Source organism: Micromonospora sp. LOL_024 (genome assembly GCF_048060415.1).
Taxonomy (GTDB): domain Bacteria; phylum Actinomycetota; class Actinomycetes; order Mycobacteriales; family Micromonosporaceae; genus Micromonospora.
The window spans coordinates 1-55785 of record NZ_JBHMIS010000025.1 but is presented as its reverse complement, the minus strand read 5'-3'; the positions used below and the strand labels follow the sequence as shown (position 1 = coordinate 55785).

58 protein-coding genes and 1 pseudogene (1 of these 59 only partly in view) are annotated in these 55785 nt (G+C 70.9%); 34 read left to right on the top strand and 25 right to left on the bottom strand.

The window, feature by feature from the left end:
- The 3 genes and pseudogenes from ACFHWY_RS21795 to ACFHWY_RS21785 all read right to left on the bottom strand — a co-directional run.
- Positions 1–94: the 5' end (the start) of an ATP-binding cassette domain-containing protein gene (locus ACFHWY_RS21795; protein WP_416582087.1), read on the bottom strand. The gene continues 302 nt to the left of window position 1, outside the view; the window shows 94 of its 396 coding nt (coding positions 1–94); it begins with the start codon at positions 92–94; its stop codon lies beyond the left edge, outside the window.
- A gap of 19 nt (positions 95–113) precedes the next feature.
- Positions 114–293, bottom strand: a complete 180-nt coding sequence (locus ACFHWY_RS21790; RefSeq protein ID WP_416582086.1) for an ATP-binding cassette domain-containing protein — start codon at positions 291–293, stop codon at positions 114–116.
- Between the two features lie 78 nt (positions 294–371).
- Positions 372–518: pseudogene (locus tag ACFHWY_RS21785) on the bottom strand (hypothetical protein); the annotation flags it as partial.
- On the opposite strand from ACFHWY_RS21785, the gene ACFHWY_RS21780 reads away from it, so the two are divergent.
- Complete coding sequence (locus ACFHWY_RS21780) at positions 447–890, top strand: TetR/AcrR family transcriptional regulator C-terminal domain-containing protein (RefSeq protein WP_416582085.1); 444 nt, start codon at positions 447–449, stop codon at positions 888–890. The pseudogene ACFHWY_RS21785 and the gene ACFHWY_RS21780 sit on opposite strands and share 72 nt — an antisense overlap.
- A gap of 250 nt (positions 891–1140) precedes the next feature.
- Here the strand turns inward: ACFHWY_RS21780 and ACFHWY_RS21775 are convergent, their stop codons facing one another.
- Positions 1141–1698 carry a helix-turn-helix domain-containing protein gene (locus tag ACFHWY_RS21775; protein WP_416582084.1) on the bottom strand — a complete coding sequence of 186 codons (558 nt, stop codon included), beginning with the start codon at positions 1696–1698 and terminating at the stop codon, positions 1141–1143.
- 76 nt (positions 1699–1774) lie between these two features.
- Between ACFHWY_RS21775 and ACFHWY_RS21770 the strand changes: the two genes are divergently transcribed.
- Positions 1775–3394, top strand: a complete 1620-nt coding sequence (locus ACFHWY_RS21770; protein ID WP_416582083.1) for an FAD-dependent oxidoreductase — start codon at positions 1775–1777, stop codon at positions 3392–3394.
- On the opposite strand, the gene ACFHWY_RS21765 is transcribed toward ACFHWY_RS21770, so the two are convergent.
- Positions 3345–3764: an AMP-binding enzyme gene (locus ACFHWY_RS21765; protein ID WP_416582106.1), complete on the bottom strand. Its 420-nt coding sequence runs from the start codon at positions 3762–3764 to the stop codon at positions 3345–3347. The genes ACFHWY_RS21770 and ACFHWY_RS21765 overlap by 50 nt on opposite strands.
- Positions 3765–4250: 486 nt before the next feature.
- On the opposite strand from ACFHWY_RS21765, the gene ACFHWY_RS21760 reads away from it, so the two are divergent.
- Positions 4251–5021, top strand: a complete 771-nt coding sequence (locus ACFHWY_RS21760) for a hypothetical protein (RefSeq protein ID WP_416582082.1) — start codon at positions 4251–4253, stop codon at positions 5019–5021.
- A gap of 121 nt (positions 5022–5142) precedes the next feature.
- On the opposite strand, the gene ACFHWY_RS21755 is transcribed toward ACFHWY_RS21760, so the two are convergent.
- Positions 5143–5847 (bottom strand): YfbM family protein, encoded by a 705-nt coding sequence (locus ACFHWY_RS21755; RefSeq protein ID WP_416582081.1) that lies wholly within the window; start codon positions 5845–5847, stop codon positions 5143–5145.
- Between the two features lie 72 nt (positions 5848–5919).
- On the opposite strand from ACFHWY_RS21755, the gene ACFHWY_RS21750 reads away from it, so the two are divergent.
- The 3 genes from ACFHWY_RS21750 to ACFHWY_RS21740 all read left to right on the top strand — a co-directional run bounded on the left by ACFHWY_RS21750 (position 5920) and on the right by ACFHWY_RS21740 (position 7680).
- Entirely contained in the window at positions 5920–6885 is a 966-nt protein-coding gene (locus tag ACFHWY_RS21750) for an aldo/keto reductase (RefSeq protein WP_416582105.1), read from the top strand.
- A gap of 134 nt (positions 6886–7019) precedes the next feature.
- Positions 7020–7340, top strand: coding sequence for a TylF/MycF/NovP-related O-methyltransferase (locus ACFHWY_RS21745; RefSeq protein ID WP_416582080.1), 321 nt, complete (start codon positions 7020–7022; stop codon positions 7338–7340).
- Between the two features lie 139 nt (positions 7341–7479).
- The gene (locus ACFHWY_RS21740; protein WP_416582079.1) at positions 7480–7680 is read left to right on the top strand and encodes a hypothetical protein; all 201 of its coding nucleotides are present in this window, start codon (positions 7480–7482) and stop codon (positions 7678–7680) included.
- A 116-nt stretch (positions 7681–7796) separates the two neighbouring features.
- On the opposite strand, the gene ACFHWY_RS21735 is transcribed toward ACFHWY_RS21740, so the two are convergent.
- Both ACFHWY_RS21735 and ACFHWY_RS21730 read right to left on the bottom strand, forming a co-directional pair.
- On the bottom strand, positions 7797–8696 hold the full coding sequence (locus tag ACFHWY_RS21735) for a PmoA family protein (RefSeq protein ID WP_416582078.1): 900 nt from the start codon (positions 8694–8696) through the stop codon (positions 7797–7799).
- A gap of 92 nt (positions 8697–8788) precedes the next feature.
- Positions 8789–9061 (bottom strand): acyl carrier protein, encoded by a 273-nt coding sequence (locus tag ACFHWY_RS21730; RefSeq protein ID WP_416582077.1) that lies wholly within the window; start codon positions 9059–9061, stop codon positions 8789–8791.
- Positions 9062–9204: 143 nt separating this feature from the next.
- Here ACFHWY_RS21730 and ACFHWY_RS21725 point away from each other — a divergent pair, with 143 nt between their 5' ends.
- The 4 genes from ACFHWY_RS21725 (at position 9205) to ACFHWY_RS21710 (ending at position 15752) form a co-directional block, all read left to right on the top strand.
- On the top strand, positions 9205–10494 hold the full coding sequence (locus tag ACFHWY_RS21725; protein WP_416582076.1) for an MFS transporter: 1290 nt from the start codon (positions 9205–9207) through the stop codon (positions 10492–10494).
- A gap of 107 nt (positions 10495–10601) precedes the next feature.
- Positions 10602–11408 (top strand): dihydropteroate synthase, encoded by an 807-nt coding sequence (gene folP / locus ACFHWY_RS21720; RefSeq protein ID WP_416582075.1) that lies wholly within the window; start codon positions 10602–10604, stop codon positions 11406–11408.
- Positions 11405–13993: a type I polyketide synthase gene (locus tag ACFHWY_RS21715; RefSeq protein WP_416582074.1), complete on the top strand. Its 2589-nt coding sequence runs from the start codon at positions 11405–11407 to the stop codon at positions 13991–13993. Before folP ends, ACFHWY_RS21715 begins: the two co-directional genes overlap by 4 nt.
- The gene (locus ACFHWY_RS21710) at positions 13986–15752 is read left to right on the top strand and encodes an AMP-binding protein (RefSeq protein ID WP_416582073.1); all 1767 of its coding nucleotides are present in this window, start codon (positions 13986–13988) and stop codon (positions 15750–15752) included. Before ACFHWY_RS21715 ends, ACFHWY_RS21710 begins: the two co-directional genes overlap by 8 nt.
- An 18-nt stretch (positions 15753–15770) precedes the next feature.
- On the opposite strand, the gene ACFHWY_RS21705 is transcribed toward ACFHWY_RS21710, so the two are convergent.
- The gene (locus tag ACFHWY_RS21705; RefSeq protein WP_416582072.1) at positions 15771–16709 is read right to left on the bottom strand and encodes an anthranilate synthase component I family protein; all 939 of its coding nucleotides are present in this window, start codon (positions 16707–16709) and stop codon (positions 15771–15773) included.
- Positions 16613–17896, bottom strand: coding sequence for a glutamine amidotransferase-related protein (locus ACFHWY_RS21700; RefSeq protein ID WP_416582071.1), 1284 nt, complete (start codon positions 17894–17896; stop codon positions 16613–16615). The genes ACFHWY_RS21705 and ACFHWY_RS21700 overlap by 97 nt, the downstream gene beginning before the upstream one ends.
- Positions 17897–18242: 346 nt before the next feature.
- Between ACFHWY_RS21700 and ACFHWY_RS21695 the strand changes: the two genes are divergently transcribed.
- From ACFHWY_RS21695 to ACFHWY_RS21655, 9 genes are all read left to right on the top strand, one after another.
- Positions 18243–19115, top strand: a complete 873-nt coding sequence (locus ACFHWY_RS21695) for an LLM class F420-dependent oxidoreductase (RefSeq protein WP_416582070.1) — start codon at positions 18243–18245, stop codon at positions 19113–19115.
- A gap of 55 nt (positions 19116–19170) precedes the next feature.
- Positions 19171–20550: a condensation domain-containing protein gene (locus ACFHWY_RS21690; protein ID WP_416582069.1), complete on the top strand. Its 1380-nt coding sequence runs from the start codon at positions 19171–19173 to the stop codon at positions 20548–20550.
- Between the two features lie 305 nt (positions 20551–20855).
- Positions 20856–21986 carry a glycine cleavage system aminomethyltransferase GcvT gene (gene gcvT, locus ACFHWY_RS21685; RefSeq protein WP_416582068.1) on the top strand — a complete coding sequence of 377 codons (1131 nt, stop codon included), beginning with the start codon at positions 20856–20858 and terminating at the stop codon, positions 21984–21986.
- Positions 21987–22180: 194 nt separating this feature from the next.
- Complete coding sequence (locus tag ACFHWY_RS21680) at positions 22181–22888, top strand: hypothetical protein (protein WP_416582067.1); 708 nt, start codon at positions 22181–22183, stop codon at positions 22886–22888.
- Positions 22876–24153: a coproporphyrinogen-III oxidase family protein gene (locus tag ACFHWY_RS21675; protein ID WP_416582066.1), complete on the top strand. Its 1278-nt coding sequence runs from the start codon at positions 22876–22878 to the stop codon at positions 24151–24153. Before ACFHWY_RS21680 ends, ACFHWY_RS21675 begins: the two co-directional genes overlap by 13 nt.
- A gap of 58 nt (positions 24154–24211) precedes the next feature.
- Entirely contained in the window at positions 24212–24502 is a 291-nt protein-coding gene (locus tag ACFHWY_RS21670; RefSeq protein WP_416582065.1) for a hypothetical protein, read from the top strand.
- A 31-nt stretch (positions 24503–24533) separates the two neighbouring features.
- Positions 24534–25700, top strand: coding sequence for a hypothetical protein (locus tag ACFHWY_RS21665; protein WP_416582064.1), 1167 nt, complete (start codon positions 24534–24536; stop codon positions 25698–25700).
- Positions 25697–27067 carry a M20/M25/M40 family metallo-hydrolase gene (locus ACFHWY_RS21660; protein WP_416582063.1) on the top strand — a complete coding sequence of 457 codons (1371 nt, stop codon included), beginning with the start codon at positions 25697–25699 and terminating at the stop codon, positions 27065–27067. The genes ACFHWY_RS21665 and ACFHWY_RS21660 overlap by 4 nt, the downstream gene beginning before the upstream one ends.
- A 453-nt stretch (positions 27068–27520) precedes the next feature.
- Complete coding sequence (locus ACFHWY_RS21655; protein WP_416582062.1) at positions 27521–28348, top strand: transcriptional regulator protein; 828 nt, start codon at positions 27521–27523, stop codon at positions 28346–28348.
- Between the two features lie 280 nt (positions 28349–28628).
- Here the strand turns inward: ACFHWY_RS21655 and ACFHWY_RS21650 are convergent, their stop codons facing one another.
- On the bottom strand, positions 28629–28955 hold the full coding sequence (locus tag ACFHWY_RS21650) for a hypothetical protein (protein ID WP_416582061.1): 327 nt from the start codon (positions 28953–28955) through the stop codon (positions 28629–28631).
- A 113-nt stretch (positions 28956–29068) separates the two neighbouring features.
- On the opposite strand from ACFHWY_RS21650, the gene ACFHWY_RS21645 reads away from it, so the two are divergent.
- Positions 29069–29206: a hypothetical protein gene (locus ACFHWY_RS21645; protein WP_416582060.1), complete on the top strand. Its 138-nt coding sequence runs from the start codon at positions 29069–29071 to the stop codon at positions 29204–29206.
- Between the two features lie 84 nt (positions 29207–29290).
- Here ACFHWY_RS21645 and ACFHWY_RS21640 read toward each other — a convergent pair whose 3' ends face one another.
- The 3 genes from ACFHWY_RS21640 to ACFHWY_RS21630 form a co-directional block, all read right to left on the bottom strand.
- Positions 29291–29986: a hypothetical protein gene (locus tag ACFHWY_RS21640; RefSeq protein WP_416582059.1), complete on the bottom strand. Its 696-nt coding sequence runs from the start codon at positions 29984–29986 to the stop codon at positions 29291–29293.
- A gap of 712 nt (positions 29987–30698) precedes the next feature.
- Entirely contained in the window at positions 30699–31004 is a 306-nt protein-coding gene (locus ACFHWY_RS21635; protein WP_416582058.1) for a DUF1905 domain-containing protein, read from the bottom strand.
- A gap of 28 nt (positions 31005–31032) precedes the next feature.
- The gene (locus ACFHWY_RS21630; RefSeq protein ID WP_416582057.1) at positions 31033–31425 is read right to left on the bottom strand and encodes a VOC family protein; all 393 of its coding nucleotides are present in this window, start codon (positions 31423–31425) and stop codon (positions 31033–31035) included.
- 132 nt (positions 31426–31557) lie between these two features.
- On the opposite strand from ACFHWY_RS21630, the gene ACFHWY_RS21625 reads away from it, so the two are divergent.
- Both ACFHWY_RS21625 and ACFHWY_RS21620 read left to right on the top strand, forming a co-directional pair.
- The gene (locus ACFHWY_RS21625) at positions 31558–32427 is read left to right on the top strand and encodes a sigma-70 family RNA polymerase sigma factor (protein WP_416582056.1); all 870 of its coding nucleotides are present in this window, start codon (positions 31558–31560) and stop codon (positions 32425–32427) included.
- A gap of 115 nt (positions 32428–32542) precedes the next feature.
- Complete coding sequence (locus ACFHWY_RS21620) at positions 32543–32959, top strand: VOC family protein (protein ID WP_416582104.1); 417 nt, start codon at positions 32543–32545, stop codon at positions 32957–32959.
- A gap of 237 nt (positions 32960–33196) precedes the next feature.
- On the opposite strand, the gene ACFHWY_RS21615 is transcribed toward ACFHWY_RS21620, so the two are convergent.
- The 4 genes from ACFHWY_RS21615 to galE all read right to left on the bottom strand — a co-directional run bounded on the left by ACFHWY_RS21615 (position 33197) and on the right by galE (position 37210).
- Positions 33197–34090, bottom strand: a complete 894-nt coding sequence (locus ACFHWY_RS21615) for an RNA polymerase sigma-70 factor (RefSeq protein WP_416582055.1) — start codon at positions 34088–34090, stop codon at positions 33197–33199.
- 116 nt (positions 34091–34206) lie between these two features.
- The gene (locus ACFHWY_RS21610; RefSeq protein WP_416582054.1) at positions 34207–34593 is read right to left on the bottom strand and encodes a DoxX family protein; all 387 of its coding nucleotides are present in this window, start codon (positions 34591–34593) and stop codon (positions 34207–34209) included.
- 27 nt (positions 34594–34620) lie between these two features.
- Positions 34621–35805: an NAD(P)/FAD-dependent oxidoreductase gene (locus tag ACFHWY_RS21605; RefSeq protein ID WP_416582053.1), complete on the bottom strand. Its 1185-nt coding sequence runs from the start codon at positions 35803–35805 to the stop codon at positions 34621–34623.
- A gap of 376 nt (positions 35806–36181) precedes the next feature.
- Positions 36182–37210 carry a UDP-glucose 4-epimerase GalE gene (gene galE / locus ACFHWY_RS21600; RefSeq protein WP_416582052.1) on the bottom strand — a complete coding sequence of 343 codons (1029 nt, stop codon included), beginning with the start codon at positions 37208–37210 and terminating at the stop codon, positions 36182–36184.
- 200 nt (positions 37211–37410) lie between these two features.
- On the opposite strand from galE, the gene ACFHWY_RS21595 reads away from it, so the two are divergent.
- The 9 genes from ACFHWY_RS21595 to ACFHWY_RS21555 are packed head-to-tail and all read left to right on the top strand — an operon-like array spanning position 37411 to position 46839.
- Positions 37411–38583, top strand: a complete 1173-nt coding sequence (locus ACFHWY_RS21595; protein ID WP_416582051.1) for an inositol-3-phosphate synthase — start codon at positions 37411–37413, stop codon at positions 38581–38583.
- Complete coding sequence (locus ACFHWY_RS21590) at positions 38580–39506, top strand: HD domain-containing protein (protein ID WP_416582050.1); 927 nt, start codon at positions 38580–38582, stop codon at positions 39504–39506. Before ACFHWY_RS21595 ends, ACFHWY_RS21590 begins: the two co-directional genes overlap by 4 nt.
- On the top strand, positions 39503–40645 hold the full coding sequence (locus tag ACFHWY_RS21585; protein ID WP_416582049.1) for a class I SAM-dependent methyltransferase: 1143 nt from the start codon (positions 39503–39505) through the stop codon (positions 40643–40645). The genes ACFHWY_RS21590 and ACFHWY_RS21585 overlap by 4 nt, the downstream gene beginning before the upstream one ends.
- Positions 40646–40650: 5 nt before the next feature.
- Complete coding sequence (locus ACFHWY_RS21580) at positions 40651–41637, top strand: Gfo/Idh/MocA family protein (RefSeq protein WP_416582048.1); 987 nt, start codon at positions 40651–40653, stop codon at positions 41635–41637.
- A gap of 1 nt (position 41638) precedes the next feature.
- Positions 41639–42466, top strand: a complete 828-nt coding sequence (locus ACFHWY_RS21575) for a hypothetical protein (protein ID WP_416582047.1) — start codon at positions 41639–41641, stop codon at positions 42464–42466.
- Positions 42463–43947, top strand: coding sequence for a YcaO-like family protein (locus ACFHWY_RS21570; protein ID WP_416582046.1), 1485 nt, complete (start codon positions 42463–42465; stop codon positions 43945–43947). Before ACFHWY_RS21575 ends, ACFHWY_RS21570 begins: the two co-directional genes overlap by 4 nt.
- Complete coding sequence (locus tag ACFHWY_RS21565; RefSeq protein ID WP_416582045.1) at positions 43944–44813, top strand: sugar phosphate isomerase/epimerase family protein; 870 nt, start codon at positions 43944–43946, stop codon at positions 44811–44813. Before ACFHWY_RS21570 ends, ACFHWY_RS21565 begins: the two co-directional genes overlap by 4 nt.
- Positions 44810–46051: a glycosyltransferase family 4 protein gene (locus ACFHWY_RS21560; RefSeq protein ID WP_416582044.1), complete on the top strand. Its 1242-nt coding sequence runs from the start codon at positions 44810–44812 to the stop codon at positions 46049–46051. Before ACFHWY_RS21565 ends, ACFHWY_RS21560 begins: the two co-directional genes overlap by 4 nt.
- Positions 46048–46839 carry a PIG-L deacetylase family protein gene (locus tag ACFHWY_RS21555; RefSeq protein WP_416582043.1) on the top strand — a complete coding sequence of 264 codons (792 nt, stop codon included), beginning with the start codon at positions 46048–46050 and terminating at the stop codon, positions 46837–46839. The genes ACFHWY_RS21560 and ACFHWY_RS21555 overlap by 4 nt, the downstream gene beginning before the upstream one ends.
- Here ACFHWY_RS21555 and ACFHWY_RS21550 read toward each other — a convergent pair.
- From ACFHWY_RS21550 to ACFHWY_RS21540, 3 genes are all read right to left on the bottom strand, one after another.
- Positions 46829–47035, bottom strand: a complete 207-nt coding sequence (locus ACFHWY_RS21550; protein WP_416582042.1) for a hypothetical protein — start codon at positions 47033–47035, stop codon at positions 46829–46831. The two genes, ACFHWY_RS21555 and ACFHWY_RS21550, sit on opposite strands and share 11 nt — an antisense overlap.
- Before the next feature lie 76 nt (positions 47036–47111).
- Positions 47112–48440, bottom strand: coding sequence for a cytochrome P450 (locus tag ACFHWY_RS21545; protein ID WP_416582041.1), 1329 nt, complete (start codon positions 48438–48440; stop codon positions 47112–47114).
- Positions 48430–48927: a hypothetical protein gene (locus ACFHWY_RS21540; RefSeq protein WP_416582040.1), complete on the bottom strand. Its 498-nt coding sequence runs from the start codon at positions 48925–48927 to the stop codon at positions 48430–48432. The genes ACFHWY_RS21545 and ACFHWY_RS21540 overlap by 11 nt, the downstream gene beginning before the upstream one ends.
- Positions 48928–49662: 735 nt before the next feature.
- On the opposite strand from ACFHWY_RS21540, the gene ACFHWY_RS21535 reads away from it, so the two are divergent.
- Positions 49663–50754: a hypothetical protein gene (locus tag ACFHWY_RS21535; protein WP_416582039.1), complete on the top strand. Its 1092-nt coding sequence runs from the start codon at positions 49663–49665 to the stop codon at positions 50752–50754.
- 101 nt (positions 50755–50855) lie between these two features.
- Entirely contained in the window at positions 50856–51038 is a 183-nt protein-coding gene (locus ACFHWY_RS21530; RefSeq protein WP_416582038.1) for a DUF6223 family protein, read from the top strand.
- Between the two features lie 137 nt (positions 51039–51175).
- Here ACFHWY_RS21530 and murI read toward each other — a convergent pair whose 3' ends face one another.
- The gene (gene murI, locus ACFHWY_RS21525; RefSeq protein ID WP_416582037.1) at positions 51176–51985 is read right to left on the bottom strand and encodes a glutamate racemase; all 810 of its coding nucleotides are present in this window, start codon (positions 51983–51985) and stop codon (positions 51176–51178) included.
- 54 nt (positions 51986–52039) lie between these two features.
- On the opposite strand from murI, the gene ACFHWY_RS21520 reads away from it, so the two are divergent.
- Positions 52040–53197 carry a Gfo/Idh/MocA family protein gene (locus tag ACFHWY_RS21520; RefSeq protein ID WP_416582036.1) on the top strand — a complete coding sequence of 386 codons (1158 nt, stop codon included), beginning with the start codon at positions 52040–52042 and terminating at the stop codon, positions 53195–53197.
- Here ACFHWY_RS21520 and ACFHWY_RS21515 read toward each other — a convergent pair.
- The 3 genes from ACFHWY_RS21515 to ACFHWY_RS21505 form a co-directional block, all read right to left on the bottom strand.
- Positions 53184–54107 (bottom strand): hypothetical protein, encoded by a 924-nt coding sequence (locus ACFHWY_RS21515; protein ID WP_416582035.1) that lies wholly within the window; start codon positions 54105–54107, stop codon positions 53184–53186. The two genes, ACFHWY_RS21520 and ACFHWY_RS21515, sit on opposite strands and share 14 nt — an antisense overlap.
- Before the next feature lie 28 nt (positions 54108–54135).
- Positions 54136–55326 (bottom strand): cytochrome P450, encoded by a 1191-nt coding sequence (locus ACFHWY_RS21510; RefSeq protein ID WP_416582034.1) that lies wholly within the window; start codon positions 55324–55326, stop codon positions 54136–54138.
- On the bottom strand, positions 55323–55785 hold a 463-nt coding region (locus ACFHWY_RS21505; protein ID WP_416582033.1), incomplete at its 5' end, for a methyltransferase. The genes ACFHWY_RS21505 and ACFHWY_RS21510, both read right to left, overlap by 4 nt.

Below are 55785 nucleotides of genomic sequence, written 5' to 3'. Positions count from 1 at the left end.
CGCCGCCGGACAATTTGAGGCCGCGTTCGCCGACGACCGTGTCGAAACCCTGGGGCAGGTTGGTGATGAAGTCGGCCGCCTGCGCCGCGGTCACCGCACGACGGATCTGCTCGCTAGTCGGTTCGGCGGGTGGCCTCCACCTCGAGGGTGGCTAGCAACGTCGCCCGGGTGACCGTGTCAACTGCCGAGAGTGCCTCGTCGAGCACCAGCAACCGGGGTGCGCGGAGCAGGGCGCGAGCCAGGCAGAGGCGTTGCGGCTGTCCGCCGGAGAGCTCCGTGTCATCGCCCAGCACGGTGTCGTATCCACCGGGCAGGGCGACGACCTCGTCGTGGATCGCGGCGGCGCGGGTCGCGTGGACGAGTTCGTCGGCGACGGGACGGCCACCGGTGAGATTTTCGCGGATGCTCGCCCGGCGTAGGCCGGTGTCCTGGAAGGCGAAGCCGGTGTGGTCGTAGAGCGCCTTCTCGGTGAGTTCTCGCAGGTCCGTGCCCCCGACAGTGAGACAGTGCTCCGGCAGTATCCGGGCGTGGCCGCCTGGTTGATCGAAAAAGGTCCGGCCGGCCCGCAGGCATACCGCTTGCTCGAGGAGCTCCTCACCGTCCTCTCCGACGCCGGGTTCGACGACAAGACGGTGGTCCGGGGCGCGGCGGCCATCATGGGCTGGACGTTCACCCGGGTCGCGATCGAGGACTCCGCGGACGACCGGGTTCGCCGCCGATCACCCACCCGTGCCACGGCTTTCCTGAACGGGCTGACCGACGTCGCCGCCGCCGCGCATCCGGCCGCCACCCGGTTCGGGTCGGCATTCTTCACCCTGCCGCTGCCCGATTTCTTCGACGCCGGCATCGACTGGATCCTGGCCGGGGTCGTCTCGGAACGCGTCCGGTAAGCGCGACCCGCCGGCGCCCGATCACCATGACGCCATGACGGGCGGACCGTGTCTGCGATGGGACAGTGCCCGTCGGGTCACCACCCCCGGCGAGGATCAGCAGCGCTGCGGCGGCGTTCCAGGCGATGTCGAACCAAATCAGTGGCATCCGCAGCAGCTTGTGATCCACCACGCCGTGCAGGAAGCCGCCCTACCTGGCCGACTGCAGTAACACGGGGCGACGGCGCCGGTCGGCCCCGCCCGGTCAGGCTCACTGGTGCAGATGTGCGCGCTGCCCCTCGCGGTCGAAGATCATGATTAGTTCGGCGGGCTTGTCGATTGCTGTCATCGAGTGTGGTGTCATCGTCGAGAACTCGGCTGCCTCGCCCTTGTCGACCTCAATCTGCCGTTCGCCGAGCCACAGCAGCACCCTGCCTTCGAGCACCAGAAGCCAGTCGTAGCCCGGATGGACCCGCTGGGTCGGCATCGTGGCCTCGGGCTCCAGTCGGACCTTCATCGCCATGGTGCGACCGTCGACGCGGCTCAGCGGCCACGTGGTGCGTGATCCCGAACGGTGTTGCACGGGTCGGATGACCACGTCCTCGTCGATGGTTGCCTCGAAGAGGACGTCGAGGCTGACCTGTAGCGCGTTGGCCAGGGGGACGAGCACGTCGAGGCTGAGTGTCCGTTTGCCCGTCTCGACCCGGCTGATCGTCGACGGGCTGAGGTTGGTGCGTTCGGCGAGTTCGTCCAGGGAGTAGCCGAGCGTGGTGCGGATGCTTCGCAGCCGGCTACGCGCCAGCCGCTCGACGTCACTGCGATCGTTCATTGTCCCAGCATGAACCCACCTTGCGAATCTCGCAAGCCTCCTTTCACATGCCGCCAGGTGTTCCTACGCTGGGCGCATGACAGAACACGCCCACGGGGCCTCCGACCACACACCGCACCAGAGCATCGTCCGGAAATGTGACGTCGCTGTCATCGGCGGATCGGCGGCCGGTCTGGCGGCCGCGCTGCAGCTCGTTCGTCAGCGACGTTCGGTGATCGTCGTTGACGACGGCACGCCGCGGAACGCGCCGGCCGCCCACATGCACGGCTACCTCGGACGTGAGGGCACCCCGCCCGAGGCGATGCGGGCCATCGGGCGGGAGGAGGTCCGTAGCTATGGTGGCAACGTCCTGACCGGCCGGGTCCTGGCGGTGCGGAAGGAGGACGACGGGTTCCACCTCGCACTCTCGGGCGGCCACGGCCTGGTCGCACGTCGGATACTGGCCGCGACCGGCATTGTTGACGAGCTTCCCGACATCGAGGGCCTCGCCGAGCGTTGGGGCCGTCAGGTCTTCAACTGTCCGTTCTGTCATGGCTGGGAGGTCCGCGACCTGCGGGTCGTGCAGATCGTCACGACGCCGATGGGACTGCACCCTACCCAGCTGATGCGGCACCTGACCGGCCGGTTGACCGTGGTGCTGCATGACGCGACGGGGATCGACCCGGCCGCGGTGCAGACCCTCGTGGCCTCCGGTGTTCCGGTGCTCGAGAGTACGGTGCGCCGGGTGGCCGACGCCGACCCGGACGGGTCACTCGTCGTCGAGCTCGCCGACGGCCGCGGCCTGCCGGCCGACGCGATCCTCACCGGGGGCCGGTTCCGTCCCCGGGTCGATATGCTCGCCGGGCTCGGCCTCGACACCACGGCCCACCTCAGTGGACTCGGTGATCTCCTCGCGGTCGGCCCCACCGGGCGGACCAGCGTGGAGGGCGTCTTCGCCGCCGGAAATTTGACGGACCCGAGCGCCCAGGTCCTGCAGGCTGCGGCGAACGGTAGTTGGATCGGCGCCCAGATCGGTTTCAGCCTTGCCGCCGAGGACACCACGGCTGGTGTCCGCCCCTGCGGCGTCGCGATCGAGTGGGACAGCCGATACGGGGACCAGGAACGCGTGTGGAGCGCCAACCCGAACGGCAGCCTCACGGTGGAGGTGGCGGACCTGCCGCCCGGGCGGGCGCTCGACGTCGGCGCGGGGGAGGGAGCCGACGCCCTGTGGCTGGCCGAACGAGGTTGGCAGGTGACCGCCTCCGACGTCTCCAGCAGGGCCCTGGACCGCATCCGGGCCGAAGCGGAACGCCGCGGACTGGACGTGCGTACGCTGCACCGCGACGCCAACGACCCCGCCGCCTTCGAAGACGAGACCTACGACCTGGTCTCCCTGCAGTACGGTTCGTTCCAGCGCACCCCCGAGCAGCGCGGACTGCGTAACCTGCTCGACGCCGTGGCCGTCGGTGGGACGCTGCTCGTCGTCGGTCACGACCTGACCTGGCTCCAGCAGCCGTCGGACCCCGCCGAGCAGACCCGCATGTACGACCCGCAGGCGTACGTCGGCATCGCCGATATCGCCGCCGAGATAACGGCTTCGGACGACTGGCGCATCGACGCGAACGAGACCCGCCCACGCCCCCCGGGGGCGATCAGCACACACCACGTCAACGACGTCGTACTGCGCGCCGTGCGGCTGAATAGCCGCACCGAGTAGCCCGAGACGGACGAGAGTTCTGCTGCTGCATTGAGAGGACCGGACGTGCGCGCATGAGCGGAACGAAATCTTCCCACTTACCACGAGATGCCCGGTGGTGGTGGCCTTTCACTCCCGCCGCCGGGCACCGGGCGGTCCCAGGCACTCGCCGGGCGGGTGAATTCGGCGCCGCCTCCAGCACGTGTCGGCAGTGAAGGTGTAGTTCGGCGGGAGAGGGCGGTGGTTGCCCTGGAACGGCCTCGATCGCCGCGACCGGGAGTGCCCCGAGGTGGGGGTCGGCCAACGCCGTGACGGCCGCCTCCCGCACCGCCGGGTGCTTCTCCAATGCCTGGACGACATCCGCCGGCTGAACCTTGTAACTCCCGCGCACGATGACATCGTCCACCCGCCCGCCAATCCTGGGACTACCGCGCGCATCTGCGGAGCGTCAACGGGGCGGTAGCGCCGCGCGCTCTGCCACGGGACTTCGCGGCCTGGGCCGCGCAGGCCGGTCCGGCCTGGTCCTGGGAGCAGGTGCTGCCCTGGTACGTGGGCATTGAGAACGAGGCCAGTGCGGTAATCCGCCGTCGTTTGGCGGCGGTCAGCGTGATGGGTGCGTGAGGGACGGGCACGAGCCAGCTTCCATCGAAGGTGATCCTGTTCGGCGCCGTTCCGCAGGGTGGTCGCCGCGTTGGCCTGCTGGCGGCGTTCCGGGTCGACGACCCCGGCGGTGAGGGCCTGGTAGGCCGGTCGGCCGGCACCCTGCCAGTGGTACGGCGGCCAGGAAGCCGGCCGTCCGGGCTGCGTTGTGGAAGTGGCGGCCAGCTATGGTTCCACCGGCGGTCGCGACGAGACATGTACTGGAATGATGCTAATCATGCATGGTGGAGCACCCGTTGCGTGGACGTGGCGGTGGTGGGGCGTGGTGCGGCTCGCTCTGGTCCTGTTGTGGCTGCTTGCGGCAGTCGTCAGCTGGTGGACGGCCCCCCGGGAGCAGAGCTACGAGCAGGCGAGGGCGGACGTGGCCGCTGGCCACGTGACGGCATACCAGTGGGGCGACAGCTGGGCCACCGGGGGCAGTCCGCGACTGTGGTTCGGTGCCTCCGGTCTGCGGACGTCCAGCACGCTCGGCCCGCTGCTCGCGTGGCGAACTCCCGATGGGCGGGTGTCCTGGACCGACACCGATCGTTTCGACCAGGTCACCACCACGGACGCCGTCGACTCGGCGAGCTACTCCGGGCCCGGTGCCGTCGGTGTCGCGCAGGATCTGCGGGCTGGCGGCCTGGAGCAACGAGCTGGTGAGGTCCGTCCCCTGGGGGGTGCCGTCACCGGGATCGGCCTGGTCGTCACTGCCGTCTTCCTCGGCGTGGTTGTTGCCGGTCCGGCTCCGGTCCTCGGCACTCGATGGTTCTGGTTCTGGCTGGTCTCCACCGCACCGTACGGTCTCGGGATGCTTTTCTGGTTGTTCCGGGACCGCCCGTGGTCGCGTTCGGTGGTATCGGCCGCCATGCCCGGCGATCGGGAGCGGCGGGACCGTGGGATCCTCGGTCTCGGACTCGGCATCCTCGCGACGATCCTCGTCAGCCTCCTGCTGCTGACGTTCCACGAAGCCTTCGGTGATCGGTGGGTGCCGCTGCCTGGTGCCTAGGTCAACCAGAGGCACTGGCGCGATCGAACATCCAGGCCCCGACCGTACGTTCCACAGAGTGGTTGCGCCGCCGCCAGTCACCGCGATCGGTGGGCGGCAGATGAGCGGACCTGATCTTGGTTCAGGTGGCAGTAAAGATCACTGCGCGTTCCGCTGTGGCGGCTCGGTCGTAGAACGCTTGAACAGCAACGAAGTTGCGCCAGGTGTACTCGAAGTCTTCGTCGTCCTGGGCGCCGTCGTAGTCGCGGTGATCGATAGCATCAAAGCGGCGACGTAGCCAGGTGCGGTCGACAGCCCGCAGAGCCTCGGCCACATCGTGCACCTCGGCGGCGCTGACGTAGACGACGTAGCAGTCATCGTCTAGGTGTCGGCCACCAAGCACCGCGTGGGACAACGGATATCCGTCGTCGTCCGGGTCGAGCGTGCCATCGGTCAGGCAGCGATGGATGGCGTCCCATGCCTTGTCGGTGTCGACCTTCGAGGCGTCGTCGTCCCAGGACTCCTCGATGTCCTCAAGGAGTTCGCCCACCTGGTCGCCGTCGTCGTCTGCCGTCAACAACGAGCGCTCCTGCTCCGACGTAATGGCGAAGTGCACCCCCAACATGCCGGCGATTCTACGCTCGGCCTGCGAGGCGCTCGCAGCCCAACCAGCAGCGGACGTTGCTGTGCCGGCGCGGCGCTTCACGGGCGACCGGCACAGCGCTCGCCCAACCACCGTAACAGCCCGCTCGGCGCCGCAAAAGCGTGCGTAGTCCACGGTGGCGTCGTCGCGGGGGCGTTGTGCATGATTGCTACTGCATCGATCATCATGCGTCGAGTAGCTCATCTGGTGGGGGTGTGGATGCAGTACGTTCGGCTGGGCTCGGCCGGGTTGAAAGTGTCCCGCATCGCCCTTGGGATGCTCGCCTTCGGCGACCCGAGTTGGCGGCCGTGGGTGCTCGACGAGCAGGCCGCGGAGCCGGTCGTGCGCCGGGCCGCCGAGGCCGGGGTGACCTTCTTCGACACCGCCGACCAGTATTCGCTCGGCATCAGCGAGGTCGTGACGGGTCGGCTGCTGCGCCGGGTCTTCTCCCGTCGTGAGGAGTACGTCCTGGCCACGAAGGTGTACCAGCCGGTCGGCCCCGGACCCAACGATCGCGGCCTGTCGCGCAAGCACATCCTGCACTCGATCGACGCGTCGCTGCGCCGGCTCGGCGTCGACCACGTGGACCTGTACCAGATGCACCGGTGGGACCCGGACACCCCGATCGAGGAAATCATGGAGGCATTCCACGACGTGGTGCGGGCCGGCAAGGCGCGCTACCTCGGCGCGTCGAGCATGGCCGCGTGGCAGTTCGCGGTCGCGCAGCACACCGCGCTCCGGCACGGTTGGACCCGGTTCGTGTCCATGCAGAACCTGTACAACCTCCTCGACCGGGACGAGGAGCGGGAGATGCTGCCGTACTGCGCCTATGCCGGGGTTGGCGTGCTGCCCTACAGCCCGCTGTCGCGAGGGCTGCTGGCCCGCGTCGCCGGCCGGCCCGTCGCGACGGTGCGGGAGGGCACGGACCACCTGGCCCGGCGGCGCGACGACGATTGCGACGCGCCCGTGGTGCGCGCGCTGGCCAGGGTGGCCGGCGCGCGAGGGCTGCCGCCGGCCCAGGCCGCGTTGGCCTGGCTGCTCGGCCGGCCGACGGTGGTCTGCCCGGTCATCGGCGCCACCCGCGTCGGTCACGTCGACGACGCGGTCGCCGCCACCGGTGTGACGCTCACCGCCGAGGAGGCGGGGCTGCTGGACGCCAGGCAGGACCCCGACGAAGGCACCGCCGAAGGTGCGGCGGCCCGGCCGTCGAACCCAGGTTGTGAAGAAAGAGCGGCACGGTGACGAAGGCGATGGCCGCGCGAGACGGAGGCATAGGTGGAGCAGCGGATCCAGGTCGATCTGGTGAGCGAGTTCGTGGAGTTCCTCAAGTCGCGGGGATCAGCGACAGGGAGGCGCTGGACGCCGCGCATCTCTTCGTGCGCGGATCACACAGCTATCACGGTCCTCGTGAGCTGAGCAAGGTGCTCGCCGTCTACGACCTGTACAAGGACATCCTTGCCGTGCCGGGGCACATCGTCGAGATCGGCGTGTACCGCGGCTTCAAGGCGATGCTGTTCGGCCATCTCATCCGCCTCTTCGGCGGTGAGATCTTCCGCCGGTACTACGGCTTCGACACGTTCACCGGCTTCCCGCCGCCGCAGAGTCTCGACGGTGAGGAGTGCATGGCCGGCGAGGCGTGGCGGCACCACCGCACCAGCGTCGAGCAGGTCACGTCCCTCGCGGCCACGGCGGGCTAGCAGGACCACATGACCTCGTGGCCGGTAGCGTCACCGGACCGCGGCGGAGTTTCTGGAGCAACACCCGCATTTCAAGGTCGCGTTGCTGTACGTCGCCTGCGACACCTACGCGCCGATGCGTGCGGTCGTGGAGGCATTCATGCCCCGAATGCAGACCGGTGGGATCGTGGAATTCGACGAGTACAACCACCCGCGCCAGGTCGGCGAGACGATCGCCGCCGACGAGGCCTGCGCGCGGTACGGCCTGCGGCTGGAGCGTCGGAGCGTCGGAGCGGACCGATCAGCACCAGCGCGTTCGCCGTTGTCCGTGGTTGACCGCAAGCAGGATTCCGCCGATTGACGGCAAGGGGTTCCCATGGAGACCCACGGGTGTCGCTCGACCGGCTGGTGCGCGGCGGACGGTGTGCAAGTGCGGAAGTGGGGCAGTTGAACGGTCGTGGCCGAGGAGTTCCGCGCTCACGCTGTCGGCGGTGTGCCGGTGGTCGTGAGCTCTCGCAGCACGGCGAGCGACCGGTCGCGGCCGGCGCCCCCGTCCAGCACCGCAGTGCGTACCCGCCGGCGCAGGATGTCGCCCGGGGCGAGGGTCACCGGTCGCGCCCACGCCAGGCAGGTGCCGACGCCCGGGTTCGCGGCGGTGCGCACGAACCAGCGGTCGTAGCGGCCATTGACGTCGTCCTGCACGAACAGCAGGCTCCACCGCCGGCCGTCCGGGTCCGAGCCGTTCATCGTCAGCCAGGCGCTGGCGGTGCCGTAGGCCGCGTCAACGTCGTCGTGTTCGGCGGTCAGCACCGTGAGGCCACCGGGCTCCTTCGGCACCCGCCAGAAAAAGCCGCCGTAGCCCGCCTCCGGACGGCCGTTGCAGGTCGGGCTGCGCAACTCGACCGGCTCCGGCCCGTTGTTGGCTAGGGCGAAGCCCAGGTCGAACACCCAGGCGGCGTGGCCCGGCAGAGGGTGCACGCCGACCGTACGCCGCTCGGTCAGCACCGTCCGGCCGTCGGGCGCGTACCAGCCCACCGACTCGTCGATGTGCTCGTCGTCCCGCTCGTGCCAGGTGAGATGGTGCTGGGTGCCGTGGTTGTCCAGCCAGCGGTAGCCGTCCTCGCGGGTGTATGTACGGCCGCCCCAGAAGTTCGCCTCGCCCGCCTCCGGCATGGCCACGCTGACCCCGAGGTGGTGCGGGTGGTCCGGTGGCAGGGCCTCGGTGACCTCCACCCCGTGGAGGGTCCGGACCGGGTGGAAATAGGGCCGCGGGGACACCGTCAGCGGTAGCTTCGGCTGCACGGCGTACCACGCGACGGGCACCCCTGAGGCCCTGAGGAGGTGCACCGCCGGCTCGGGCGGGTCGTCTCGGCGCATCGGCAGGTGCTCCTTCGTCGGCTTGCGGCCTGTGGTGCGGCGGCGGGTGCTGCCCGTCGGGGAGCGGGGGTGTTCCGGGGACGGGACGCCCGTCAGCCGGTCCCCTCCGGATCGTGCAGCGCTTCCTGGATGTGCCCGGCCATGGCGGCGGCGGTCGGCAGGAACAGGAACAGGTCGGCGGGCAGCGACACGTCGAACTCGGCCCTGACCCGCGACACCAGCCGCAGGCCCTGCAACGAGGTGCCGCCGATCGCCAGGAAGCTGTCGGACGGGTCGATCCGCTCGACCCGCAGCACATCAGCCCAGATCCGGCAGATCCGCTGCTCGATCTGCTCCAGGGTCGGTTCGGGGGGGCGCTCGCTCATGGGCGTCCTCTCTGGGGCGCGCGGTGCGGGGGACGTCGCCTCGCTACACAGAACATGCGGCGATCCTTCGCGTGTGTCAATGCGATCATCGATCGACACCGGTCCATCGCGGACGCCGGGTCGGGCGACCTTAGGATGCCCGGATGCGAATCGGCTCGATGGTGCGTCCGCTCAAGGTCCGCCCGTTCGCGCTGTTGCTGTCCGCGCAGCTGTTCAGCAACAGCGGCGACAGCCTGTTCTTCGTCACCCTGGTCTACGCGATGACGATCGACCGGGGCTCCGGCACGGATCTGGCCATCGTGCTGAGCGTCCGCAGCGCCATGATCCTGGTGACGATCGTGTTCGGCGGGGTCATCGCCGACCGGATGCGGCGTACGCGGCTGATGGCCGCCGCCGACACGCTACGCGGCGCGGTCATGCTCGGCCTGGTCTTCGTCGACCCCCAGGCCGGGCTGTGGCTCTGGGTGACGCTCACCATCCTGGTCGGTTGCGGTGCCAGCATGTTCCGCCCCGCGCACTCGGCCGTCGTGCCCGCCCTGCTCGGTGACGAGCACCTGGAGAGCGGCAACGCCCTGCGGGTTCTGGTCAACCGGATCGCCTCCATCGCGGCGCCGGCGCTCGGCGCGGTGATCGTCGCGGTCGGCGGCACCGCCCCGGCGTTCGCGGTCGGCGCTGTCGTGTACTTCGCCAGCCTGCTGACCCTTCTTGGCGTAGCGGATCCCGCGCTGCCGAAACCTGGTCGACCAGGGCTGGTGGTGCGGGAGGCGTTCGACGGTGTCCAGGCGGTCTGGCAGCGCAAATGGCTGCTGGCGATGCTCTCCTCCGGTACGTTGCAGCTCGCGCTGGTGGTCGCGCCGACGACCATCATGCTGCCCACCGTCCTCGCCGACCGGGGGCAGGGTGCGCTGTTCGGCGGGCTCATGGCGGCCCGCTCGGTGGGGTTCGTCGTCGGTACCGTGCTGGCCGCGGGCTGGCGGCCGCGCCTGGTCGGGGTCGCGAGCGTCGTGGGGTCGATGACGCTGCTAGCCCAGTTGGCCTGCTTCCTCACGCCAGTTCCGCTGTGGGTCTTCGTGCTCTGCATGATCGTCGCCGGCGCCGGGCCGGGCCTGTTCATCGTGTACTGGCCCACCGCGCTGCAACGGGCCGTGCCTGACGATCAGCGCGGCCGGGTCTTCGCGGTGGACGAGATGGGTGTGCTGGCGTTCGAGCCGATCGGGCTGGCCCTGACCCCGGTCGCCATGGACGCTCTCGGCGTCACCACCCTCACGGTCTGCGCGGGCGTGGTCCTCGTGGTCACCTCGGTCGCGCCGCTCGCGGTCCCCGGTGTGGCGACGCTGTCCAACCCCGAACCCACAACGTTTCCGCCAGATCGAAATCCGCCTATGCTCGACTCTGCGCCCGGGGTGACACCGCGGCAGACGACCGAAGGTTGAGCCGGCGTGATCCCTCCACCGCCCTCCGCACGCACCACGGACATTCCGCGCCGCACGGTCGCGACGGTGTCCCGGCGCCGCGTGCCCGACGACAGGAGAGGCACCGCATGACACGCATAATGGGCATCCTCAACGTGACGCCGGACTCATTCGCCGACGGCGGCCGGTGGATGGGCGTCGCCGCCGCGGTCGCCCGTGCCGAGCGGATGCTCGCCGAGGGCGCCGACATCATCGACGTCGGGGGCGAGTCGACCCGGCCCGGCGCGGCACCGGTGCCCGAGGACGAAGAGCTGCGGCGGGTGCTGCCGGTCGTGGAGGCGCTCGCGCACCGGTGTGTGGTATCCGTCGACACCCGGAAGGCCGCGGTGGCGCGGTGCTGCGTCGACGCGGGCGCCCAGATCATCAACGACGTCGCCGGTCTGCTGTGGACGGTCGCGGCCGACCACGGCGTGGGCTGGGTCGTGATGCACATGCAGGGTCAGCCGCAGACCATGCAGCACCGGCCCGCCTACGACGACGTCGTCGGTGAGGTCGGCGGCTACCTGCTGGAGCGGGCTCGCGAGGCCCGCGCCGCCGGGGTCCCCCAGGTGTGGGTCGACCCGGGAATCGGGTTCGGCAAGAACCTGGATCACAACGTGGAGCTGCTCCGGACGTTGCCGGGCCTCGCCGCGCACTTCCCGGTCCTCGTCGGGGCGAGCCGCAAGTCCTTCATCCACCAGATCAGCCCGGCCCCCGACCCGGCCGACCGGCTGCCCGGATCGCTCGTCGTCGCGGTCCACGCGGTGCTCGGCGGAGTGGAGATCCTCCGGGTCCACGACGTGGCCGCCACCGTGCAGGCGATCCGGGTCGCGCAGGCGCTGACCCCCTGGCCGACCGGTGCCGGGCGCCGCCCGACCGGCAGCGCGGGCTCGTGACCGGGGTGGGTGTCGCCGCCGAGCTCGAACCGGACGCGCGCACCGCGATCGTGGGCATGGCCTGCCGGTACCCGGGAGCCGCGGACCTGGACGGGTTCTGGCGGCTGCTCGTGCGGGGCGCGGTCGCGGCCACGGAGGTCGAGCCGGACGACACACCGGCGCGGCAGCCCGCGGCGGGGCGTCACGTGCCGCGCGGCTACTTCCTCGACGACATCGCCGGCTTCGACGCAGAGTACTTCGGTCTGACCGATCTGGAGGCGGAGGCGACCGACCCCGGGTTCCGGATCTTCCTGGAGTGCGCACACACCGCTCTGCTCGACGCCGGCCACGAGCACCGCACCGGCCGTGGGTCCGTCGGTGTCTTCGCCGGTGCCAGCCGGAGTCCGTACGGCACCCAGCACGTCGCGCGCAACCGGCGTCTGGCCGAACTGTTCTCCGAGACCGAGATTCAGAACCGCAACGAACCGGACTTCCTCGCTGGCACCGCCGCCCACCGGCTCGGTCTCGACGGGCCGGGCGTCGTGGTGGCCTCACTCTGCTCGACCTCGCTCGTCGCGGTGCACCTGGCGTGCCAGGCGATCCGCTCCGGCGACTGCGACCTGGCCCTGGCCGGCGCGGTCGACCTGACCAGGGTGCGGCCTGGCGGCTACCGCAGCGCCGGGGACGGCATGCTGTCCGTGACCGGCCACTGCCGCAGCTTCGACGCGTCCGCCGACGGCACCGTGCTCTCCAGCGGCACAGGCGTCGTGGTGCTGCGGGGCCTCGCCGACGCCCTCGCCGACGGCGACCACATCTACGCGGTGATCCACGGCTCTGCCGTCACCAACGACGGGGCCGCCCGGCCCAACTTCACCACCCCGACCTGGGACGGGCAGGCGGCGTCGATGCGCCGGGCGCTCACCCGCGCCGGGGTCACCGCCGCCAGCCTGGGCTACGTGGAGTGCCACGCCCCCGGCACCCCGGTCGGCGACCTGGTCGAGGTAACCGCCCTGGAGATGGTCTTCCGGGAGCAGGGCGTGACAACCCCGGGGGCGTGCCTGATCGGCTCGGTCAAGCCGAACATCGGCCACGCCGGGGTCGCCGCCGGGGTGGCCGGGCTCATCAAGGCGGCCCTCATGGTCCACCACGGGGTCGTCCCGCCCACCGCGAACTTCACCAAACCGAACCCGGACCTCGGCCTGGTGTCGGGCCCGTTCACCGTCGCCACCGGATGCACCGCCTGGCCGGCGGGCGACGGCCCGCGGCGCGCACTGGTGGGATCCGTCGGCGCGGGTGGTACGAACGCGCACGTCGTCATCGAGCAGCCACCGCCCCGCCCCGCCGACCAGCCCGGTCCTGGGTCCGCGGCGCAACTGCTGCCGCTGTCCGGCCGCACCCCGGCGGCCGTGGCCGCCCTGCGCAGCGGGCTGGAGGAGCACTTGGGCGCGGGCTCCGCACCGCTGGGAGACGTCGCCTTCACCCTGCAGCGGGGCCGCCACCACGACACGTATCGGGTCGCGGTCGTGGCGGCAACGGCCGGCACCGGCGGCGCCAGGGCCGTCGCGTCGTTCACCGGGCCGCTGCCCGCCGCCCGTGTGGTCCGCCGTCCCCGGGTCGTCTTCCTGTTCCCCGGCCTCGGCGTCGAGTACGCCGGCATGGGCCGCGAGCTGTACGACACCTATCCGGTGTACCGCCGGCACCTCGACGAGTGCCTCGCGGCGCTGCGGCCGCACGTCGCCGGTGACCTCGACGGGTACCTCGGCGGAGCCAGCGGCCCGGCCCTGCCCGGCGCCGGCCCGGGCAGCACCAGGGCGGAGTCGCCTGGGGCCGCGGTGACGCTGCCAGCCCTGTTCGCCGTGGAGGTCGCCACGGCCCGGCTGTGGACATCCTGGGGCATCCGCCCGTCGGCCATGCTCGGGCACAGCGCCGGGGAGTACGCGGCGGCGGTTGTGGCCGGCTGGCTGGAGCTGCCGGCCGCGGCGCGGACGGTCGCGGCCCGCAGCGCACTCCTGGACCGGGCCGGTGTGACGGTCCAGGCGTCGCGGGTCACCGACGCCGGGCACTCCCCGCTGCTGGAACCGACCGTGCCCCACCTCGCCGAGGTGACCGACGGGCCGGCGCCGCGCCTGCCGCGCGTGCCGGTCGTCTCCACGGTCACCGGCGACTGGCTCACCGACGACGACGCCCTGGACACCGGCTACTGGGTGCGGCAGCTCCGTGCACCGGTCCGCTTCCACGCCGCCGCCCGGCGGGCACTGGCCACCGCCGAGGTGTTCGTGGAGGTCGGACCTGGTCAGACACTCACGGGTCTCGTCGAGACGGTCGCCGAGGACGACGGTGGCCGCGTGCCGCTGGCAGTGCCCACGATCCACCGCCGGGGCGAGTCCGTGGCGACGCTGTCCGCGCTGGCCCGGCTCTGGTGCCACGGCGTCGAACCGGACTGGCGCGGCGTGTGGACCGGCCGGCAGGGCCGCCGCGTGCCGCTGCTCGGCTACCCCTACCAGCGCCGGCAGTACCTCGCGGTCGCCGACGACGACGCCGGGTGCCCGGCTCCGGCGGCCCTCTTGACCGAAGTCGACACCTCGAAGGGACGGTTCGATGACTGACGCACCACGGCTGGCCGGCACCATCGTCGACGCGCTGCGGTGGCGGCGGGACCACGAGCCGGACGCTGTCGCGCTGGTCAGCCCCGACGGTGCCGAGACGACCTGCCGACAGTGGTACGACCGGGCGCTCGTCGCCGCGTACGGCCTGGTCGCCCGGGGTGTGCGGCCCGGTGACCCGGTGCTGCTGGTCGCCGACGACCGGCACTGGTCCGACTTCGCGGTCAGCTACGTCGGCGTCCTGCTCGCCGGCGGTGTCGCGGTGCCCGTGCCGGTCGCGCTGTACCCGGCGATCGCCGCGACGCCGCAGCCGCTGCTCGGTGCCGTGACCGTCCGCCACGGAGAGCTGCAGGTACCGGACGGCCCCTGGCCCGTCGTGGCCGACCTCGACCTGGCCGGGCATCCTGAGGCGCCGTCGCCGTTGCCCGAACTGCACGGCTCGGATCCGGCGGAGATCTCCTTCACCGCCGGCACCGAGGGCCCGCCGAAGGCGGTGCTGTCCAGCCACGACACGCTCACCGTGCGGTACACCGCCGAGGAGTCGCCGTCCCAGCCCGGCGACGGCAGCGGCTACCTGCTGGTGCTGCCCTTCGGCAACACGTTCGCGCATACCGTGTTCATCGATGCGATGCAGACACCGGGAGCGCGGCTGTACGTCGCCGGCGGGTTCCGGCCCGAGGACTTTGTCGACCGGCTGTGCCGGGCCCCCATCGAGGTGACCTTCCTCGTCCCGGCGATGGTCGAGGCCCTGCTGCGTACTCCGGACCTGCCGTGGGACAAGGCTGGCCCGGTCGAGGTCGTGTGTGTGTCCGGGGCTCCCGTACGCGCCGAGGCGCTGGCGTACCTGGGGCAGGTGCTGCCCCACGCGACGGTCGTCAACTCGTACTGCAGCACCGAGGCGTGGCCGGCCGGCACGGACTGGGCGTACACCCCGGACGAGGCGGTCAACGCCGGGCGGCCGTGGGAGTGCCGTGAGGTGCGGGTGATCGCCGGCGACGGCACGATCGCGGCGCCCGGCGACACAGGCCGGGTGCAACTGCGCACCCGGGGTGTGCGGGCCCGTCGGACAGTCGCGCTCTCCGGTCGTCTGCCGGCCCTGGGACCGGACGCCGTGGCTGCCTGGGTGGGCACCGACGACCTGGGGTTCCTCGACGACCACGGCCGGCTGCACCTCATCGGCCGCCGCGGGGACGTGTTCACGGTCGGCGGCCTGCAGATCGCTCCGGCGCAGCTCGAGGCGGTACTGCTGCGGCACCCCGCCGTCCGCGACGCCGTGGTCCTGCCCTCCCCGCACCCGTCGCTGGGGGCGATCCCGGTGGCGCTGGTCGTGCCGTCCGGCGAGGTCACCCGGCGGGAGTTGCTGCGTGTAGTGATCGACGAGGTCGGGGCCGACCGAGCGCCGCGGGCGGTGTACTTCGTGCCCGCCGTGCCGCGCAGCGCCGCCGGGAAGGTCGTCCGGGCGGACGCCGCCGAGCTGCTGGCACGCGTCCGCCGGGTCGAGGCCGCGCTGCGCGACGAGGCGACCGTCGTCTCGTACCTGGCTGGGGTCGTCGCCGAGCTGGTGAACGGCGTCGAGGCGCCGGACGGATGGACGAACTTCTTCGAACACGGCGGTGACTCGCTGGCCGCGTTGCGGTTGTGCCGGCGGATTAAGTCCGACTACGGCGTCGCGGTGCAGGCCCGGGAGGTCGCCGAGAACCCAGCCCTGCGCGATCTCGCCGAGGTCGTGACCGAGCAGCTGCGCCGGGCAGAGGATCGGTAGTTCCGACGCCCCACCTGCTCACCCGGACCGGCTGTGGTGCCGGCTCCCACCGGTCGCCCCGTCACATGGTCGCCCTGGGCCGTGGCCTTCGTGCCGCGGCCCGGACCCGGGCTCGCCGTCCGGCGCCGCGCACGCCGCCCGCAGCGCCGACAATAGGGCCGCGGCCTTCAGCTCCGCCTCGGCGCGTTCGGCGTCCACCTCGGACGCCGCCACGACCCCGCCGCCGATTCCTATGCTCAGTCGGTTGCCGGTCAGCACCATGGTGCGGATGACGATGCTGAGATCGACGTCGCCGGAGTGGCTGAAATAGCCCAACGCTCCCGCGTAGACGCCCCGCGCGACCGGCTCGACCTCGTCGATGATCTCCATCGTCCGCAGCTTCGGCGCGCCGGTCATCGAGCCGCCGGGGAAGGCAGAGCGGACGCACTGCACCGGGCTGACGTCCGGCCGCAGCACGCCGCGTACGGTCGTGACGAGCTGATGCACCGTCTGGTACGACTCGGTAACCATGAGTGCCGGCACCTGTATCGTGCCCAGCTGCGACACCTGCCCCAGATCGTTGCGGAGCAGATCAGTGATCATCAGGTTCTCGGCGAACGTCTTCGGGTCGCGGCCCAGGGATAGGCGCAGCGCCCCGTCGTGGGCGGCGTCCCGGCCACGGGGCAGCGTCCCCTTGATCGGCCTTGCCTCCACGGTGCCGTTGCGGCCGACTCGGAGGAACCGCTCCGGCGACGAGCTCAGCACCGACACGGCGGGCAGCCGCAGCAGCGCCGCGTACGGCGCCGGATTCGCCCGCCGCAGCCAGCGGTACAACTCCGTCGCGTCGGCGGTGCACTCCATCCGTACCTGGTAGGTGAGGTTCACCTCGTAGGACTCGCCCCGGCGCAGCGCCCGCTGTACCGCCTGGAACGCCTCGGCGTACGCCTGCTCGCCCAGCGAGCGGCCGATGCGCGACAACGTGCCGCCGCGGGCCGGTGGGGGTGCCACCGGCGTCGTGGCGAGCAGGCCGGCCATCCTGTCCAGCCACCCCGTCGCGCCGGCCTGCCCGCCCGGCCGGGCGAGTGCCGCGGCATATGCGCGGCGCGGCTCGTGGTCGAACACCAGGAACCGGTCGACGTAGGCGAAGGTGGCGTCGGGGGTTCCGCCTCGTGTACCTGGGGCGCGCCGCAGAGCGCCTTGAGCTCGTAGCCGAGGTAGCCGATGTAGCCACCCTGGAAGGCGAACGGCGCGTCGCCGCGGACCCGGGGCTCACGTTGCTGCCGGTGCAGGAAGCCGAAGATGTCGTCCGGCTCGCGGGTCTGTTGCCCGTCGGGCCGCTGGCACACCAGCCCGTCGCCGATCCGATAGGTCACCGTGTGCGCCCGTGGCCCCTCCGGCGCGCCGATGTAGGACATCCGGGCGGCGTCGTCCGCGCTGCGGGCGCTGTCCAGCCAGCAGGCGACGGGGCGGTCGGCGTAGTGCCGCACGAACACGTCCTCCGGCTCCCGCCACGGCACCTCCCGGTACAGCAGCGTCGCCGTCGGTTCCGCGGACACGCGGGCCCGGACGTGGTTCGGCGTCACGGCAGTGTCGACGTCCAGGAAGTTGCGCAGCAGCCGCTCGCCGTGAACCGTACTGATCGACTCGGGGTGGAACTGCACCCCGTGCAGGGGTAGCCGGCAGTGCCGCAATGCCATCACGGTGCCGTCCTCGGCCACCGCGGCGACCTCCAGCTCGTCGGGCACCGAGACCACCGCGAGGGAGTGGTAGCGGACCGCGGCGAACTGCTGGGGCAGGCCGCGCAGCACGCCGCGGCCGTCGTGCCGGACCCTGCTGACATGTCCGTGCCGGGGCGGGACGGACCGCACCGTGCCACCGAAGGCCACCGCCAGCGCCTGGTGACCGAGGCAGACGCCGAGCACCGGCAGTACCGGTTCGGTGAGCAGGCGTGAGCACTGCCCGATGTAGCGCGGATCGGCCGGATGCCCAGGGCCGGGAGAGACCACCACGTGGGTGAATCCTGCCCGCAGCGCGCGCGCCGAGGGGATGGCGTTGTTGCGCACCACGATCGGCGGGGCACCCGTGACCAGGCCGATGAGCTGGTAGAGGTTGTACGTGTAGGAGTCGTAGTTGTCGACGAGCAGGACCCGCTGCACCTTGAGCATCGTCTGCCGTCCTTTGTCGGAGTGGGTGGCGGCCCGGCTCCGGTCGATCGACTGCCCACGGCGGGTGGTCGGTCGGTGCGTGTTTCCCGCCACCGGGTGCCGGTCGGTGCGCGGCCTTCGGCGCGGCCCGGCTGGAGGTCGCAATGTATCAACGGATCAGTATGCGAGCCAACGCTTCGTCGCTGGTGGGGCCGTCTGTGCGGTGGCCGCGTTGATCGCTGGTGCGCCATCCGGTCCGTTGCTATCGTCCCCGTTGCGCGGCCGGATCCGCATCGTCGGCATCAATGTCCTGGCGCACGGGCCTGTCCAACGATCCGCCGGGAACCACCTGCACGGGGGAGGAACGATGCGGCTGGGAGTGCAGATCCCGGAATTCACCTGGCCGAACGGCCCGCCGGGGCTGGGCGCGGATCTGGCAAGGATATCCACGGCGGTCGACGAGGCAGGGTTCCACTACCTCGCCACCGTCGACCACTTCTTCCAGGCGCCGGTCATGGGGCCTTCGGAGGACAACATGCTGGAGGCGTACACGCTGCTGGGGTTCCTCGCCGCACACACCAGCCGGGTCCGGCTGCTGACGTTGGTGACCGGCACGGTGTACCGGCCTCCCGGCCTCCTCGCCAAGATCGTCACGACCCTCGACGTACTGTCCGGTGGCCGTGCCTGGCTCGGCATCGGCGCTGCCTGGCACGGCGAGGAGGCCGCTGGTCTCGGCCTGCCCTTCCCGCCGGCGGCGGAGCGGTTCGAGCGGCTGGAGGAGACCCTGCAGATCTGCCTGCGGATGTGGTCCGGTGACGAGCGGCCGTTCCACGGCCGGCACCACCGGCTGGACCGTCCGCTGAACGCGCCGCAGTCGTTGACCCGGCCCCACCCGCCGATCCTGATCGGCGGGACGGGTCCGACCAGAACTTTACGGCTGGTGGCGAGGTACGCGGACGCGTGCAGCATGTGGCCGGACGCGTCGTTGCCGCAGAGCCTGGAGGTGCTGCGGGCGCACTGCGAACGTGAGGGCCGCGACTACGACTCCATCCACAAGACCTGCTACTACCGGTTCGACCCGGGGCCGGGCGGCGCCAACGTCGGCCGCATCATCGACGACCTCGGTCTCCTGGCCGAGTACGGGGTGCAGAGCGCGATCGGTGCGGTCGCCGACGTGTGGCGCATCGACCCGTTGGAGGTCCTGGCGGAGAAGGTGGTGCCGGCGGTGGCGGCGTTCTGATCGGAACGACGGTACTGGCAGCCGGCGCACGCGACGCGGTGAGAGGTGAATCGGCATGACGGTGGTCACCGATGGAGACGCGGCGGTGCTGGAGGCGTACGGGATGCAGCGCGAGGTGTGCCTGCGCGCGGGGCGCGACGCCGACAACCACCCCGTCGCCAGCCCGTTGGACAACGGCGGCTTCGTCTACCGCATCCGCGGGTCGCTGGACCGGGCGCGCCTGCTCGCTGCCGTCGACCTGGTCACGGCCGGCATGGACGCGCTGTGGGCCCGGCTGCGCTGGGGTGGCGATCGGTACCTGCTGGTCCCCGACGGCGGGCCGACGAGCGTGCCGGTCTGCGTCGTCGACCTGCGCCACCCCTCCAGCGACCGGCGTCAGGAGTTGCTGCGGGCCGTCCTGGCCCGGTCCAGCGCGCTGGTGGGTGACCTGCGCGACGGCCCGCTGGCCGTCTTCGTGCTGGCCCGTCTCGCCGCCGACGACCACGTCCTCAGCATGGAGATCGACCACAGCGTCGCCGACCGGCTGTCCAACATGATGACCGCCCGCTTGGTCAGCAGCGTCTACGGCCGGCTGGCCGAAGGCGACGAGGACGGCGCGGTCGCCGAGGCCACCGTGCCGAGCTTCCTACGCTTCGCCCGCGAGGCGCAGCGGGACACGGCGAGGGTGGCGGCCACGGCACGGTTCTGGCAGCGCGCCGTCGAACCACCGCCGTTCTCGGCCGTCATGCCCGGCTGCCGGTGGCGGTCGTGGCGGGAGCGCAGGTCCACGGAGCGGGTCGCGCGGGTGGTGCCGCCGCGGACCCACGCCGCGCTGCGGCAGGCCACCGAGGTGACCGGGGCGCCAATGAACTACCTCTACTACGCCGCAGTGACGATCGTCCTCGCCGCCGTCGAGAACCGGGATTTCGTGCCCATCACGTTCGCTCGGCACGGCCGGACCCCAGCGGTGGCGAGAATGCAGGCACCGCTCTGGGAGTCGCCGATCACCGTCGCCCCGGCGGACGGCCACGAGCAACTCGGCGGGTGGGTGGCGGCGTTCGCCGAAGTCAATATGGGCAGTCCGGCGCTCGGCACGTTCAACCTCGTCGACGTCGCGTCGCTGGACCGGATCATGGAGTACCGCCGGGTCACCATCAACGTGTGGCTGCCGTTCAGCCCGATGCGCTTCGGGGCGCTGGACGGGCACTCGATCGACGTCCCGCCACCACCGACGTACCGCCCGCCGAGGATCCCGCACAACATCGGCATCCGACTGATGGTCGAGGGCATCGACCGGATCACCGTGCTATTGCACCACGACCCGCAGGACCTCGCCTCCGGTGAGTTGTTCCTCGACGCCGTCCACCGGGTCCTGGAGTTGACGGCACGGCATCCCACCATGTCCGTCGCGGAGGCGAGGAGGACCGCCGACGCTGTGCTGCGGGGAGCGGCGTGACCGCGTCGCAGCACCGGGAAACGCAGAGAACGGGGTGAGCAATACGCCGCCGCGAACGACTACCTGACGGCCAGCTACCGCGCCTCGATCGGCGGCCGGAGCCGGCTGTACCCGCGGATCGCCTCCGCGCTGGCCCTGTGCGCGTTCCACCTCGGCGACCTGGAGCGCGCCGACCGGCTGCGGGCTGACAGGGCGCCGCGGCCGGCGGCTGAGGACCGCTCACCCGGCAATGACGGAGACGCCGATGAAGGAGTCGCTCGGCTACGGTGGGGAGCCCTCTTCCTCGTCCTGAAGGGACCGCCATGATGCCTGAGCCGGTGGCGCTGGCGAGCCCGCTCGCCAGGGTGCACGCCCGCGTCGGTGCCACCTTCACCACCTTCGGCGGCTGGCGGATGCCGCTGCGCTACGCCGGGCACCTCGCCGAGCACCATGCGGTGCGCACTGCCGCCGGGCTGTTCGACCTGTCGCACATGGGGGAGCTCGTCGTCGACGGTCTGCAGGCCGCGGCATTCCTGGACTACGCGCTCGTTCTCGACGCCACCGGCATGGAGGTGGGCCGGGCGCGGTACACGCTGATCTGCGACGAACGCGGAGGGGTCCTGGACGACCTGCTGGTGTACCGGGTCGCCGAGCAGGAGTTCCTGGTGGTGGCGAACGCGTCGAACGTCGGCCTGGTGCACGACGCCCTGCTCGCCAGGCTGGGCGGCCACGAGGCAGGGCTCCGCGACGCCTCGGCCGAGTACGCCCTGCTGGCCGTGCAGGGCCCCCGCGCCGCCGCCGTCCTCGGCCCGCTGGCCGGCGTCGACCTTGCGGGAATCCGCCGGTACCGCTGCGCGACGAGCACCGTTGCCGGCCGGCCCGCCCTGCTGGGGCGGACCGGGTACACCGGGGAGGACGGTTTCGAACTCTATCTGGCACCGGCGGATGCGCAGGTGGTGTGGGACGCGGTGCTGGCCGCCGGAGCCCCGCACGGCCTGGTACCGGCCGGGCTGGCCTGCCGTGACACGCTGCGACTGGAGGCCGGCATGGCGCTGTACGGCCATGAGCTGACCCCGGCGGTCACGCCGTTCCAGGCGCGGCTGGGCTGGACGGTCCGGCTCAACAAGGCGTGCGGCTTCGTCGGTCGCGCGGCCCTGGAGGCGTCGGCTGCGGACCCGCGGGGGTCGGTGCTGGTCGGGTTGACCGGCACGGGGCGCAGGGCCGCGCGGGAGGGTAGCCGCGTGCTCGATCCCGCCTCGGGCGAAGCGGTCGGCACTGTTACCAGCGGGGTGCTCTCGCCGACCCTGCGCCATCCGATCGCTCTGGCCTACGTCGAGCCGGCGTACGCCGCTGCGGGCACCGACGTCGACGTCGACGTCCGTGGATCGGTGAGCCGCTACCAGGTAGTCGAGCCGCCGTTCTACCGGCCGCCGACGAAGCCCGCCGAGACCGGATGAGCCGGGACCGGTCACTGAACCGTGGACCGGTGGCGGCGTACAACCGGCCGCGTTGACAACCCCTGGCGTCGCTGCGAGTGTAAATATCGACGTACATCGTTGAATTTCACGGGGGTCACAGTGCGCACTGGCACACGACTTCGGCCCAGCCCGTGGGCATCAGCTCCGCTACGGACGACTCGGCCGGACCCGGCATGACGGCCGGAGAGCAGCGTCGGCAGCGGCTCGTCACCGCGCTCGAGGGCGTCATCCCCGACGCGGTGCATGGTGTCTTCCGGCTCAACGACCACCATCTCAACAGGGTTCCGACCGCAGCGCACGCCGCGATGTCGACGGTTGCCGGATGGTGGGTGCTGGCGTATGCGGTTCCGGTCACGGACGAGGGACTGTGGGTGTGGCATCACCACGGCGAGTACCGCTCGCTGATGGCGAACTACGTCCTGGCCCGGGCCCGCGAGGCGATGCAGGCCTCGGCGGCGGCCGGGGGAGAGGAGTTGGTGAGCCTCACCAGGCTCACCAGTGAGGGCGTCTCCATGGTCGAGGTCGGCGAGCTGGCCGGCCTGGGCAACCGGGGCTGGAACAACCTGCTGCTGCACCCCCGGTACGGCAGTTGGTTGCAGATCGAAGCGCTGGCGACCCCGGAACCTCTCGGCGCGGAGACCCCCGCCGTGCCAGAGGACGTCTGCGTCAAGTGCATGAACTGCATCAACGACTGCCCGGCCGGGGCGCTGTCGGTCGACGACTTCGACGCGGTGCCCTGCGCGCAGCTCGTGGCCGCGCCATGGAACCCGAGGAGCCGGGCCATCGCCCTCACCGCCCAGACGTACATCGAGTGCCGCGAGTGCATCAACTCCTGCCCGATCGGCGAGCAACCTGAAGGGATCCTGGCGTGGCGACGGTAAACCTCGAAGCCCCGACGACGATGCCGGGCGCGGAGCCCGAGCCACGCTCGGACGGCGCCTACGTGTTCCACCACCCGCCGAAGTTCATGTGGCAGCGGGACGCAGAAGTCCCGGAACGGCGGTGGGGCCGCTACTCGGTCTATGTCCACGTGCCATTCTGCCGCAAAATCTGCACCTTTTGCACCTTCGAGCGCAAGCGGCTGCGCCGGTCGTCGATCCCTAATTTCACCGCGCGACTGTGGGAGGAGCTGGACACCGTCCAGAACCTCGACGACTTCTCCGCCGCGGCCGTGCACTCGGTCTACATCGGTGGCGGCACCGGCTCGCTGCTGCCCAACGCCGACATCGTCCGCCTCATCGGCGAACTGCGCGACCGCTTCGGCCTCGCCGAGGCGGAGGTGACGCTGGAGTCCGAGCCCGGCACCAAGACACAAGCAGACCTCGAGGAGATCCGGGCCGGTGGCGTCAACCGGATCAGCATCGGCATCCAGGCGTTCCAGGACGACCTGCTGCGCAGGCTTAACCGGTCGCACACCACCGAGCAGGCGTTGCGGGCCGTGCGTGACGCCAAGGCGGCAGGGTTCGAGGACGTGCACATCGACCTGATGTACGGCCTGCCGGGCCAGAGCGTCGAGATGTGGCGCGAGACCCTCGACCAGGCCGTCGACCTCGGGGTGCCGCACATCTCGGCGTACCAGCTCATCGTGTTCCAGGACGAGCTGCTGGACCGGGCGATCCGCCTCGGTGAGTCGCCGGCGCCGGCCCCCCGCGAGGAGATCCACCGGATGCGGGTCATGTGTCACGATCGCCTCGCCGAGGCCGGGCTACCGCCGTACTCCCTGACCGAGTTCGCACGACCGGGCCACCACTGCGACTACGTCATCACCACCTGGGACGGTTCGGACTATCTCGGCCTCGGCCCGGCCGCCTACAGCCGCAACGGCAGGTGGCTGTGGGAGAACGACGTCATCCACGCCGCGTATGACGAGAGCGTGCGCCAGGGCCGCCGCCCGGTCGGCAAGGCGATCGAGATGACTCCCCGTGACCAGCTCGCCCGGGACCTGGCGATGAGCCTGTGCATGTTGCGCATCGACGTGGCGCCGTTGGAGGCGCAGGCCGGCGTCACCGTCGAGGAAACCTTCGCCGCGGAACGCGACACGCTAATAGCTGAAGGACTACTGCTGGTCGACGGTAGCAGGTGGACGCTGACCGCGGACGGAGTCCGCTACGCGACGGAGGTGATGAAACGGTTCGCCACCGGGTGAACCAGCGCGAGGAACACGAACACGGCAAGGAACCCGTTCCCACGACAGGAGGACCAACATGCTGTTGGCGCACGCACTCGGCAAGATCGAGTTTGTGCTCGAGGTGGCCCGGAAGGACCCGAAGAGCTTTCTGCCGGACCTCAAGGCCGACCCGTACCGGGCGGTCTCCCAAGGTGGTATCGACCTGACGCCCGCGGAGATGCTCGCGGTCGTCGACATCGTCACCGGGACGTCACTGTCACCGTACGCGCCGCGACTGGGCAAGCTGCGGCAACGCTGGCAGGAAATCGTCGAGGACAACCCGACGCCCACCCGCAACAAGGCCGCGCAGCTGGTCGGGGCCCACTGACGACAACCGTCGTCGGTACGGGCGGTACGCCATGACACCGGTCGCGGTGCATCGCCCGGTCCGGCCCCTCGGGCGGCTGCACATCGCGGGCGTCGATGTCGTGATCGCCCCTGACGGGGTGCCTCACCTCATCGAGATCAACGACCGGCCGCTGCTGCTGGCCCGTTCGGCGATCCGGGTCGACGGCGTCGCGCCGACCCGCGGCGCCGTCGACGCGCTCGCCGTGGACCTGCTTGCCGCGGCGCCCCGCGGTGAGGTCGGCGTGGTGCTGTCGGAGGCGTTCGCGCTACCCGGGGGCGCCGAGGTCGTCGTGGACCAGGTCAGCAGCTGGCGCCCGGTCGGCGCCGACGCCTTCGTCGACGACGTCCGCATCCGTGGCGTCGTCGAGGATCTCGACGCCGTTACCGCCGCCGTGGTGTGCGCCGGTGGCCGCCTTCGCGTGGTCGAGGCGGCCGCGGCTGCCCGGCTGTGGACGGCGGAGCCTGACCCGACCGGGCTGCCCGTGTGGAACCGCTCGCAGATCGACATCCGGTGGCCGGGCCCGGTGGTGAACCACCGCGCCGCGACCGCGCTCTGCATCGACAAGCTCACCACCCGAAGGCTGTGCGGGGGCATCGGTGGGGACGTACCGGCCGTCGAGGCCGTCGCGCATTCGGCCGCGCCGTTCGACGGAGCGGGACCGCTGGTGCTCAAACCCCGCAACGGCTCGGGCAGCAGGTCGGTGCACCGCGGTCACTGGGGCGAACTGCGCGGGATCGTCGACGCCGGCGCCGGACGGGAGGACTACGTCGTGGAGCCGTGGATCGAACCGGCAACCCTGGCCGACGGTGACCGGGACTACCGCTTCGACCTGCGGGTGTTCGTCGTCGGTGGAACCACCGTCGGGATGCTCGCCAGGCGGGCCGCGGCGGCGATGTCCCCGCTCGTGGCCGGCTCGCCGCTGTCGTGGCTGACGACGACCGGGCGGGTGCTCGCGGTACGGGAGGCACCGGCCGGGGTGGCGACGACCGACGGGGACGTGGCGATGCTGCCGGGCCCGTGGCTGGCCGTGGCCGCCGGACTGGCCGAGCGCGCCACCGCCGCCGTGGAGGACGCCGCCCAGCTCCGGACGGTCCCGCCACCGCCGAGCTTCGCGCAGCTCCATGCCATCTCCGGCCCGGTCCGGCCGGTCGTCCTGGACGTGCGGGCCGCGGCGTGACGACCGGAGCGGACGGGGCCGCGAAGACCTACCAGGACGAGGCGACCGAGGTCCTGCGGACACTCATCCGGCACCGGTGCGTCAACGACGGCACCACCGGGTCCGGTGGCGAAATCGCCAGCGCGGCTTTCCTGGCCGAGTACCTGACCGGCGCCGGGCTGGACCTGGAGATCGTCGAACCGTGCCCGGGGCGGGGCTCCCTCATCGCGACCCTGCCCGGCCGGGACGGCCCGCCGGGGGGCCTGGTCCTGATGGGGCACACCGACGTCGTCCCGGCGGACGGTGCCGGCTGGTCCGTGCCCCCGTTCGACGGCGCGCTGATCGATGGTGTGGTCTGGGGACGCGGCGCCGTGGACATGCTCGGTATGACGGCGACGATGGCGGTCGCGCTGCGCCACCTCGGCAGCACCGGGTTCCGTCCGGCGGCCGACGTGACCCTCCTCGCGGTGGCGGACGAGGAGGCCGGCGGGCACCACGGTGCCGGCTGGCTCGCCGTTAACCGGCCTGAGCTGTTCCGGGGCCGCAGCGTCGTCACCGAATCCGGCGGATTTCCGCTGCGGACCGGTGTCGGGGTCCGGCTGGAGTGTTTCGTCGGCGAGAAGGGCGCCCTCGGAGCCCGGGTCGTCGTGGCCGGGCACAGCGCGCACGCGGCGTTCCCCTACGGCACCGAAAACCCTCTGTACCGGCTCGGTCCGGTCCTGGAACGACTCCGCGAGCACCGCCCCGCGCCGGTCGTCGACGACGTGTGGCTGGCGTACGTCGACGGCATGGACCTGCCCGAGGCGTGGTCACGCGCACTGTCCAACCCGCACACTTTCGACCAGGCGCTCGCCGCGGTACCGCTCGGGCTGGCGCGGCACTTCCACGCGGTGACACGGACCACGGTCACGCCGACGATCGTGCGGGGCGGCGCCAAGCGCAACGTGGTTCCCGGTCGGGTCGAGATCGACCTGGACGTGCGGGTCGCGCCGGGGCAGTCGGAGGCGGAGGTCCGCGCCGTGATCAGCGGGCTGTTCGACGGGCTGGACGGGGTCCGGGTCGAGTTCGCGGGCTGGCGGCCCGGCTCTGCCTCCGACCGACGCGCACCCCTGTGGATGGCACTGGAGCGGGTCACTGCCGAGTTGCTGCCTGGTGCGGTGATGGTGCCGGCGATCTCCGCGGCGACGACCGACGGCCGCCACGTTCGGCCGCTCGATGTGCCCTGCTACGGCTACGGATTGTTCAGTGAGCGCATCCCGGCGACCGAGTTTTTCCGGATGTTCCACAGCACTGATGAGCGGATCGACCAGGATTCCCTGGTGCTGCTGTGTCAGCTGTGGGAGGGCCTGGCGCGGTACGGGCTGATCGGGGCGGCACCGACGGCGTGACGTACGCCGCCGTCGACCGCGCGATCCTGGCCGGCGAGAGCCCGAGGTTGGCACGGTCGGGGCAAAGATAAGCGATGCTGTCATCGGTGGGGGGTGGTCCTTGAGGTCGTGCCGGGAGAACACCCTTATGATCACGTGAGGGATCCGTTTCATTCAATGTCCTCCCAGGGTTGCGCAATCCACGGAGTGCCTGGTCGTGCACCGTCGCGCGGGAGCGCAACACCGTGGTGGCTGCAACTGTTGCAGCCGCTTCGAACGGATCGACGATGACGATGCTTCAATCACCTGAGCGCAGTCCACGGATACGGGGGCCTCATGGCACTGGTCGAGCGCGGCTTTCCGATGCGTGTGCCGATTTCCTCATTGGTGCTCGGTGACTCGCCTCGGCTCGCGGGCGAAGTCGCCGAACACATCAACCTTCTCGCGGAGTCGGAGGGCCCTCTACCGCCGATCATGGTTCATCGGACCACCCGGCGCGTCCTCGATGGCATGCACCGGGTGCGGGCGGCGATGCAACGCGGCGAGGACACCATCGCCGTCGAGTACTTCGACGGCGATGAGGCAGCGGGTTTCGTCGCGGCGGTGCAGGCCAATGTCATGCATGGCCTTCCCCTTTCGCTGGCCGACCGGGAGGCCGCCGCAGCGAAACTGGTGAACATGTTGCCCCAGCGGTCGGACCGTTGGATCGCCAGCGTCACCGGGCTGGCCGCCCGCACGGTGGCGGCCGTCCGGGCGCGCGGTGGAGCCGTGAACGCTGGTGCCGGGGCACGAATCGGACGCGATGGCCGGGTTCGCCCGTTGAACACTGCCGAGGCCCGTCGGGAGGCCAGCAATGTGATTCTTGAACGCCCGGAGGCCTCGCTGCGTGAGGTGGCTCGCATCGTCGGGCTGTCGCCGGCCACCGTGCGGGACGTACGGGAGCGGATGCGCCGTGGCATCGACCCGGTGCCGGAACTCCAGCGAGCCGGCGAGGATCTGAATCCCGTCACCGGTCCGCGTGGCGAGCGACCCGTCCTGTGGGGGGTTAGGCGCGGCGGCCGAGACGTGCAGACGCTGTTGGAGATCCTGAAGGGGGACCCGGCCCTGCGGTTCAGCGAAACCGGCCGTTCGTTGCTGCGTTGGCTCTCCAGCCAGGCGGAAGGGGCCGCGGCGTGGCGGAAAGTGGTCAACGGTGTTCCGCCGCACTGCGCCTACGTCGTCGCCGAACTCGCGGCAGGTTGCGCCGACGAGTGGTCAGCCTTCGCGGCCGATCTCGCGCAGCAGTTGGACGACATAGCCTGACAGGGGGCGGCGGCGACCTCTCCGCCCGCCGCGCAGCCCAGTTCGGTGCCGGATCCGTCACTGCCGTGAGGACGAAGCCGTTCGCGGTCCGGAAGCGGCCGGTAAAGGCGGTCAGGGGGCGTCCGTGCCGGCCAGAACCGGGCCGGGCACCAGTAGCCGGGCGTGAAACGTCCCCCGCCGGGTCGAAGCGGAGATTCGCTTCGGAGAAGTCAAGCCACCGCCCGGTCAGCGGGATCCAGGCTTTGTAGCCGGACTCCTTGGCGCTGAACAGCAGCCGGCCTCAGGCCGTCCGCGGCGAGCCGGCGGTGAGAGCCGCCAGGTGGTCGCGCTCCGGGGGCAGGGACACCGCGCCCAGCATCCCCTCGGCAGCGGGGCGTGCGGCTCGGCGTCCACCCCGATCGCGGCGAGCACGGGCGGGGGCGAGGGACGCAGCCCGGTAGCCTGCGCAGTGGGTCATGCCCCCCACCACCACGCCGTCCGGCCAGATCGGCCTTCCGTGCGCACCGGTCAGCACGGCGACCGGCGGGTGGCCGAGCTGGGCCAGCGCACCCGCGGTGATCTCCGACGCGCAGATCGCCGAAACCGAGTACACCGCGTTCGCCGGCACCCGGCACCCGGCACGCGGTGGCCGCTCGGCTGATCGTGCGCCGCATCCGCCGCGACGAAGCCACCCAGGCCTCTGGCCAGGAAGAACTCCTGCCAGCCTACCGTCATCACGCGGTGCCCACCGACAGCCCGTTCACCCTGATCCAGGCCGAAGCACAACACCGGGCCCACGCGAACATCGAGCAGGTCAACGCGGATCTGATCAGCGGGCTACTCGCCCACCTGCCGTCCGGCCGGTGGGCGGTACGTTGAAGACTGAAGCTCGTCGTTGTCTGCCGCGGGCCTCCACGGAGTCCCCCGCAAGCGTGAGCGACCTCGGCGCCGCCCTCATCTCGGTCACGACCGGACGAGGCGCACGCCGGTCGCGAGCAGCCAGACGAGCCAGGCGACGAAGCCTAGGAGCCCGACGAAGATCAGCGCCGAGCCGTCGGCGATCGCGAGGTTGCCGAGCCCCGTGGCGAGCAGCAGGCTCCCGCCCATGAGGCCCAGCAGGCGCTGCCAAGCCGGAGTCAGCCCGCTCGCGTGCGCGGCGAGGGCCGCGCCGATGCAGGTGGTGCCGATCGTCGGCAGCGCCAGCGCGAACGCCGCCGCGTGAATCTGCCAGACGAGCTCGAACGCGGGCGTCGGCTCGGCGAGCCCGCTGGCGGACAGCGCGAGCCCGACCTGCAGGACGTTGACAAGCACGAAGATGGCCGACAGCGTCGCGCCAGCGGCCAAGGCGAGGCGCGACCAGTCGGCGCCCGCTCCGCCGCGCCGCTCCACGAGACCGTGCAGGCCCGTCACGAACACGAGCAGCAGCGGCAGGTACAGGGCTACCAGACCGGACACGATCGCGACCGCGTCGCGGTTGGCCGCGTAGTAGGCCAGCACTTCCTCGATCGGAGCACCGAAGGGCAGCGCGCCCGTTACCGCAAACAACACGTTCTCGATCACCACCAACACCGCGAACGCGATCGCCGCGGCACCGACGAGCCGGCGTCGAACTAACCAACTGCGGGCTGGCGTGATGGCGGTGTTCTGCGGTGATCTCATCTCTTACCCCTTCGTTTCAGTCGTCGGATGGCGGGTTGTCGAGCAGGTTCGGGGTATTCGTTCGGATGGTCATCGGTTCTTCCTTCGAGAGGAGCACTGAAAGCTTCGTTCTCATGTCGGTCATACGAATCTCGGTATCCTCTCGGCCAGGTCGGTTGCGGCTCCGCTCCGCGCGGTGCCTCATGCCAGGATTCGATCGGAGCGCACTGCCTCACCTGGTTCTATCGGGCGGTGACGTCGTGGACGCAACACTATGACCGACCCCATCATGCGCGCATCCGTGAGAAACCCCGGCGTACGTCCGCAACGTCCCCCGACATGGACTCGGGGTTCACCCCAGGGCTAGGCAATCATTTATGAGTACGAGCTCGTGCCGCGATCCGAGCAGTGAGGTGATCTCGGCAAGATTCGGGTGGGTAGCGGTATTCAAGGTGAGTCAGGTGCAGTGCGGCGGCGACGATCTCGCCTTTAGGCCAGTTCGTGGCGCGGGCCCGGGACCAGGAACTGGCGTCTATCCGCAGTCTGACGGAGCAGGCGGAGCAGGCGAGCGAAACTACGGTCCGAGAGTCCTTGGCGGCGACCGAGACCGGACGGTCAAAGACCGCCATATCTCCACCGTCTCCCGTACGGTGAGCGAGCCGGTGAACCCGCCGTGCTGCAGCATCACTCCGGTCCGGGGGCGCGGCGCGGCTCGGCTCGGTCCTTGATCGGGCTACCGCCCGCGGCGGTCGTCCAGCGCTCGGGCGAAGTCCGCAGGCTCGACGACGACACGCGGCTCGATGTCGAGTTCGACCTCGACCTCGTCGCCGATCGCAACACCCCCGGCCTGCCGGTTGGTGTCGCTGAGGCCGAGCAGGTGGCGGCCGCGCATAGTAGCGATCCGGCTTTTCCGGCAATGCCCGTTGGCCGTGATCGTCACTGGCGGCTGCGCGCCCCCGCCGAGCGCCTCCACCACTCCGGGCGGAACTTCCAGCCCTCGCATGGTCTCGGGCGGCTCGACGAGGGTGCGAAACTTCACGCCGTGCTCCTTGCCGATCGGTGCGGGGTCAGGATGCGTAGGTGGTGACCTTCCACAGATAGCCGTCCGGGTCGCTGAAGTACCCGTAGTACCCGCCCCATTGGGCTGCGGCCGCCGCTTTGACAACGCTACCGCCGGCGGTCACCGCGTTGCGGATGGTCTCGTCCACCACGTCCCTAGAGTCGGGGTTGAGGTGGAACGAGGCGCCCCGGAAGCCGGATCCCTCCGCGGAGACGCCAGCGTCCTGTGCCGCTGCCCCCCATTCGTAGAGAGCCAGTTGCAGGGATCCCTCGCCCAGGCTGAACGAAACGAAGTTGGGGGTGTCCTTGTCGATCTTGAACCCCAAGGCTCCAGCATAGAACTTCTTGGCACGGTCCAGGTCTTTGACGCCGAGCAGGACTGCACTCACGGGCAGTGACACGGTTCGCTCCTTGTGATTTCGATTTGCTGGCCGAACCAGCAGGCCAGACATCCGTGCTAGGCCCGGGATGTCACAACGGCCTGGGTTCGCCGGTCAATTGGTATGACAGGCATGGACGGAGGAACGTGACAGATGGTCGAGCAGGACTGGCTGAGCGAGCGGTTCGCCGAGCACCAGGACCGTTTGCATGCGGTGGCCTACCGGATGCTCCGCTCACCCAGCGATGCCGAGGATGCGGTGCAGGAGGCGTGGCTGCGGGTCAGCCGCGCCGAGACCGGCCAGGTGGAGAATCCGGCTGGATGGTTGACCACGATCGTCGCCCGGGTCTGCCTGAACATGCTCGAGGCGCGCCGGGCCCGGCGTGAGGAGCCGGCCGGTGCGCTGCCGCCCGAGCCAGCCACGAGGCAGGCCAGCATCCCAACCGGCCAGGTCGGCCCCGAGGACGAGGCGCTACTTGCCGAATCGGTCGGTGTGGCGCTGATGGTGGTGCTGGACACGCTGACTCCCGCCGAACGGCTCGCGTTCGTCCTACACGACGTCTTCGACGTGTCGTTCGCGGAAATCGGCGCCATCACCGACCGGTCCCCGGCGGCGGCCCGGCAGTTGGCCAGCCGGGCTCGGCGCCGGGTGCAGGGAGCGGCCGCAGCATCCGAGGCCGCACGATCCCGCAAGCGGGAAATCATCGCCGCCTTCCTGGCGGCCTCCCGCAACGGTGATTTCGACGCCCTGCTCGCGTTGCTCGATCCGAATGCTGTGACCGACGAGTTCCGCGGCGCCCACGCGGTGGCGGCAACGTTCGCCGGACGAGCTCAGGCTGCCCGGCCCGCTCTGGTCGACGGCGTTCCGGCGGCCGTCTACGCGCGCCGGGGCATACCTAAGGCCGTCTTCACGTTCACCGTCAGCAATGAGAAGATCACCGGTATCACCATCGACGCCGACCCCGACCGGCTCCGCGACCTCGACATCGTCTTTCTCAGCACCAGCAACAGGGAGCGGCGGTGACCCCCACGCAGGACGAGATACCAGACCCGTTCACAGCCACCCACTACCCGCCCGACGTGGCCCGTGCGCTGGTCACCGACCAGCACCTGCCCTGCGAAAGTGACGCGTGACCGGCATGGAAATCAGGCTCTCGTATTACCCGCTCGCCGTCCATGATTTGGACGAGGCGCTCGGCTTCTACCGCGACGTGCTCGGCTTCAAGGTGCGCGATGACGTCGAATTCGAGGGGATACGCTGGGTCAGCGTCAGCCCGCCATCGCAGCCGGACGTGCAGATCGTCCTCGAACTACCCGGCGTGCACTTTGGCGCCACGTCGGCTGACCGGCAGGCGATAACGGACCTCATGGACAACGGCCTGATGGGCCGTCTTGTCTTCGTGACCGACGACTGCGACGCCACCTTCGAGCGCCTCGAGGCCGCGGGCGCCGACGTGATGCAAGAACCAATCAACCAGTCCTCTGGCGTCCGCGACTGCGCATTCTGCGATCCCTCCGGAAACGCGCTGCGCTTCACCCAGACTCGCGGCCGATAGCCCCCGCAATCTGGTATGTCGCCGGCTTCCCTGCCGACACACCGACCGACTGTGGCTGACCGACCTCACCGCGTCGAGCGCCTCGGTGCTGTGGACGGCACGTTGACCCACAGCACGCAGCAGCCACGCAGACGGTCGGGAAGACGAGGTGGCCCCATTGTTGCCACCAGTGGTGGCCCAAACCCGCACCGAACCGAAATCCGCGCCTTGCCCCTGGAGCCGAACTGCTCCCGGTGCTCATCGCAGGGTAAGCGGAGTTTCGGATTCCACGCGGGTCAGCTTCTCGGGGTTGCGGACGTAGTAGAGGCCGCTGATGCGGGCGTCCTCGACACGAATCGCCATCACGCCGTCGATCTCGCCGTCCAGGCGGACGAGGAGTGCCGGGTTGCCGTTGACCACTGTTGGTTCGCCGGTGAGCGCGCCTTCCACCTTGCCCAGAGCACCGAAGAACATGCGGACCACCTTTTCTGCGCCGATGACCGGCCGTAGCGCGGCCTGCTTGACGCCGCCACCGTCGCTGACCAGGACCACCTCCGGGGCGAGCACGTCGAGCAGGCCCTGCAGGTCCCCGGTCTCGAACGCGCGCTGGAACGACTTCAGAGCTGCCCGGGTCTCGCTCGGGGAGACCACTGTGCGAGGGCGGCGGGCATCGACATGCTGGCGGGCACGGTGCGCGATCTGGTGGACGGCTGCGGGGCTCTTGCCGAGTGCCGCCGCGATCTCGTCGTAGCTGACGCTAAAGGCCTCGCGCAGCACGAAAACGGCCCGCTCGGTCGGCGACAGCGTTTCTAGGACGATCAAGAGCGCCATCGACACGCTCTCGGTGAGTTCGACGTCCTGGGCCACGTCCGGCGCGGTGAGCATCGGCTCAGGTAGCCAGGGGCCGACGTACGCCTCCTTGCGGCGCTTCATTGTGCGCAGCCGGTTGAGCGACTGTCGGGTCGTGATCCGGACCAGGTAGGCGCGCTGGTCGCGCACGTGCTCCGCGTCGACCTTGACCCAGCGCAGCCAGGTTTCCTGAAGGACGTCCTCGGCGTCGGCCGCCGATCCGAGTATCTCGTATGCGACGGTGAAGAGCAGGTTGCGGTGGGCGACGAAGGTGTCGGTCGCCGGGTCATCGGCATGGCTCATATCTCGGCCCCTCTTCTTCGCAGGATGCCCCGGTCGTCAAAGGCCTTCGATCGTGCACCCACAGCAGGGTCCTTCAGATCATCCGCGCCAGCACGACCCCATCCCGCCAGCGACTCTCAGCTGGTGAAGGGCTCAAGGCTGAAGCGCCCCCACGCGATGAAGGCGGCAAGCGCGATATAGGCCAAGTTCAGCATCGCCAACGTGAACTGACCGAGGCGGCCATGAGTGATCATCGCGCCGACCATGAGTAGGACCCAGCAGACGGCAGTCACCGGCACCATGAACGGTGCGATATCGAGCACGGCGGGCAGGATCAGGCCAACCGCAGCCAGGAGTTCGAGGACCCCGAGAGTCTTGACGAAGCCGACGCTGGCATGTTTGAGCCACTCCCCACCACTGTGCGCAGCAGCCAGCTTCTCCTTGGGTACGAACGTCTTGGTGATGCCGCCGAGCAGGGACACTGCTGCCAGCAGTCCGGCAGCAATCCACAGAGCGAGGTTCATGCGGTCTCTCCTTGCCTTGGGTGTAGGTCAGCGGTTGGCCAGCGCCTCGGCGCGCTTGGCCCGCAGCAACTCCTGGCGCTTGTCATCCTTGACCCAGGTGAGCGAGCCGGGCGTGCGCGCCTCGTCCGCCAGATGCTTGAGCGTGTGCTGGCAGACGAACTCCTTGAGGTTCGCGCCCGGACGGCCGCCGAGGTAGAACCTGTTCGCGGTGTCATCCTTCGAGGCGAACTGGAAGATGCCGGCGCGACGACCCAGGCTGATGCACTGGCCGAAGAAGCCCAGGTTCATGGGCATAGGCCGCTCACCCGCGATTCGGCTGAGCACCGTGTCGGCGGCATGTGCGCCGATCCTCGTGGCGGCCTGGCAGCTCATCCGCAGCGGCAGGTCCGACGGTGCCGCCGAATCACCCGCCGCGACGACGTGCACGTCGTCCACGCTCGTCAACGTCTCGTCGGTGAGCAGGCGGCCCAGGGCGTCGGTGCTCAGCCCACTGCTGGCGGCCAGGTCCGGCACGCCGAATCCGGCGGTCCAGATGGTCAGAGTGCTCGGCAACGTGCGGCCGTCACTGAGCTGCACGGTCTCCCGAGTGACAGCCGTCACCTTCGCGTCGGGGCCGTCGAGGACGGTCACACCGAGCTTGGTCAGCCGCTTGGCCACCGAGCGCCGACCCCGGCTGTGCAGGTACGGGCCGAGCACCGCGCCGCACACCAGGGTCACCCTTCTGCCCTCCTCGGCCAGTTCGGCGGCGGTCTCGATGCCGGTCGGACCGGCTCCGACCACGGTCACCGAGGCCGTTGCAGGTAGACTGTCGCCGATCCGCCGCAGCCGCTGCGCCTCCTCCAGGGTGGCGATCGGGTAGGCGAAGTCGACCGCGCCGGGTACGCGCGGGTCAGCGCTGCCACTACCCACCGCGTAGATCAGGTAGTCGTAGCCGACCGTTCCGCCGGTCGCCAACGTCACGCCTCGCTCAGCCACGTTGATCCGTGTCACGGTGTCGACCACCAGACCGACACCCTCGCCCAAGACTTCTCTGTAGTGGACGACCGCGTCGTCAGATCCGCCCACCAGTTGGTGCAGGCGGATCCGCTCGACGAAGGTCGGGCGCGGATTGATCAACGTTACTGTCAGGTCGTCGCGCTGCGTCAGGCGATTGGCCGCCATGACACCGGCGTACCCGCCGCCGATCACCAGCACATCAGTGTTCCCACCCATGGTGTCTCCTTCGCTTCAAGGGGCTCGGCCTCAAGACACCACGTGGTCGATGATTCTGACTGCCCGTGAGGCAGATCACTCCACCGGCGCGGGCTGGGTGGGCGTCACGGGGGTCCGGAAGGCCCAAGGTGGACGCTCCGAGATGACTGAGGTGGAGTACGCGCGGACCGCGCCGTTGCTGCCGGATCCTTGGTCGGCCCCGAGAGGAGCCCGGATACGTCGTGATTCCTGTCGGATACCCGGCGGCGGACGCTGAGGTGCCCGCGATCGACCGCAAACCACTCGACGAGATCCTCGTTCGCAGATGACTCCTGGCGCCACCTCCCGGTGCTCGCCGCGAAGGTCGGACACGTCACGGCAGATCCGACGGCGCCGGTCAGCCGGTCAGGCTGTGCGGCATCACGGCGAGGTCGGGTAGCAGTCGTTCCCGCTGGCCGAACCAGGCCAGGGAGTCGGCGATGCCGGCGGTCAGGTCCCGCTCCGCGCGCCAGCCGAGCAGGTCCCGGGCGAGGCGGCTCCGGGTGTACGCCCCGACCCCGTCGCCGGGGCGGCGTGGCGCCTCGGCCACGGCGACGGTCGGGTTGACAAGCGCGTTGAACGCCGCGATCAGCTCCAGGACCGTGGTGCCGGTGCCGGTGCCGAGATTGACGGCCAGGTGGCCGGGTCCACCGGCGGGGAAGAGTTCGTCGAAGCGTTCCAGGGCCCGCAGGTGGGCGGTGGCGAGGTCCCAGACGTGAACGTAGTCGCGCAGCCCGGATCCGTCGCGGGTGGGCCAGTCCAATCCGGCGACGGGGAACGGCTCGCCGGTGCGGTGGGCGTGGATGAGGCGACCGAGCGCGTGGGAGGGTGTGGGCAGTTGCAGCCCGGTACGCAGGGCCGGGTCGGTGCCGATCGGGTTGAAGTAGCGCAGCGACAGCACGCGCAGCGGGGTGCTGGCCGCGACGTCGGCGAGCATCCGTTCCACCACCAGCTTCGTGTGCGCGTACGGGTTGCCGGCACCCAGGGACGACGTCTCGTCAACCGCGAGGTCCGGGCCCGGCTGGTAGATCGAGGCCGACGAGCTGTAGATCAGACGGCGTACGCCGTGGACGAGTAGCCGGTCGACGAACTCCACCGTCGCGGCGACGTTGGCGCGGTAGTAGTTGACCGGCCGGGCCACCGAGTCGGGTACGACGGTCAGTGCCGCGCAGTGCACGACGGCCTCGATGTCCGGATGGCGGTGCAGTACGCCGTCGACCAGGCTGGCGTCGGCGATGTCGCCTTCGTGGAAGATCCGGCCGTAGCAGAACTCCCGCCGACCGGTGACCAGATTGTCGATAACCACGGGCGTGTGGCCGGCGTCGAGCAGACAGGAGGCGACGGTGCTGCCGATGAAACCGGCACCACCTGCGATGAGCACCTTCACGATCTAGCCCTCCCCGTAGGCGTACCGCCGGTGCGGTGTCCGCACCTACCTGCATCTTGCCCACAGGCGACGGCCGGCAGCGGGCGATCGTCGTAGCCAGTGCCCTCCGGCCGATCGGCGCCGAGCTGCGGGAATGCCCGCCCCGTTCGCGGGTAACCGGCCGACCGAGTTCGGGCGTCCGGGTGGACACGGGAGGAAGCATGGCGGAGCAACGCATCGGGGTCGCGGTGGTGGGACTGGGTGGCGCGGTGGCCACGACGGCGGTCGCCGGGGTGGAACTCCTCAAGTTGGGAATGCGCGACACGTCGGGGTTGCCACTGGCCCACCGCACCGACCTGGTGCCGTACGAGTCGCTGGTTTTCGGCGGTTGGGACCTGTGCCCGGACGACCTGGCGAAGGCCGCGCACGTGCACCGGGTGGTGGAGCCGGCGCAGCTGGACACCGTGGCCGGACCGTTGCAGGCGATCAAGCCCTGGCCGGCGGTGTCCGACCCGCAGTGGTGCCGCAACGCGACCGGCGCCAACGTGGTACCGGTCGGGCCGCTGCGTGATCGGGTCGCGCACGTCCGCGAGGACCTGCGCCGGTTCTGGACGGAACAGGCACTGGATCGGGTGGTGGTGGTCAACCTCGCCTCCACCGAGGCGCGACCCGACCCGACCGCGCCGGTGCTGTCCGATCTCGCGGAGTTTGAGAGGGGGCTCGACTGCGACGACGCCACGATCACGCCGGGCCTGCTCTATGCGTACGCGGCGATCCGTGAGAGTTGCCCGTACGTGAACTTCACCCCGAGTCTCGGGGCCGACGTGCCGGCGCTCGTCGAACTGGCGGAGCGGGAGCGGGTGCCGATCGCCGGCAAGGACGGCAAGACCGGTCAAACGTTGATCAAGACGGTGCTGGCCCCGGCGTTCCGGTCCCGGGCGCTGGTCGTCGAAGGGTGGTACTCCACGAACATCCTGGGCAACCGGGACGGGCAGATCCTCGACGACCCGTCGTCGCTGGCCAGCAAGCTGGACACCAAGGGGTCGGTGCTCGACGACATGCTCGGGTACGCGGTGGAGGACCACGTGGTCCGTATCGACTACTACCGGCCGCGCGGGGATGCGAAGGAGGCCTGGGACAACATCGATCTGGTCGGCTTCCTGGGTCAACGGATGCAGATGAAGGTCGACTTCCTGTGTCGGGATTCGATCCTCGCCGCGCCGCTGGTGATCGAGCTGGTGCGGCTCGTCGTCGAAGCGGCCCGCCGTGGCGAGGGCGGCCCACAGGAGCAGCTCGGCTACTTCTTCAAGGCGCCGCTGACCCGCGGCGGTACCGCGGAACACGCGCTGCACGTTCAGGAGCGGACCCTGCTGCGGTGGTTGGATGCGGCATGACGGCCGTGCTGGCGGCGGCGCCGACCCGCCGGCTGGCCGCGGTCGTACCGGCTTTTCGGCAGATCGGTGACCTGAAGCGCGTCCGGGTCGCGCACGCCGACGGCTCCGTGGCCGCACGGGCCTTCGAGCGGTCGTGGGCGGCGCTGGTCGACGGCGCGGATCCGGCGGTGGTGGCGGCCCGGGAGTGTGCCGCCGCCGTGGCGGGGGCGCGTCTCGCCGGCCTGGACGCCGCCACCCTCACCGCCTGCGGGCTGTCCGCGCCGGACGCGGAGACGGTTCTCGCCCGGGCGGTCGCGGAACTGGCCGACACGCTGCACGGGGACACGGTCGGCCGGCTGCGTGGTGCGCTGCCGGGCCTGGTGGCCGATCGTGCGACGGGTGGTGGTGTGCCGTCATTCGTGCCCGCTCTGTGCCGGCAGCCCCGCGCCGGTGCCACCGCGCCGGGACGGCCCCGCCTGATGGTCGAGCCCGCCGAGAACCACGCGGAGCACAGCTGGGCGGTGGCCGTCTACGCCGCGTTGCTCGCCGACGACGTCGGCGCGGATTTCGGCCAGGCCTTTCTTCTCGGCCTGGCACACCACCTGCACAACGCCCGGCTGCCCGACGCCGGGTTCGCCGGTGAGCAGCTGCTCGGTGAGCACCTCGACCCGATCGTCGACAGGTTGACCGAGATCGAACTCGCCGGCCTGCCCGCTGAGCTCGCGGCCCGGGTCGACGCGGCGTTGGCGGGCCGGGTCGACGTAGACACCCCGCTCGCTGCCGCGTTCCACGCCGCCGACGTGCTGGACCGGGTGCTCCAGACCCACCATCACGCCCGGGCGGCGGCCTTCACCGCCGAGCAGGCACTTGTCGACCTTCAACTGGTGCACGACGGGCCGTGCGCCGGGTACCACCGTGCGGTGCTGCGGGCGGCCGGGCTGTGACCGCGGTCGGCATCCCGGTCGCCGGTACTCGGTGGCGCGGCCCGGACGGCAGCGGGCTGCGGGCCGACACCGCACACAGCCTCACCGACGGGGTGCGCCGCTGGCCGGTGGTCGAGGGTATCCCGTGGCTACGCCCCGGGCGCGAGGACCTACGTGCGGCCACGGTGGCGGCGCTGGACGCCGGAGACCCGCGCGGTGCGACGATGCTGCTTCTCGCCGACACCGACGACTGGTGGGACGGCGATCGGCCCACACCGCGTCGGCTGCGTGCCGCGCTGGCAGCGGGAAGCCTCACCGAGGCCGTCGATCTGCTTGGTCTCGGCCGGGTCGGCACCTACTTCCGGCACCGCTGGTCCGATCCCAGCTGGCTGGCCACGCTGGCCCTCACCGCCGCTCACCCGCCGTCCGGTCGGGCGGTGGTGGATCTGGCCTGCGGCGCCGGGCACCTGCTGCGGCATCTTGCGCTGCACGGGCAGACCGACCTCACCGGTGTCGACGTGGTATTCGCCAAGTTGTGGCTGGCCCGTCGTTTCGTGTTGCCGACCGGCGCACCGGTCGCGCTGGTCTGCGCCGACCTGATCGCCGGCTGGCCGCTGCCTCCCTCGCACGTGCCGCGTCACGTCGCCTGCCACGACGCGCTGTACTTCCTGTCGGACAAGGCCGGCTTCGTGGCCACCGCGACCGCCGCCGCCGGGCCACGGGGGGCGGTGCTGCTCGGGCACCTGCACAACGCCACGCACCCGGCGGGACGGGCCGGCCTGCCGCTGCGCGCCCACGAGTGGACGGCGCTGCTGCCCGGTGCCACGGCGTACGCCGAGGAGGAGTTGACCGCCGCGACGGCCGGTGGCCGGCTCCCGGTGGCGGCCACCGGGGCGGCACTGGCCGCCACGGAGGCGCTCGGGCTCGCCCGCGACGGGGCCGCCGCGCCGGCCGACCCGGCGCTGCTGCTACCCGCCGACGGCGTCCCGGTGCGCCGGAACCCCCTCTACCTTGACGGTGACCGCACCTGGCCCGACGACCGGTGGGCGGCCGAGTACGGCGACCGGGCGGCGATGTACCTGCCGCCGCGCTGGCCCGACCCGCCCGGACCGGATGCGGTGTGCCGTCGGCTCCTGCTCGACCTGCCCGAGCGGTGGTGACGGGTGTGAACGATGCGGTGCGGTGGGGTGTGGTGGGCTGTGGCTGGGTGGCGCGTGACCATGTCGCCCCCGCGATGCGGGCCGCCGGTGCCCGCCTCCTGGTAGCCTGCGACCGCGACCCGGCGGCAGCCACCGCCCTGGGGCCGGAGGCCCTGGCCACCACCGACCTCGACGCGCTGCTCGATCAGCGCGACGTCGAGGCGGTCTACGTCGCCACGCCGACCGACAGCCACCCCGATCTGGTCGCCGCGGTCGCCAAGGCGGGACTGCCGGTGCTCTGCGAGAAGCCGCTCGCGGCGACGGTGACGGACGCCCGCCGGCTCGTCGCCGCCGCCGGTGGCACACTCGCCGGCACCGCCTTCGATCAGCGGTTCCATCCGGCACACCGGCTCGTCGCCGCGCATGTCACCGGTGGGGACCTGGGCACCGTGACGGCGGTACGCATCACCTACGGCTGCTGGCTGCCCCCGGACTGGTCTCCGGACGGCCGCCCACACGACAACTGGCGGGTCGATCCGGCCCGCTCGGGTGGCGGCGCGTTGGCCGATCTCGCCCCGCACGGCGTGGACCTCGTCGGCGCGTTGCTCGGCGACGATCTGACCAGCCTCGCGGTGCTCACCCAGCGGCGGGTGCACCCCTACCCAGTCGACGACGGGGCGGTGCTGGCCGGCGTAACGGCCGGTGGCGTCCTCGTGTCGGCACACGTCAGCTTCAACACCGCCGAGCAACTACCCCGCCGTCGTCTGGAGATCGTGGGTACCCGTGCCCAGCTGGTGGCGGTGGACACGATGGGCCAGACCGCCGGCGGCAGCCTCCGGCGCCTGGACGCGGCCACCGGCGTCGTCACCGAGCTGCCCTTCGATACCCGCACCAGCCCGTTCACCGCGCAGCTCCGCGCGTTCGGCGCGGCGGTACGTGGTGCCGACTGGCCCTGGCCGCTGGCCCGGGACCTGCGTCTGCACGAGTTGCTGCACACCGTGGGAGGGGCCTGACATGCCGCTGCGGCCGTACGCGTGCGACAACTGCGGGCACTGGCAACGCTGGTTCGCCCCGCCGCCGGGCTGCCCCGTCTGTACGGACGTGCGTAACGCCCTGCCGGAGGAGGGTTGGCTGTTCCACTCGGCTGACGAGGTGGCGAACGGGCGGCAGGCCCGTTGGGCCGAGGTCGCCCCCGGGGTGACCGGCTACTGGTGTGAGCCGCAGCTCGGGCTGGGCAGTACCGGTTGGGTCATCGAGACCGACGCCGGTGCGGTCGGCTGGGAGGCCGCCGGCTGGTACCCGCCCGCCGCGCTTGCTGACCTGCGCCGCCGCGGTGGCCTGGTCGCACTCGGTGCCAGTCACGTGCACGGCTACGGCGCGCTGTGGCAGTTGCAGGACGAGCTGGCCCCGCCGGTGCTCGCGATCGGCGTCGATGATCTGGTGTGGACGAAGACGTTCCGGGTGACGTGGCCGATCGACGACCGGCACGAGTTGGCCCCCGGCCTGGTCGTGTACCGCAGCGGTGGCCATTTCCCCGGCCACAATGTCCTGCACGACACCCGACGGGGCATCCTCTTCGTCGGTGACCTCATCAAGGTTGATCTGGCCGGCACAATGCCGGTCGGGTTGTCCTGCCACAAGGCGTACCACGCCCAGATCCCGCTGTCGCATGCCGAAGTTCGTCAGGCCCGGGAGCTGATCGAGACACTCGACTTCCAGGCGGTCGCCACCCCGTTCGAGTTCGCGGCGCCGGTCGGCCGTGAGCAGGTGCTCGCCCTGTTCGACCGGCAGCTGCGCGGGCAGCCGACGGCCGGTCCGATTCCCATCGAGGAGCTGACATGACCCGAGCACTGCGACCCCGTACCGACACCGTCACCGCGGTGTCGGTCGCCGACCAGTTCGCCGCCGCCCTGCCGCCCGGCGAGGTCGGCGACTTCGACGTGAGCGCGGTGGACCGGCTCGACGTGCCGGTCTTCACCGCCGATCACCTCGGTGCCGGCTGGCCCCGGGCGGTGGCCTTCGGCTACGGGCTGACCGCCGAGCAGGCTCGTACCGGTGCCTACGGAGAACTGGCGGAGGAACTGCTGCTGCACCGGCACCTGCGCGGTGTCGTTCCCCGCCGGGCCTCCTACGCGCAGTTGCGGCGTGAGGTCGGGCCGGACGGGGTGGTCGATTGCCGGTCGCTGGTGCTGACCGCCGGCACGACGGTGGACGACGAACAACCGCGGTCATGGCTGCCCGCGTTGCGCTGGCGCACCGGTGAGACCGTCCTCGTCCCGGCCGAGTTCTGTGCCTCGTCCGGCGACGACCTGCCGTGGCAGGACCCGGCGGAACGGCTCGTCAGGGTGATCACGAACGGTTCCGGCGCGGGGGACACCGTTGAGCGGGCGGTCGCGCACGGCCTGCTGGAGCTGCTGCAACGCGACGGCAACGTCACCGCCTTCCGGGCCATGGACCGCGGTGTGGTGCTCGATCTGGACGAGGTGCGCGACCCGGTGACCCTGGCGGTGCTGGCGCGGCTGCGTGACGCCGGCATCGAGGTGCTGCCGAAACTCGCCGCCACGGACTTCGGGATGGTCGACGTGCACGTCGTCGGGATGGACCGGGAGCCGGAGACACCGCCGCTGGCGGTGACCGCGTGCGGCGAGGCCGCCCACCCGGACCGGGAGGTCGCGCTGCGCAAGGCGCTGCTGGAGTACGTGTCGTCCCGCGCCCGGAAGGTCTTCTCCCATGGAGCGCTCGGCGCACTGACACCGGTCGCGCCGGAGGCGTACTGGCGGCGGGAGTTCGCCCGACCCCTGACGCCGCAGGAGCCGCACGCGTTGCGGGCGATGCGCGAGTGGACCCGGCTCAGCGGCGCCGAGCTGCGTGACCTGCTGGCGCCGGTGGTGCTGGCCGAACGGACCCGGGTGCCGTTCTCGTCGCTGCCCACCGTGGCGTCCGGCGCACTGGACGACCCGCCCGCGCTGTTGTCGGATCTGCTATGCAGGCTCGCCGACTTCGACGTGCTGGTGGTCGTGGCACCGGGTGAGGGGGCGGTCGCGGTCAAGGTGATCGTGCCGGGGCTGGAGGCCGAGACGATGTCCTACGGCCGGATCGGGGCGCGTGGGGTGCGTCGGCTCGTCGAGCGGGACTCGCCGCTGGTGGGCATGGGTACGCCGCCACGCGAGGGGGCCGCACCCGTCGTTCTGAACGCGGCCGGACGGGAGCAACTCGGCGGCGATGCCTGGCTCGACCTGGCCGGGGTGAACCGTAGGGTCGGACCGCTCTATCCGCTGTACCGGGAACCGGCCCGGTACGCCGTCGCCCGGAGCGCCGGATGAGCCTGCGGTACGCCTACAACACCAACGGCATGACCTCGCACCGCCTCGACGACGCCCTCGCGCTGCTCGCCGACACCGGCTACGACGGGGTAGCCCTCACCCTCGACGTGGCGCACCACGACCCGTACGCCCCGGACCTCGCCGGCCGCACTGCGCGGCTCGCCCGCCGGCTCACCGGACTCGGCCTGGCCAGTGTCGTGGAGACGGGTGCCCGTTTCCTGTTGGACGCCCGTCGCAAACACCATCCCACCCTGGTCTCGCCGGACGAGGCGGACCGCGCCCGGCGGTGTGACTACCTGCGTACCTGCGTCGACGTGGCGGCCGACCTGGGCAGCGAGGCCGTGTCGTTCTGGGCCGGCGTGCCCGAGGCCGGCACCGACCGGGAGCGCTGCTGGGGCTGGCTCGTCGACGGCGTCCGTGACGTGGTCTCGTACGCCACCGGGCGGGGCGTACGGTGCGCGTTCGAGCCGGAACCGGGCATGCTGGTCGACGACTGCGACGACTGGGCCCGCCTCGCCGCGCTGGTGCCCGGCCTGACCCTCGCCCTGGACACCGGGCACTGCCTGGTTTCCGGCCGGTACTCGCCGGCCGAGGCGGTGCGGGCCTTCCATCCGGCGCTCGGTGCCTGCGCGGTGGAGGACATGCCTCGTGGCCGGCACGAGCACCGCGCACCGGGCGAGGGTGACATGGACCTGCCGGCGGTGCTCGGCGTGCTCACCGAGACCGGCTACCGCGGGCTGGTCAGCCTGGAGCTGTCCCGCGACGCTCACCGGGCCGACGTTCTGGTACCGGCCGCGTTGTCCGCGCTGCGGGCCGCCGAGCGTGCCCACATCGAGGCGGCGTTGCTGGAGGTGACCGCGACGTGAGGATCTGCTTTGTCTCCCGCCGCTACTGGCCGGCGGTGTCCGGCATGAGCGCGTACGCGGAGAACCTGCTCCGGCACCTGGTGCGGGCCGGCCACGACGTCACGCTCGTCTCTCAGTTCCGGGGCGACGCAGCCGGTCGCGCCGTCTACGGTGGCGGCCCGCCGCCGCCGGACCGGGTGCCGGCAGGCGTCACCGTGCACGCGCTGGAGGCGCACGGCGAACAGGCCGTCGGTCGGGGTGAACCGGCCGACTTCGAGGCCGACGTGGCGGCGATGACCGCCACGGTGCTCCGGCTGCACGCCCGGCGTCCCTTCGACGTCCTGCACGCCCAGTACGCCTACCCGAACGGCCTGGCGGTGCTGCGGGCGGCCCGCGCCGCGGGTCTGCCCGCCGTGGTCTCGGTGCAGGGCGGCGACGGGCACTGGGTCGGCACCTGCTGCGACACCCACCGACAGCTGGTACGGGCGGTCTTCGCGTCCGCGCCGGCACTGCTGATCGGCTCGGAGTCGTTCGCCGCCGAGGTGTGCGACCGGCACGGCGTCGACCCGGCCCGGTTCACCGTCGTGCCGGGGGCCACCGACACCGACCGGTTCGCACCGTCGCGGCCGTTCGGTGAGCTGTCCGACCCGCCGGTGCTGCTCTACCACGGCCGCGTCGACGCCCGTAAGGGCGTGCTCGATCTGCTCGACGCGGTGGCGAAGTTGCGCGCCGACGACACGCCGGTACGCCTGCTGATCTCGGGGATCGGCCCCGACGTGGAAGCCGCCACCTCGCGGGTCGCCGAACTCGGCCTCACCGGCGACGTCGAGCAGCTCGGCGCGGTGCCCTACGAGACGGCTCACCAGGTGTACGCCCGCGGTGACATCTTCGTCAGCCCCACCTACGCCGAGGGCTTCTCCAACACCATCCTCGAGGCGATGGCGTCCGGGCTGCCCGTGGTCTCCACCGACGTGGTCGGGGTGCGTGACTGCGTACGCTCGGAGGACAACGGGCTGCTGGTGCCCGCCGGGGATCCGGCGGCTCTCGCCACGGCGGTGCGCCGGCTCCTCGACGATGCCGACCTGCGTACGCGACTCGCCGCGCGGGCCCGTCGCGACGTGGTGCGGGACTGGAGCTGGCCGGTGGTCGCCGGCCGGGTCACCGCGATCTACGACGGGCTCGGCACGACCGTGCCGGAGATCGCCGACCCCCCGCCGGACCCGGCGTGCCGCTTCCGCTCGGCACCGCACCTGCTGTGACCCGCCGCGCTGTGGCGGTCAGCCCACATCTCGACGACGCCGCCTTCTCCGTCGGCGGCACCCTGGCCGCGCTCGCTGCCGCCGGATGGTACGTCGAGGTGCTGACCTGCTTCACCGCCTCCGTGCCGGAACCGTCGCCGTTCGCCCTGTCCACCCAACTCGACAAGGGCCTGCCGGCGGACGCCGACTACATGGCGCTGCGCCGTGCGGAGGACATGGCGGCCTGCCGGGTTCTCGGTGCCGTGCCGGTGCATCTGCCGCTTCCGGAGGCTCCGCATCGCGGCTACGACAGCGCCGCCGACCTGTTCACCGGCGTCCACCCGGACGACACCGTCGGTGTCGCGTTGTCGGTGGCCCTGCGCCTCCGGCTGCGCGCCGCGGATCTGGTGCTCGCTCCGCAGGCGCTCGGCGGGCACGTCGACCACCGGGTCGTCACCGAGTCGGTCGTCAGCTGCGCCACGGGTGTCCTGTGGTGGCGTGACGTGCCGTATGTCCGCCGGGCCCTGGAGGAGCCCCCGTGGCAGGCTGTGCCGGACGGGGTCGAGCAGCCCGTCGACATCGGCGACCGGCTCGCCGCGAAGATCCGTGCCGTCCGCTGCTACACCACACAGCTCGACTTCCAGTTCGGCGGTTCCTCGCGGGTCGGGCCGGTGTTGAGCGCGCTGGCCGTCGCCGAGGCCGCGCGGCTCGGTGGGCGGGGCTGCGTCGAGGTGCTGTGGGGGCCGGTGGGGCGCCTCGCCGGGGTTTGCGCTTCCGCAGAGGGCGGCAGCGTCTTGTTCAGCCCTTGAGCCCGTTACGGAGGACCCTGAGGATCCGCCGTTGGCTTTCCTGGTCGGGGTCGACCTGCTCCAGGGCCCGTGCGGTGCCGACCATCAACCCGATCAGCTCGGGCGTGGTGATGTCACTCGCGATGCGGGCGGCCTGGCGGCTGCTCCGCTGCCGGTGTCTGCCGAGCCGAGGAAACTGCCGGGCCGCTGAGGGCACGGGCCCAGGGCTCGTCGATGTCGGCGAGGCCGAAGAGCGGCCAGGACGCTCAGGGCGCGGTTGCCGGCCTGAGTGTTCAGCCTCGCGGTGTCATCCGGAGGGTGAACCGGTTGCCGGGGTTCGGGCCGGGCGTCGCCTGAATGCGCAGTGGCCGCTGCGGCCTACGAAGATGAGGTCGCATCCGATGAACCAGCATGGCCATGGTCGCCACTGACAGAGCTCCCGTCATGCCCGCGCCCAGACAGGTGTGGCTGCCCACCGAGAAGGGTGCGTACACCCCGGCGCGACGGGCCCCGGCGAAGTCCCGGTCGATGTCGAACCGGTCGGGGTCGGCGAAGTGCCGCGCAAGTCGGTGGGGCACGCAGGTGGCGATCAGCACGCGGGTACCGCGCTCGATCCGGTGACCGGCGAACTCGAACGGTTCGACCGCTACCCGGGTCGATCCCGGTGCGGGCGGGAACATCCGCAACGTCTCCAGCACCGTGGCGTGCAGCGCGGGAAGATCACGTATTCGTTCGACGGGAAGGTGGTCGCCGTCGTGGACGGCGTCTACCTCATCGGCGACCCTGGCGAACACGTCCGGACGGCGTGCCAGGACGTAGAGGAGAAAGCTGTACAGGTAGGCGACGGTGTTGATGCCGGCGAAGTAGCCCTGTAGTGCCATTCCCGCGCGTGTCTCGGGTGGGTAGGGGTGACCGTTCTGGTCGACCGCGGCGATCGCCTGGTCGATCAGGTCAGGGGTGTCGCTGCGGGCGGTGGCGGCGCGCTCGTCGAGCGCCGCCCGGGCGAAGTCCATTATGGAGGTCCGCGCCCGGCGGTACGCGGGTCGTCGCAGCACCAGTGCCGGCAGTTTGCCGGTGACCTCGACGTCGAGGACGAGTTCGAAGGCCCAGCGCAGGGTCTCGAAACGCGCAGCCGAGTCGGCTCCGGTCAGCGCGATCGACAGCTGGGCCGCCGCCAGGCGCTGGCAGGCGTCCACCACGGGGAGGTTGGGTCGGTCTTGCCAGCTCGCGAGAGCCTGTCGGGTGGATTCGGCGACCGCGTCCCACCGTGCGGTCAGCAGTCCTCGCGACAGCCCGGTCGCCAGGATTGCACGGAGGTGTCGGTGTGGACGACCACGTAGGACATGGACCCGCATCTGGAACTGACGGTCGAGCCCACCCATGGTGTCTTCGCTGCTGAAGAGCGCGTCGCCGTGGTCGCGTAGGAGCTGGTTGGCGTCGGACCCGGCAAGGACGGTGAAGGCCTGACTCAGTGCGCGTACCCGATAGATTGGACCCATCCGGCGGTAGTTGTCGACGAGGAACCCCTGCACGTCACCCATCATCTGTAGGGCGTTGCCGAGCAGGGGCAGGCCCGGCACCGCAGGTGGTGTCGCCGCGACCGCCGTGTCCTCAGCAGTCATCGGTCCGGCCCGGGGTGGTCGTGGCAGTGAGCCAGCGCAGCTGGCGGAACGCGGGCCTGTCGGGCTCGGCGAGCTGCTGCGCCATCCGTTCACGAACCGAGGCGGGTGCTTCGGCGTCCCGGCCGATCACGTCCATCCCGGCGGGTGTCACCAGCGACCGGTCGAAGGTGAGGACGACGGTGTTCTGGTCGGCGCTGATCCAGACGACCCGCCACCGGCTGGTGATCATGCTCAGCAGTAGTCGCCCTCGCCAGGTGAAACGACCGGCGTGCGGATCGAAGGTGTCGGTGCCGTGGATGCCACGGTGGGCGCCGGTCCGGGTGCGGTACCGGACCTCGTCGCGTAGCACGAGTGGATTCTTGCCGAGGCGGGAGTAGGTGAAAGTCGGGTCGAGGCGTCGACCGGACAACCACATTGGAAACGTCGTCGCGAGAACGTGCCAAGTGCCGGGAAGCACCGTCGCCAGCCGGTCTGCCTCGAAGGTCATCGAGGTGCCTGCGGGGTCGATGGGGCCTGCCGTCGCCAGAGGCGCTCGGTCCGGTCGACGGTATCGCCGGCAGCTCGTGTCACTGATCCTCCGCAACCCTCAGCGCCCGCTTCCGGGCGGCCCCTGGCGTGGCCGACACCGTAACAAGAGTGATCTGCAGATCGTACGCCCGCGTGATCGCTCTGGCACCCTATGTGACCGCCTGGCGGGAGCTTGCAGTGCCAGCATCACGTAGTCGGTGCGGGGCCAACGTAACGGGTCGTCAACCCACCGTCCAGGGATGGCCAGTGCGCCCTGTACCGCACTTGCGGTGCTCTGCGCGCAACCACCGAACATGTGCCACTGGCCATGGCCTGAAACGCCTCCGCGCGTTCGCGCGTGGGCAGCGACCGCGGTGCCCACGCGAACGAGATGACTTCCCATCTGGGGATGAGCGGGTGCCGCCTCGGCGTAACACGTCGGCAAGACGACGTGTCGAATGCCCCGCAGATGGAGAAGCGCCCTTGGTCTTCGCTGTCGTGACGCAACGGTATGTTGAACGGCGAGGTTCGATTCATTGGCGACGCGCCGATAGGAAGCGCATCGCCCGATCGTTCGGGCTCTTCCTGCGTAGCGAGGTTTCCGGCGACCCGCTGGCGAACCCAACGGGTATCGGGTGCGATCTTGACAATTTCCACACAGGTGCCACCTAGCCTCGGGACTGTCACGGAGTCCAGCTGAACGATGGGAAACGTCATGTCCTGTGCCAGACCGGTGCGCCTCAGCGTCGCACTCGTCGCGATCATCGTCACGGTCGTCGCAATGGCGGTGTTCGGCCGTCCCGGACCGGTGGATGCCACCTCCGGTGACATCGCGATCGTGGCGTACGACTTGGGCAACGACCATGTGTTCACCGACCCCCCGGACTGGCCGTACGAGTCGGAGATCAAAGCGGTGGTGCACCATCCCGCGAGGCTCAGGGGCACGGCACCGATGATCATGCTACTACACGGTCAACAGCTGTCCTGTTACTCTGCCGACGAGCAGGACTGGCAGTGGCCTTGCCCGCCGGGAGTGCAGCCGTACCCCAGTCACCGGGGGTACGACTACCTGGGGCGAGCCCTCGCCCGGGACGGGTTCGTCGTGGTGTCCATCAGCGCGAACGGACTGAACCACCAGATGGGTGTCGCGCCGCAGCGGGCCCGGCTGATCAACCGGCACCTGGAGTTGTGGCAGCAGTTGAACGACACCGGCGGGGGCCCGCTCGCCGGTCGATTCACCGCCCCGGGCACCGGCCGGCCGGTCCGCACCGACTTCAGAGGCATGGTGGACCTGACCCGGGTGGGCACCATGGGGCACTCTGTGGCCGGTGAGGGGGTGATGTACCAGGCCGCGGACGCCAACCGGGCCGAGTTGCCGGCGGGTGTACGGATCCGTGGCGCGGTGACGGTGGCGTCCCCTGGCGCCAGTGGCTTCTTCGACGTTCAGGTGACCCGGCTTCCGATCGCCGTGATGTCCAGCGAGTGTTGGGGGCAACGGGACCGGGAGTACTTCGACCTGGCATCGGAGGACCCGGAGGCCGTCGCGTTCCTGGTCCGGCTGGCGAAGGGCAACCACAACTACTTCAACACCGTCTGGACCTCCGGACCAGGTCCGGGGGATGGTGACGACACGCGTTGCCCGACCGCACCCGAGCGTCCGAGCGCCGAACAGCAGCAACAGCTCGCCGTGACGTACCTGCGGGCCTTTTATGCCTTCAGTCTCCGGGGCGACGCGAGGGGGATGCCGGTACTCGACGGCACCCGACCGGTACCCGGTGTCGGCACCGTGATCGAGACCGCTCCCTGAGCCGCGCGTACACGGCTCGGACGAGATACCGGGTGCCGTCCACCGGGAATGGGTGGCACCCGGCGCGCCCCTGGTGTGGGCCGGGGCGGCGGTCGAGATCGATGTTCGGCACTGAGTGTTCCTGGTCGGCGGGTCCAGTTGCCCTGAGCCGCCCGAACAGTCGCATCGGTATCCGCAGCGGGCGGCGTGGCACCACCATCGCGCTGATGGCGGGGCTGATCGGCGTGGCCCTTGGCGGGCTGGCCCTGGCCCGCTCCCGCCGCACCGGTCGGCGGACCACCTGACCGGGGCGCGCCGCAGGGTCGACGGGTCTCGGTGTCGGTGGGCTGCCCCAGCGGCGACCGTCGTGGATGGGACTCGCATGTCGACCGTCGTCGTCTGGTGTGTGGTCACCGCTGTGACGGCGGGAACACCGCATAGCCTACGGCAGCAGGGAACCGACCAACTCGACGCGATCCGCCGAGCCGAAAAAGGAGGCCGCCAACCGGCCGAACGCGGCCGGGTCGTCGGTCGCCAGGAAACGGTGCCGGGCCGCTGGCGCGATGGCGCCGGGCTCGCGCAGGGTGCCGGTCGCGGCGAGGGCCCTGCACACGTCGGTGGCGATCTCGTCGGCGCTGGAGACGAGTGTGACGTCCTCGCCCATGATGAAGCGGAGCAGGTCGGCCAGGACAGGATAGTGCGTGCAGCCGAGGACCAGCGTATCCACCCCGGCGGCGCGCAGTGGGGCCAAGTAATCGCGCGCGACTTCGAGCAGCGCCTGGCCGGAGGTGACCCCGCGCTCGACAAACTCCACCAGTAGCGGGCAGGCCACGCTGGTCACGGTGATCTGCGGCGCCGCGGCGAACGCGTCGTCGTAAGCGCGGCTGGTGATGGTGGCGCGGGTCCCGACGACGCCGACGTGCCCGTTGCGGGTTCCGCCCACCGCCCGGCGCACCGCCGGCCGGATCGCCTCGACGATCGGGACGGGATATCGCTCGCGCGCGTCGTGCAGGCAGGCGGCCGCCGCGCTGTTGCACGCGATGACGAGTAGCTTCACGCCCTCGTCCACCAACCGGTCAAGGCAGTCCAGCGCGTACTTGCGGATGTCGGCCAGGGGCTTGGGGCCGTACGGGACGTTGGCTGTGTCCGCGAGGTAGAGCAGCCGCTCGTGGGGGAGCCGGTCGATGATGGCCCGGGCCGCGGTCAGGCCGCCGACGCCGGAGTCGAAGACACCGATAGCCGCGTCCGACATCTATCCCTCTATCCCTTATCCGTTAGAGTCGGCGCCGACGGAAGGAGCTCCACAGTGGTGCAGACCGGCCCGCCGCGCGTCGCCCTGATCGGAGCCTTGGGCCACGGCCGTCGGCATCATCTTCAGATCCACCGTTTGCAGCTCGGCGGGCGCCTGCGCCTGGTGGCAATCGCCAACAGGCGTCCAGTGCCGCCGGCCGCCGACACTCCACTCGACGATGTGGCGATCTACCAGGACCCGGACGCCCTGCTCGCCGACGTCCGGCCGCACATCACGGTCGTCTGCACACCGCCGCACACCCACGCCGCCATCGCCGAGGCTGCCGTGCGGGCCGGCAGTGACCTGCTGTTGGAGAAGCCGCCGGTGGTCACGCTGGCCGAGCACGACCGGCTGGCCGAGCTGGTGGAGCAGTACGGCGTGCGGTGCCAGGTCGGGTTCCAGTCGCTCGGCTCGCCAGTCCTGCCGCTCCTGACCGGCCTGGTGGCGGAGAGCGGCCTCACCACGATCAGCGTCGCTGGTGCCTGGTGGCGGCCAGACAGCTACTTCGCCCGCACCGTCTGGGCCGGCCGGCGCACGATCGACGGCGCCCCGGCGGCCGACGGCGCGCTGGCCAACCAGTTCGCGCACGCCCTGCAGCAGGCGCTGGCCCTGGCCGCCGGGGTGACCGGCGCGGCCGACCCGGTGGCGATCGGGCTGGAGTGGTACCGCACCCGGGACATTGAAGTCGAGGACACCGCGCGGCTGGCCGTGACGCTGGCCGGCGGGACGGAGATCCGGCTTGCCGTAACCCTGGCTTCCGACACGTTCACGCACGGCGAACTGCTGGTTCGGGGCGACCACGACGTGGCGTCCTGGGACTTCACGAACGATCGCCTGCGGCTTGCCGGCGAGGCCGGCCACCGGGTCGTGCCGGGCCGCGTCGGTCTGCTGGAGAACCTGCTGGACCACCGGCGTGACCCGTCTGGTGTGCCGCTTCTCGGGTCGCTGGTCGCGACCCGGGCGTTCACCGTGATCCTGGACGCGCTCGCGGCCGCGCCGCCGCCGGCCCTGATCGCCGAGAAGTACCTGAGGCCGCATCCCGAAGGCGGCGGCAACGTGGTCGACGGTATCGGCGAGGTGATCGCGGCTGCGGCCCAAGGTGACGTCTCCTTCTCCGAAGCGGGTGCGCCCTGGGCCGGGCCGGCATACCGGGTGCCGGTCAGTCGACCGTGACACCGGCGTCGGCGATCAGACGGTCCGTGCCGGTACGTTGCAGCGCGTTGGACACCAGCCGCAGAGCCCACGGGTCGTCCTTGTTCTGGGCCAGGTGCAGGATCGCTGCCTCGGCGTAGGCGCTCTCGTCGACAGACTCGGTGCCGACCGGAACGGGCACGAGGTGGCCGACCATGAAGTTCCAGCGGACCGGCATCTCCCGTACCCGCAAGGTCTCCCGCATCTCCCAGAGCGCGAGCCAGAAACCCAGCTGGTCCCGCGGTATGATCCGGCCGGTCGCAGCCATCGGCAGCATCGCCCGGTAGTGGCGCAGCCAGCGCGTCGCCAGCTCGTGCATGGCCGGCGCCGAGCCCAGCAGGATGCCGCTGTTCCAGCACTTCATGTCGTCCAGCGCCGAATCGGGCAGCGCCACCCCAAAGGTCTCGTGCACCAGCTCGACCACGGCCGTCCGAGAGATGTCCGGGTCGGTGAAGTAGAGCCGCCGGTCGCCCCACAAGGTCGGCGCGACCGGACGGTTGAGCAGGGAGAAGAGGTCGTCCTCAGTACCCAGGCGGTCGCCCAGCTCCTTCGACATCAGCGCGATGTCGGTCCGGACCAGGGTGTCGGAGTCCAGGTAGAGATGCTGCGCGGTGGGGGCGTCGAACATCGAGCTGATCTTCACGATGCGAGACCGGACCGACTCGGTCTGCCTGGCCGGCACAGCGCTCCACTCGGCCGGGTCGACCGTGACGACGTGAACGTCGAAGTCGAGCTTGCGGGCCAGCCGGTCGAGCAGCGGCGACGGTTCGTCGACGAACACGGCCACCGGCACGGTCCTGTTGTGCTCGCGCAGGGTGGCCACGGAGGCCGCCACGTACGGGACGAAGGTGGTAGTGGTGGTCAGGGTGACGCGGAACTGCGGTCCGCTCATGCCGGTTGCCCTCCCTGGAAGCTGCTGGTCACCATGTGACCGGCAGGTGGTGAACGCCGTAGAAGCCCATGTCGTCGGCCATCGGCACGTCTGCCGCTGGCACCGCCAGGCGCAGACCCGGAAACCGCGCGATGAGCGCAGGATAGGCGATGCGCAGCTGCAACCGCGCCAAGCTCTGCCCGATGCACTTGTGCGTCCCGTACCCGAAGGCGAGGTGACCGGTGGCGCGGCGGGTGATGTCGAGCCGGTCCGGTTCGGCGAAGGTCTCCGGGTCGCGGTTGGCGGCCGGCAGCGACAGCGTGAGGCATTCGCCGACCCGGATCTGCACGCCCTCCAACTCGATGTCGACCAGCGCGGTGCGCGGGACGCCGAAGTGGAAAATGGTGAGGTAGCGCAGCAGTTCCTCGACCGCGGTATCGATCAGCGACAGGTCCTCGGCGAGCTTCCGGCGCTGGCCGTTATGCGACAGCAGGGCGAACGTGCCCAGCCCAATCATGCTGGCCACGGTTTCGTGCCCGGCCGTCAGCAGCAGCACCCCGGCGCCGACGATCTCCTCGTCGGCCAGGTCGCTGTCGTTCGCCATTACGCTCAGCAGGTCGCCGGCCGGTTTCGCGCGCCGCCGCCGGACCAGGTCGCCGAGGTGGTCGTTGAGCCCCTGGAGAGCCTGCTCGGTTTCGGTGACGCTCGCAGTGAGACTGAACAGCGTGATGCTGTTCTTCTGGAACCGGCTGCGCTCGGCGTAAGGGACGCCGAGCAGCTCACAGATCACCAGCGACGGAATCGGCAGCGCGAACATCTCGACCAGGTCGGCCGGTCGGTCGGCCGCCGCCAGCGCGTCGAGCCCACCGGCGACGATCTCCTCGATCCGGGGCCGCAGCCTGGCGATCTGGCGCTCACCGAACCGGCTGCTCAGCAGTCGCCGGAACCGGGTGTGCTTGGGCGCATCCATGTCCACGAACCAGCCGGGCAGCGCGGGCCGCCCGTAGAACGGTTCCGTGCTGGGCCGGTGCACCGGTACCCGCTTGAGCTCCGCGCGGGTGCTGAACCGGGGATCAGCCAGCACGGTGCGCACGAGGCGATAGCCCGTCACTAGCCAGCCCACCGCCCCGTCGGGATAGGCGAGCGGCCGGATCGGCTGTTCTGCGCGGAGCTCGCCGAGCCTCGGCGGCGGATCGAACGGGCAGCGCCGGGTCGTCGGCAGCGCGACCGGTCCGGTCACGGCTTGATGCCTTCGGTCAACCCGTGCTCGTACGGGAGGCCGGTCAGCGTCGTCACCTCGCGGAAGCCGACCTCACGCAGCCAGCTCTCGTAGTCTGAAGCCGGGTAGGCCATGCCGGAGCCGCTGGCGACCGCGTTCAGGTAAAGCGACAGTCGGGCCGAGAACACACCCCGCTGCTCGTCGTCGGTGACGTTGAACCCGTACAGCAGGACCCGGCCGCCGTAGGGCAGCGCCTCGAACGCCTTCGCCAGTAGCTCGATCACCCGCTCGGCCGGGAAGATCTCGAGCACATGGCTGAACAGGACCGCCTCGGCGCCGGGCGGGAACGGGTCGGCGAACAGGTCACCCCGGTGGGCGGTCACCCGGGCGGCGAGCGATTCTGGCACCGCGTCACCGGCCAGGGCCTTTGCAAGTTCCGGGGTCGTGCGGCTGGTCGGGTTGTGACCGGTTGGGGTGGAT

Bases quoted from the DNA above. Each gene is read 5' to 3' on its own strand.
- ACFHWY_RS21775 (WP_416582084.1), bottom strand. From the start codon at position 1,698: ATGAACGATCGCAGTGACGTCGAGCGGCTGGCGCGTAGCCGGCTGCGA.
- ACFHWY_RS21770 (WP_416582083.1), top strand. From the start codon at position 1,775: ATGACAGAACACGCCCACGGGGCCTCCGACCACACACCGCACCAGAGC.
- ACFHWY_RS21760 (WP_416582082.1), top strand. From the start codon at position 4,251: ATGCATGGTGGAGCACCCGTTGCGTGGACGTGGCGGTGGTGGGGCGTG.
- ACFHWY_RS21755 (WP_416582081.1), bottom strand. From the start codon at position 5,847: ATGAGCTACTCGACGCATGATGATCGATGCAGTAGCAATCATGCACAA.
- ACFHWY_RS21750 (WP_416582105.1), top strand. From the start codon at position 5,920: ATGCTCGCCTTCGGCGACCCGAGTTGGCGGCCGTGGGTGCTCGACGAG.
- ACFHWY_RS21740 (WP_416582079.1), top strand. From the start codon at position 7,480: ATGCCCCGAATGCAGACCGGTGGGATCGTGGAATTCGACGAGTACAAC.
- ACFHWY_RS21735 (WP_416582078.1), bottom strand. From the start codon at position 8,696: ATGCGCCGAGACGACCCGCCCGAGCCGGCGGTGCACCTCCTCAGGGCC.
- ACFHWY_RS21730 (WP_416582077.1), bottom strand. From the start codon at position 9,061: ATGAGCGAGCGCCCCCCCGAACCGACCCTGGAGCAGATCGAGCAGCGG.
- ACFHWY_RS21725 (WP_416582076.1), top strand. From the start codon at position 9,205: ATGCGAATCGGCTCGATGGTGCGTCCGCTCAAGGTCCGCCCGTTCGCG.
- folP (WP_416582075.1), top strand. From the start codon at position 10,602: ATGACACGCATAATGGGCATCCTCAACGTGACGCCGGACTCATTCGCC.
- ACFHWY_RS21710 (WP_416582073.1), top strand. From the start codon at position 13,986: ATGACTGACGCACCACGGCTGGCCGGCACCATCGTCGACGCGCTGCGG.
- ACFHWY_RS21700 (WP_416582071.1), bottom strand. From the start codon at position 17,896: ATGCTCAAGGTGCAGCGGGTCCTGCTCGTCGACAACTACGACTCCTAC.
- ACFHWY_RS21695 (WP_416582070.1), top strand. From the start codon at position 18,243: ATGCGGCTGGGAGTGCAGATCCCGGAATTCACCTGGCCGAACGGCCCG.
- ACFHWY_RS21690 (WP_416582069.1), top strand. From the start codon at position 19,171: ATGACGGTGGTCACCGATGGAGACGCGGCGGTGCTGGAGGCGTACGGG.
- gcvT (WP_416582068.1), top strand. From the start codon at position 20,856: ATGCCTGAGCCGGTGGCGCTGGCGAGCCCGCTCGCCAGGGTGCACGCC.
- ACFHWY_RS21680 (WP_416582067.1), top strand. From the start codon at position 22,181: ATGACGGCCGGAGAGCAGCGTCGGCAGCGGCTCGTCACCGCGCTCGAG.
- ACFHWY_RS21670 (WP_416582065.1), top strand. From the start codon at position 24,212: ATGCTGTTGGCGCACGCACTCGGCAAGATCGAGTTTGTGCTCGAGGTG.
- ACFHWY_RS21665 (WP_416582064.1), top strand. From the start codon at position 24,534: ATGACACCGGTCGCGGTGCATCGCCCGGTCCGGCCCCTCGGGCGGCTG.
- ACFHWY_RS21655 (WP_416582062.1), top strand. From the start codon at position 27,521: ATGGTTCATCGGACCACCCGGCGCGTCCTCGATGGCATGCACCGGGTG.
- ACFHWY_RS21640 (WP_416582059.1), bottom strand. From the start codon at position 29,986: ATGAGATCACCGCAGAACACCGCCATCACGCCAGCCCGCAGTTGGTTA.
- ACFHWY_RS21625 (WP_416582056.1), top strand. From the start codon at position 31,558: ATGGTCGAGCAGGACTGGCTGAGCGAGCGGTTCGCCGAGCACCAGGAC.
- ACFHWY_RS21620 (WP_416582104.1), top strand. From the start codon at position 32,543: ATGGAAATCAGGCTCTCGTATTACCCGCTCGCCGTCCATGATTTGGAC.
- ACFHWY_RS21615 (WP_416582055.1), bottom strand. From the start codon at position 34,090: ATGAGCCATGCCGATGACCCGGCGACCGACACCTTCGTCGCCCACCGC.
- ACFHWY_RS21610 (WP_416582054.1), bottom strand. From the start codon at position 34,593: ATGAACCTCGCTCTGTGGATTGCTGCCGGACTGCTGGCAGCAGTGTCC.
- ACFHWY_RS21605 (WP_416582053.1), bottom strand. From the start codon at position 35,805: ATGGGTGGGAACACTGATGTGCTGGTGATCGGCGGCGGGTACGCCGGT.
- ACFHWY_RS21595 (WP_416582051.1), top strand. From the start codon at position 37,411: ATGGCGGAGCAACGCATCGGGGTCGCGGTGGTGGGACTGGGTGGCGCG.
- ACFHWY_RS21590 (WP_416582050.1), top strand. From the start codon at position 38,580: ATGACGGCCGTGCTGGCGGCGGCGCCGACCCGCCGGCTGGCCGCGGTC.
- ACFHWY_RS21575 (WP_416582047.1), top strand. From the start codon at position 41,639: ATGCCGCTGCGGCCGTACGCGTGCGACAACTGCGGGCACTGGCAACGC.
- ACFHWY_RS21570 (WP_416582046.1), top strand. From the start codon at position 42,463: ATGACCCGAGCACTGCGACCCCGTACCGACACCGTCACCGCGGTGTCG.
- ACFHWY_RS21565 (WP_416582045.1), top strand. From the start codon at position 43,944: ATGAGCCTGCGGTACGCCTACAACACCAACGGCATGACCTCGCACCGC.
- ACFHWY_RS21545 (WP_416582041.1), bottom strand. From the start codon at position 48,440: ATGACTGCTGAGGACACGGCGGTCGCGGCGACACCACCTGCGGTGCCG.
- ACFHWY_RS21540 (WP_416582040.1), bottom strand. From the start codon at position 48,927: ATGACCTTCGAGGCAGACCGGCTGGCGACGGTGCTTCCCGGCACTTGG.
- ACFHWY_RS21535 (WP_416582039.1), top strand. From the start codon at position 49,663: ATGTCCTGTGCCAGACCGGTGCGCCTCAGCGTCGCACTCGTCGCGATC.
- ACFHWY_RS21530 (WP_416582038.1), top strand. From the start codon at position 50,856: ATGTTCGGCACTGAGTGTTCCTGGTCGGCGGGTCCAGTTGCCCTGAGC.
- murI (WP_416582037.1), bottom strand. From the start codon at position 51,985: ATGTCGGACGCGGCTATCGGTGTCTTCGACTCCGGCGTCGGCGGCCTG.
- ACFHWY_RS21515 (WP_416582035.1), bottom strand. From the start codon at position 54,107: ATGAGCGGACCGCAGTTCCGCGTCACCCTGACCACCACTACCACCTTC.